General features: G+C 72.2%; 55 protein-coding genes. 35 read left to right on the plus strand and 20 right to left on the minus strand.

Annotated elements, in window-relative coordinates; genetic code table 11:
- Positions 1-153: 153 nt before the first annotated feature.
- From ACFWYM_RS28140 to ACFWYM_RS28150, 3 genes are all read right to left on the minus strand, one after another.
- The gene (locus tag ACFWYM_RS28140) at positions 154-855 is read right to left on the minus strand and encodes a gamma-glutamyl-gamma-aminobutyrate hydrolase family protein (protein WP_384843104.1); all 702 of its coding nucleotides are present in this window, start codon (positions 853-855) and stop codon (positions 154-156) included.
- Positions 856-890: 35 nt separating this feature from the next.
- Positions 891-2,336, minus strand: a complete 1,446-nt coding sequence (gene eat, locus ACFWYM_RS28145) for an ethanolamine permease (protein WP_384843107.1) — start codon at positions 2,334-2,336, stop codon at positions 891-893.
- Between the two features lie 178 nt (positions 2,337-2,514).
- Complete coding sequence (locus tag ACFWYM_RS28150) at positions 2,515-3,240, minus strand: FadR/GntR family transcriptional regulator (protein WP_384843110.1); 726 nt, start codon at positions 3,238-3,240, stop codon at positions 2,515-2,517.
- A gap of 77 nt (positions 3,241-3,317) precedes the next feature.
- On the opposite strand from ACFWYM_RS28150, the gene ACFWYM_RS28155 reads away from it, so the two are divergent.
- From ACFWYM_RS28155 to ACFWYM_RS28180, 6 genes are all read left to right on the plus strand, one after another.
- Complete coding sequence (locus tag ACFWYM_RS28155; RefSeq protein ID WP_384843113.1) at positions 3,318-4,688, plus strand: glutamine synthetase family protein; 1,371 nt, start codon at positions 3,318-3,320, stop codon at positions 4,686-4,688.
- A 9-nt stretch (positions 4,689-4,697) separates the two neighbouring features.
- Positions 4,698-6,080, plus strand: coding sequence for an aldehyde dehydrogenase family protein (locus tag ACFWYM_RS28160; RefSeq protein WP_384843115.1), 1,383 nt, complete (start codon positions 4,698-4,700; stop codon positions 6,078-6,080).
- Positions 6,077-6,859, plus strand: coding sequence for a 3-oxoacyl-ACP reductase (locus ACFWYM_RS28165; RefSeq protein WP_384843118.1), 783 nt, complete (start codon positions 6,077-6,079; stop codon positions 6,857-6,859). The genes ACFWYM_RS28160 and ACFWYM_RS28165 overlap by 4 nt, the downstream gene beginning before the upstream one ends.
- Positions 6,860-6,936: 77 nt before the next feature.
- Positions 6,937-8,232, plus strand: a complete 1,296-nt coding sequence (locus tag ACFWYM_RS28170; protein ID WP_384843121.1) for a haloacid dehalogenase-like hydrolase — start codon at positions 6,937-6,939, stop codon at positions 8,230-8,232.
- Positions 8,233-8,254: 22 nt separating this feature from the next.
- Positions 8,255-9,580, plus strand: coding sequence for a haloacid dehalogenase-like hydrolase (locus tag ACFWYM_RS28175; RefSeq protein WP_384843124.1), 1,326 nt, complete (start codon positions 8,255-8,257; stop codon positions 9,578-9,580).
- Between the two features lie 71 nt (positions 9,581-9,651).
- On the plus strand, positions 9,652-10,695 hold the full coding sequence (locus tag ACFWYM_RS28180; protein ID WP_384843127.1) for a DUF2510 domain-containing protein: 1,044 nt from the start codon (positions 9,652-9,654) through the stop codon (positions 10,693-10,695).
- 114 nt (positions 10,696-10,809) lie between these two features.
- On the opposite strand, the gene ACFWYM_RS28185 is transcribed toward ACFWYM_RS28180, so the two are convergent.
- Complete coding sequence (locus ACFWYM_RS28185; RefSeq protein WP_384843130.1) at positions 10,810-12,024, minus strand: amino acid deaminase/aldolase; 1,215 nt, start codon at positions 12,022-12,024, stop codon at positions 10,810-10,812.
- A 159-nt stretch (positions 12,025-12,183) separates the two neighbouring features.
- Here ACFWYM_RS28185 and ACFWYM_RS28190 point away from each other — a divergent pair, with 159 nt between their 5' ends.
- Genes ACFWYM_RS28190 through ACFWYM_RS28200 form a run of 3 tightly spaced genes read left to right on the plus strand, consistent with a single transcriptional unit; the run spans position 12,184 to position 15,876 of the window.
- A complete protein-coding gene (locus ACFWYM_RS28190) occupies positions 12,184-13,914 on the plus strand; it encodes a hypothetical protein (RefSeq protein WP_384843133.1) in 1,731 nt (576 codons plus the stop codon).
- A gap of 20 nt (positions 13,915-13,934) precedes the next feature.
- A complete protein-coding gene (mycP, locus tag ACFWYM_RS28195; protein WP_384843136.1) occupies positions 13,935-15,101 on the plus strand; it encodes a type VII secretion-associated serine protease mycosin in 1,167 nt (388 codons plus the stop codon).
- A gap of 43 nt (positions 15,102-15,144) precedes the next feature.
- Entirely contained in the window at positions 15,145-15,876 is a 732-nt protein-coding gene (locus ACFWYM_RS28200) for an SseB family protein (RefSeq protein WP_384843140.1), read from the plus strand.
- A gap of 64 nt (positions 15,877-15,940) precedes the next feature.
- On the opposite strand, the gene ACFWYM_RS28205 is transcribed toward ACFWYM_RS28200, so the two are convergent.
- Positions 15,941-16,306: a DUF1844 domain-containing protein gene (locus ACFWYM_RS28205; protein WP_384843144.1), complete on the minus strand. Its 366-nt coding sequence runs from the start codon at positions 16,304-16,306 to the stop codon at positions 15,941-15,943.
- Positions 16,307-16,680: 374 nt separating this feature from the next.
- Here ACFWYM_RS28205 and infC point away from each other — a divergent pair, with 374 nt between their 5' ends.
- From infC to ACFWYM_RS28255, 10 genes are all read left to right on the plus strand, one after another.
- The gene (infC, locus tag ACFWYM_RS28210; RefSeq protein WP_384843450.1) at positions 16,681-17,352 is read left to right on the plus strand and encodes a translation initiation factor IF-3; all 672 of its coding nucleotides are present in this window, start codon (positions 16,681-16,683) and stop codon (positions 17,350-17,352) included.
- A gap of 106 nt (positions 17,353-17,458) precedes the next feature.
- Positions 17,459-17,653 (plus strand): 50S ribosomal protein L35, encoded by a 195-nt coding sequence (rpmI, locus tag ACFWYM_RS28215; protein WP_007829094.1) that lies wholly within the window; start codon positions 17,459-17,461, stop codon positions 17,651-17,653.
- 94 nt (positions 17,654-17,747) lie between these two features.
- A complete protein-coding gene (rplT, locus tag ACFWYM_RS28220; RefSeq protein WP_055699044.1) occupies positions 17,748-18,134 on the plus strand; it encodes a 50S ribosomal protein L20 in 387 nt (128 codons plus the stop codon).
- Positions 18,135-18,237: 103 nt separating this feature from the next.
- Positions 18,238-19,083 carry a TrmH family RNA methyltransferase gene (locus ACFWYM_RS28225; protein ID WP_384843147.1) on the plus strand — a complete coding sequence of 282 codons (846 nt, stop codon included), beginning with the start codon at positions 18,238-18,240 and terminating at the stop codon, positions 19,081-19,083.
- Between the two features lie 55 nt (positions 19,084-19,138).
- Positions 19,139-20,281, plus strand: a complete 1,143-nt coding sequence (locus ACFWYM_RS28230) for an ATP-binding protein (protein ID WP_384843150.1) — start codon at positions 19,139-19,141, stop codon at positions 20,279-20,281.
- 149 nt (positions 20,282-20,430) lie between these two features.
- On the plus strand, positions 20,431-21,552 hold the full coding sequence (gene pheS / locus ACFWYM_RS28235) for a phenylalanine--tRNA ligase subunit alpha (RefSeq protein WP_384843153.1): 1,122 nt from the start codon (positions 20,431-20,433) through the stop codon (positions 21,550-21,552).
- Entirely contained in the window at positions 21,552-24,107 is a 2,556-nt protein-coding gene (gene pheT / locus ACFWYM_RS28240) for a phenylalanine--tRNA ligase subunit beta (RefSeq protein ID WP_384843156.1), read from the plus strand. Before pheS ends, pheT begins: the two co-directional genes overlap by 1 nt.
- A 195-nt stretch (positions 24,108-24,302) precedes the next feature.
- A complete protein-coding gene (locus ACFWYM_RS28245) occupies positions 24,303-25,433 on the plus strand; it encodes a PP2C family protein-serine/threonine phosphatase (RefSeq protein WP_384843159.1) in 1,131 nt (376 codons plus the stop codon).
- Between the two features lie 281 nt (positions 25,434-25,714).
- Positions 25,715-27,067, plus strand: a complete 1,353-nt coding sequence (locus ACFWYM_RS28250; protein WP_384843162.1) for a transcriptional regulator — start codon at positions 25,715-25,717, stop codon at positions 27,065-27,067.
- Between the two features lie 122 nt (positions 27,068-27,189).
- Complete coding sequence (locus tag ACFWYM_RS28255; protein ID WP_384843165.1) at positions 27,190-27,732, plus strand: NUDIX hydrolase; 543 nt, start codon at positions 27,190-27,192, stop codon at positions 27,730-27,732.
- A 13-nt stretch (positions 27,733-27,745) separates the two neighbouring features.
- Here ACFWYM_RS28255 and ACFWYM_RS28260 read toward each other — a convergent pair whose 3' ends face one another.
- Together ACFWYM_RS28260 and ACFWYM_RS28265 are read right to left on the minus strand one after the other, a co-directional pair.
- Complete coding sequence (locus ACFWYM_RS28260) at positions 27,746-28,003, minus strand: hypothetical protein (protein WP_384843168.1); 258 nt, start codon at positions 28,001-28,003, stop codon at positions 27,746-27,748.
- A 237-nt stretch (positions 28,004-28,240) separates the two neighbouring features.
- Positions 28,241-29,101, minus strand: coding sequence for a 3-hydroxybutyryl-CoA dehydrogenase (locus ACFWYM_RS28265; RefSeq protein ID WP_384843170.1), 861 nt, complete (start codon positions 29,099-29,101; stop codon positions 28,241-28,243).
- Between the two features lie 206 nt (positions 29,102-29,307).
- Between ACFWYM_RS28265 and ACFWYM_RS28270 the strand changes: the two genes are divergently transcribed.
- Complete coding sequence (locus tag ACFWYM_RS28270; protein WP_384843173.1) at positions 29,308-30,546, plus strand: glycoside hydrolase family 10 protein; 1,239 nt, start codon at positions 29,308-29,310, stop codon at positions 30,544-30,546.
- 194 nt (positions 30,547-30,740) lie between these two features.
- On the opposite strand, the gene ACFWYM_RS28275 is transcribed toward ACFWYM_RS28270, so the two are convergent.
- Both ACFWYM_RS28275 and ACFWYM_RS28280 read right to left on the minus strand, forming a co-directional pair.
- Entirely contained in the window at positions 30,741-30,938 is a 198-nt protein-coding gene (locus ACFWYM_RS28275) for a DUF1918 domain-containing protein (protein ID WP_384843176.1), read from the minus strand.
- 81 nt (positions 30,939-31,019) lie between these two features.
- The gene (locus ACFWYM_RS28280; protein ID WP_384843179.1) at positions 31,020-32,069 is read right to left on the minus strand and encodes a DMT family transporter; all 1,050 of its coding nucleotides are present in this window, start codon (positions 32,067-32,069) and stop codon (positions 31,020-31,022) included.
- Between ACFWYM_RS28280 and ACFWYM_RS28285 the strand changes: the two genes are divergently transcribed.
- From ACFWYM_RS28285 to ACFWYM_RS28295, 3 genes are all read left to right on the plus strand, one after another.
- Entirely contained in the window at positions 32,068-33,525 is a 1,458-nt protein-coding gene (locus tag ACFWYM_RS28285) for a PLP-dependent aminotransferase family protein (RefSeq protein WP_384843182.1), read from the plus strand. The two genes, ACFWYM_RS28280 and ACFWYM_RS28285, sit on opposite strands and share 2 nt — an antisense overlap.
- Positions 33,522-33,980, plus strand: coding sequence for a GNAT family N-acetyltransferase (locus ACFWYM_RS28290; RefSeq protein WP_384843185.1), 459 nt, complete (start codon positions 33,522-33,524; stop codon positions 33,978-33,980). Before ACFWYM_RS28285 ends, ACFWYM_RS28290 begins: the two co-directional genes overlap by 4 nt.
- Before the next feature lie 118 nt (positions 33,981-34,098).
- Positions 34,099-34,701, plus strand: a complete 603-nt coding sequence (locus ACFWYM_RS28295) for a histidine phosphatase family protein (protein WP_384843188.1) — start codon at positions 34,099-34,101, stop codon at positions 34,699-34,701.
- A 24-nt stretch (positions 34,702-34,725) separates the two neighbouring features.
- Here the strand turns inward: ACFWYM_RS28295 and ACFWYM_RS28300 are convergent, their stop codons facing one another.
- The 5 genes from ACFWYM_RS28300 to ACFWYM_RS28320 all read right to left on the minus strand — a co-directional run bounded on the left by ACFWYM_RS28300 (position 34,726) and on the right by ACFWYM_RS28320 (position 38,731).
- A complete protein-coding gene (locus tag ACFWYM_RS28300) occupies positions 34,726-35,823 on the minus strand; it encodes a pyridoxal-phosphate dependent enzyme (protein ID WP_384843191.1) in 1,098 nt (365 codons plus the stop codon).
- 125 nt (positions 35,824-35,948) lie between these two features.
- The gene (locus tag ACFWYM_RS28305; protein WP_384843194.1) at positions 35,949-36,413 is read right to left on the minus strand and encodes a DUF6314 family protein; all 465 of its coding nucleotides are present in this window, start codon (positions 36,411-36,413) and stop codon (positions 35,949-35,951) included.
- Positions 36,410-36,982 (minus strand): GrpB family protein, encoded by a 573-nt coding sequence (locus ACFWYM_RS28310; protein ID WP_384843197.1) that lies wholly within the window; start codon positions 36,980-36,982, stop codon positions 36,410-36,412. Before ACFWYM_RS28310 ends, ACFWYM_RS28305 begins: the two co-directional genes overlap by 4 nt.
- A gap of 118 nt (positions 36,983-37,100) precedes the next feature.
- On the minus strand, positions 37,101-38,093 hold the full coding sequence (locus tag ACFWYM_RS28315) for an aldo/keto reductase (RefSeq protein ID WP_384843200.1): 993 nt from the start codon (positions 38,091-38,093) through the stop codon (positions 37,101-37,103).
- 161 nt (positions 38,094-38,254) lie between these two features.
- On the minus strand, positions 38,255-38,731 hold the full coding sequence (locus ACFWYM_RS28320) for a VOC family protein (RefSeq protein WP_384843203.1): 477 nt from the start codon (positions 38,729-38,731) through the stop codon (positions 38,255-38,257).
- A gap of 218 nt (positions 38,732-38,949) precedes the next feature.
- On the opposite strand from ACFWYM_RS28320, the gene argC reads away from it, so the two are divergent.
- The 5 genes from argC (at position 38,950) to ACFWYM_RS28345 (ending at position 44,033) form a co-directional block, all read left to right on the plus strand.
- Positions 38,950-39,978 carry an N-acetyl-gamma-glutamyl-phosphate reductase gene (gene argC / locus ACFWYM_RS28325; RefSeq protein WP_384843205.1) on the plus strand — a complete coding sequence of 343 codons (1,029 nt, stop codon included), beginning with the start codon at positions 38,950-38,952 and terminating at the stop codon, positions 39,976-39,978.
- Positions 39,975-41,129, plus strand: a complete 1,155-nt coding sequence (gene argJ / locus ACFWYM_RS28330) for a bifunctional glutamate N-acetyltransferase/amino-acid acetyltransferase ArgJ (RefSeq protein WP_384843208.1) — start codon at positions 39,975-39,977, stop codon at positions 41,127-41,129. The genes argC and argJ overlap by 4 nt, the downstream gene beginning before the upstream one ends.
- A gap of 162 nt (positions 41,130-41,291) precedes the next feature.
- The gene (gene argB / locus ACFWYM_RS28335) at positions 41,292-42,245 is read left to right on the plus strand and encodes an acetylglutamate kinase (RefSeq protein WP_384843211.1); all 954 of its coding nucleotides are present in this window, start codon (positions 41,292-41,294) and stop codon (positions 42,243-42,245) included.
- A complete protein-coding gene (locus tag ACFWYM_RS28340; protein ID WP_384843213.1) occupies positions 42,242-43,435 on the plus strand; it encodes an acetylornithine transaminase in 1,194 nt (397 codons plus the stop codon). The genes argB and ACFWYM_RS28340 overlap by 4 nt, the downstream gene beginning before the upstream one ends.
- 16 nt (positions 43,436-43,451) lie before the next feature.
- On the plus strand, positions 43,452-44,033 hold the full coding sequence (locus tag ACFWYM_RS28345) for an arginine repressor (RefSeq protein WP_384843216.1): 582 nt from the start codon (positions 43,452-43,454) through the stop codon (positions 44,031-44,033).
- 20 nt (positions 44,034-44,053) lie between these two features.
- Here the strand turns inward: ACFWYM_RS28345 and ACFWYM_RS28350 are convergent, their stop codons facing one another.
- From ACFWYM_RS28350 to ACFWYM_RS28360, 3 genes are all read right to left on the minus strand, one after another.
- Positions 44,054-45,013, minus strand: a complete 960-nt coding sequence (locus ACFWYM_RS28350) for a bile acid:sodium symporter family protein (RefSeq protein WP_384843219.1) — start codon at positions 45,011-45,013, stop codon at positions 44,054-44,056.
- Positions 45,014-45,107: 94 nt separating this feature from the next.
- Positions 45,108-45,815, minus strand: a complete 708-nt coding sequence (locus ACFWYM_RS28355; protein ID WP_384843222.1) for a L,D-transpeptidase — start codon at positions 45,813-45,815, stop codon at positions 45,108-45,110.
- Positions 45,816-45,818: 3 nt separating this feature from the next.
- Complete coding sequence (locus ACFWYM_RS28360) at positions 45,819-46,406, minus strand: pyridoxamine 5'-phosphate oxidase family protein (protein ID WP_384843225.1); 588 nt, start codon at positions 46,404-46,406, stop codon at positions 45,819-45,821.
- A gap of 146 nt (positions 46,407-46,552) precedes the next feature.
- Here ACFWYM_RS28360 and argH point away from each other — a divergent pair, with 146 nt between their 5' ends.
- The 3 genes from argH (at position 46,553) to ACFWYM_RS28375 (ending at position 50,150) form a co-directional block, all read left to right on the plus strand.
- On the plus strand, positions 46,553-47,983 hold the full coding sequence (gene argH, locus ACFWYM_RS28365) for an argininosuccinate lyase (protein WP_384843228.1): 1,431 nt from the start codon (positions 46,553-46,555) through the stop codon (positions 47,981-47,983).
- A gap of 65 nt (positions 47,984-48,048) precedes the next feature.
- Entirely contained in the window at positions 48,049-48,600 is a 552-nt protein-coding gene (locus tag ACFWYM_RS28370; RefSeq protein WP_384843231.1) for a TetR/AcrR family transcriptional regulator, read from the plus strand.
- Positions 48,597-50,150 (plus strand): MFS transporter, encoded by a 1,554-nt coding sequence (locus ACFWYM_RS28375; RefSeq protein ID WP_384843234.1) that lies wholly within the window; start codon positions 48,597-48,599, stop codon positions 50,148-50,150. The genes ACFWYM_RS28370 and ACFWYM_RS28375 overlap by 4 nt, the downstream gene beginning before the upstream one ends.
- Positions 50,151-50,425: 275 nt before the next feature.
- Here ACFWYM_RS28375 and ACFWYM_RS28380 read toward each other — a convergent pair whose 3' ends face one another.
- Positions 50,426-51,115, minus strand: coding sequence for a lysophospholipid acyltransferase family protein (locus ACFWYM_RS28380; protein WP_384843237.1), 690 nt, complete (start codon positions 51,113-51,115; stop codon positions 50,426-50,428).
- Between the two features lie 342 nt (positions 51,116-51,457).
- On the opposite strand from ACFWYM_RS28380, the gene ACFWYM_RS28385 reads away from it, so the two are divergent.
- From ACFWYM_RS28385 to ACFWYM_RS28395, 3 genes are all read left to right on the plus strand, one after another.
- The gene (locus tag ACFWYM_RS28385; RefSeq protein WP_384843239.1) at positions 51,458-52,624 is read left to right on the plus strand and encodes a glycerophosphodiester phosphodiesterase; all 1,167 of its coding nucleotides are present in this window, start codon (positions 51,458-51,460) and stop codon (positions 52,622-52,624) included.
- Between the two features lie 73 nt (positions 52,625-52,697).
- Positions 52,698-53,255, plus strand: coding sequence for an RNA polymerase sigma factor (locus ACFWYM_RS28390; RefSeq protein WP_384843243.1), 558 nt, complete (start codon positions 52,698-52,700; stop codon positions 53,253-53,255).
- 37 nt (positions 53,256-53,292) lie between these two features.
- Positions 53,293-53,796, plus strand: coding sequence for a GNAT family N-acetyltransferase (locus ACFWYM_RS28395; RefSeq protein ID WP_384843246.1), 504 nt, complete (start codon positions 53,293-53,295; stop codon positions 53,794-53,796).
- On the opposite strand, the gene ACFWYM_RS28400 is transcribed toward ACFWYM_RS28395, so the two are convergent.
- Together ACFWYM_RS28400 and ACFWYM_RS28405 are read right to left on the minus strand one after the other, a co-directional pair.
- Entirely contained in the window at positions 53,786-54,220 is a 435-nt protein-coding gene (locus ACFWYM_RS28400; RefSeq protein WP_384843249.1) for a hypothetical protein, read from the minus strand. The two genes, ACFWYM_RS28395 and ACFWYM_RS28400, sit on opposite strands and share 11 nt — an antisense overlap.
- A 1-nt stretch (position 54,221) precedes the next feature.
- Positions 54,222-54,581: a hypothetical protein gene (locus ACFWYM_RS28405; protein ID WP_384843252.1), complete on the minus strand. Its 360-nt coding sequence runs from the start codon at positions 54,579-54,581 to the stop codon at positions 54,222-54,224.
- 69 nt (positions 54,582-54,650) lie between these two features.
- Between ACFWYM_RS28405 and ACFWYM_RS28410 the strand changes: the two genes are divergently transcribed.
- Positions 54,651-55,310, plus strand: coding sequence for an HAD-IA family hydrolase (locus ACFWYM_RS28410; RefSeq protein WP_384843255.1), 660 nt, complete (start codon positions 54,651-54,653; stop codon positions 55,308-55,310).
- Positions 55,311-55,570 lie beyond the last annotated feature (260 nt).

Consider the following 55,570-nt stretch of genomic DNA (forward strand, 5'->3'; position numbering starts at 1 on the left):
AGACAGATGTCCGCCCGCAGTACAGCACCCCGCCCAAGTCAGTACTCGTGTACTCGTCCGGCGCCCCCGGCTTTTCGAGGACGGACATACCGCCGCGTCCCCACCCCGACCCCGCCCCGACCCCACCACCCACCACCCGCAGCCGCACACAGCTCAGGACACGGCTCGGCGCTTGACCGCCTCCGCTACCAGTGCCGCCATCACCCGCGTGTCCGTCCCCATCTCGGGGTGCCACTGCACACCCACCACCCAGCCGTCACCGGGGAGTTCGACCGCCTCCACGGTTCCGTCCTCCGCGTGTGCCGAGACCACGAGGCCCTCGCCGAGGCGGTCCACCGCCTGGTGGTGGTACGTGGGCACGTCCGCCGACGCCTCCGGGACGATCGTGGCGTAGCGCGTGCCCGGTACAGAAGTCACCGGGTGTGAGCCGAAGACGCCGGTCCCACCCGTGTGGCCTTCCATGTGCTGCACCAGCGTGCCGCCGAGCGCCACGTTGAGGAGCTGCATGCCGCGGCAGATGCCCAGCAGCGGAGTGCCCGATGCCAACGCCGCGTCGATCAGGGCCAGTTCCCACGAGTCGCGTTCTCGCGCGGGCGGGCCCGTGCGGTCTTCCGGCTCGGCTCCGTACCGCGTCGGCTCGACGTCCTCGCCGCCCGCGATCACGACGGCGTCGAGCCGGGCGACGACCGAGGCGGCGTGCGCCGGGTCGTCCGGCGGCACCATCGCGGCGAGGCCGCCCGCCGCCTGGACGAGCCGGGGGTAGCCGGCGGGCAGGAGCGCCGTGGGCAGCTCCCACACGCGGTAGCTCGCCTTTGCCTCCAGGTAGGTGCTGACCCCGATCAACGGCCTGTTCACTGTGCTGAACTTCCTTTCCGTAAACCCAAGTTGACTCAGTCTCGTGCCAGCTCCGCCTCCGCCGCCGCCAGCGCCGCGAACTCCTCCTCCGGCGCCGACGCCACCAGATGCTTGCGGCTGTACAGCCCGAAGTAGGCGATCGCCACCACGTATACCCCGAGTGCGATGAGCGCCGCCGTCACGTCCACCAGGAAGGTGGCGACCAGCGCCGCGCAGGCGAGGACCAGCGCCACCGAGGAGGTCAGTACGCCGCCGGGGGTGCGGTAGGGGCGCTCGAGTTCCGGTTCGCGGCGGCGCAGCACGATGTGGGAGAGCGACATCAGGGCGTACGAGATGGTGGCGCCGAACACGGCGACGTTCAGCATCCGCGCACCGTCCCCGGTCGCCGCCGCCAGGCCGAAGCCGATCGCGCCGGGCACGAGGAGCCCGAGGTAGGGGGCCTTGCGGCTGCTGGTGAGGGAGAGGAAGCGGGGCAGGTAGCCCGCGCGGGACAGGGCGAAGAGCTGGCGCGAGCCCGCGTAGATGAGGGAGAAGAAGGACGCCACCAGGCCGGCCAGGCCCGCGTAGTTGATGATCCTGCTCAGCGTCGTCGCCTTGCCGTCCGGCTGCAGCGCCTCGACCAGCGGGTTGCCGGACGACTGGATGGCGGCCGAGCCCCGCGCCCCCGCCGAGGCGAAGAACGTGACGACGGCGAGGACCACGAGGATGCACAGCGACCAGCGGATGGCGCGCGGCAGCGTGCGCGCCGGGTCCTTGGTCTCCTCGGCCGCCAGCGGCACCCCCTCCACGCCGAGGAAGAACCACATGCCGAAGGGGAAGGCCGCCCAGATCCCCAACAGGCCGAGCGGCAGCCAGGAGTTGGCGCCGAACGCGCTGTGGTCCACGGCCACGTCGTTGAGCTTCGAGGCGTCGAAGTCCGTGAACGCGGCGGCGGCGAAGACGATGAGGGCGACCACCGCGATGCCGGTCACCACGAAGGAGAACCGCAGCGCCTCGCCCACGCCCCACAGGTGGATGCCGATGAAGATCGCGAAGCAGGCCAGATACACCGGCCAGCCCGAGGTGAGCCCGAACAGCCCGAGGGACTCCACGTAGTCGCCGATGAAGATGGAGATGGCGGCGGGCGCGAGCACGTACTCGATGAGGATCGCCGTGCCGGTGAGGAAGCCGCCCCAGGGGCCGAGCGCCCGGCGCGCGAAGCCGTAGCCGCCGCCCGCCGTGGGCAGGACCGAGGAGAGTTCCGCCAGTGAGAACACCATGCAGGCGTACATCACGCCCATGAGCGCCATCGCGATGCCGAGCCCGCCGAAGCCGCCCTCGGCGAGCCCCGAGTTCCAGCCGGAGAAGTCCCCCGAGACGACGTAGGCGACGCCGAGACCGGTGAGCAACACCCAGCCCGCGTTGCCTCGTTGGAGGGTTCTGCGTTCCAGATAGTCGTCCGCCTCCTGGCCGGCGGACGGCTTGGTGGACTCCAGGGTCATGGCAGGGCTCCCATGCGACGGCGGCACTGAGGGTCAGCTCGATGGACTCAACTGAGGATCAGCTGGATGGACTCAATGGAACGGATCCATACCTTTGCGGTGCCGCACCGAAGAAATCAAGACCCGTGCGTTACGCCGTGGTTAATCGGTCCTCACGGGCCCTCATGTCACTGCCGCCTCACGTGAGGAAACCCCGCAGCAGGGCCGCCGTCCCTCCGCAGTGCTCCCGCATCATCTCCCGCGCCCCGTCCGCGTCCCCGTCGAGCACCGCCTCGACGAGCGCGGTGTGCTGGCGCTGGGAATGCTCCAGGTTGCGTACCAGCAGCGGGATGCAGTCGAGGAGGTCGTTGACCGTGGCGCGCACCGCCGCGTACTGCGCGGTGAGGCTGGCCGAGCCGCAGAGCTCGGCCAGGGTGAGGTGCAGGAGGGTGTCCTGGCGGCGGTAGTCGGCGAGCGGCGCGTCATGAGTGTCCGCCAGGGCGGCGCGCAGGCGCTCCACTTGGGCACCGTCCAGGCCGTGCCCGGCGCAGAGCCCGGCCGCGCCCACCTCGAGGACCTCGCGGAAGCGCAGCACGTCCTCGACGTCCACGTCCTTGATGCGGCGGCGCAGCTCGTCCTCGCCGGCCGCCTCGGGGCGGGGCAGGACGAAGGTGCCGCCGTAGCGCCCGCGCCGCGACTCCACCAGGCCCTGGTCCTGGAGGACCTTCAGGACCTCGCGCAGCGTGACCCGGCTGATGCCGAGCCGGTCCGCCAACTCCCGCTCGGACGGCAGCCGTTCGCCGCCCGGCACCAGACCGAGCCGGACGACCTGGAGGATCTGCTCCAGCGCCTCCTCGAAGCCGTTGCCCGCGCGCACCGGCCGCAGCACCGTCGCGAGGCCGCCGTCACCGTCCGCGTGCGACATCTGGCCCAACCCCCTTCCCAAGCAATGGTTCTCCGCAATACCTTATGGCCCTCGGCTGACCCAAGGAGGCTTTTCCCGTGGCAGACCGCACACCCCCGCTCGGGATCGAGGAGCTCAAGGCCCTCGTCGCGAGCGGCGAGATCGACACTGTCGTCCTGGCCTTCCCCGATATGCAAGGGCGGCTCCAGGGCAAGCGGTTCGCCGCCCGCTTCTTCCTCGACGAGGTCCTGGAGCACGGCACGGAGGGCTGCAACTACCTCCTCGCCGTCGACACGGACATGAACACCGTCGACGGCTACGCGATGTCCTCCTGGGACCGCGGCTACGGCGACTTCGCCATGCACGCCGACGTCTCGACCCTGCGCCGGGTGCCGTGGAACGAGGGCACCGCGATGCTCATCGCCGACCTCGCCTGGAACGACGGCTCGCCCGTCGTCGCCGCGCCCCGGCAGATCCTGCGCCGCCAGCTCGACCGGCTCGCCGAGCTCGGCCTGAGCGCCCACGTCGGCACGGAGCTCGAATTCATCGTCTTCAAGGACACCTACGAGCAGGCGTGGGACGCGGGCTACAAGGAGCTCACCCCGGCCAACCAGTACAACATCGACTACTCGGTCCTCGGGACCGGCCGGATCGAGCCGCTCCTGCGCCGCATCCGCAACGACATGACGACCGCCGGACTCGTCGTCGAGTCGGCCAAGGGCGAGTGCAACCCCGGCCAGCACGAGATCGTGTTCCGCTACGACGAGGCCCTCGTCACCTGCGACCAGCACGCCATCTACAAGACCGGCGCCAAGGAGATCGCGGCCCAGGAGGGCGTCTCGCTCACCTTCATGGCCAAGTACAACGAGCGCGAGGGCAACTCCTGTCACATCCACCTCTCGCTCCAGGACGCCGACGGCAACAACGCCATGGCGGGCTCCGCCGCCGACCCCGGCGGCATGTCCCCGGTGATGCGGCACTTCCTCGCCGGACAGCTGGCCGCCCTGCGGGACTTCAGCCTCCTGTACGCGCCCAACATCAACTCGTACAAGCGGTTCCGCCCCGGCTCGTTCGCGCCCACCGCCGTCGCCTGGGGCTACGACAACCGCACCTGCGCGCTGCGCGTCGTCGGCCACGGCCGCTCCCTGCGCTTCGAGAACCGGCTGCCCGGCGGTGACGTCAACCCGCACCTCGCGGTGGCGGGGCTCGTGGCCGCCGGTCTGTACGGCATGGAGCAGCAGCTGGAACTCCCCGAGGAGTGCGCCGGGAACGCGTACACCGCCGACTACGAGCACGTCCCCACCACCCTGCGCGAGGCCGCCGAGCTCTGGGAGAACAGCCCCGTCGCCAAGGCCGCCTTCGGCGACGAGGTGGTCGCGCACTACCGGAACATGGCCCGGGTCGAGCTGGACGCCTTCGACTCCGCGGTGACCGACTGGGAGCTCCGCCGCTCCTTCGAACGCATGTGAGGAACACCCTTGCAACAGGACGTACTTGACGTACTTGAGGTACTGAACCCGGCGACGGAGGAGGTCATCGCGACCGTCCCCGCCGCCACGGCCGCCGACGTCGATGCGGCCGTCGCCCGCGCCGCCGCCGCGCAGACGCGGTGGGCCGCCACGGCCCCCGCCGACCGCGCCCGCCTCCTGCGCCGCTTCGCCGCCGTCGTCGACGAACACCGCGAGGAACTCGCCCAGCTGGAGGTCCGCGAGGCCGGGCACGTCATCGGCAACGCACGCTGGGAGGCGGGCAACGTCCGCGACCTCCTGGACTTCGCGGCCGGGGGAGTGGAGCGGCTCAGCGGACGGCAGATCCCCGTCCCGGGCGGTCTGAACGTCACGATCCTCGAACCGCTCGGCGTCATCGGCGTGATTGCGCCGTGGAACTTCCCGATGCCGATCGCCGCCTGGGGCACGGCCCCCGCGCTCGCCGCGGGCAACGCCGTCATCCTCAAGCCCGCCGAGACGACGCCGCTCACCGCGCTGCGCCTCGCCGAACTCGCCCTGGAGGCCGGGCTTCCCGAGCACCTCTTCCAGGTCCTGCCCGGCGTCGGCGCCGTCGCGGGGGACGCGCTCGTCGAGCACCCGGGCGTCGCGAAGATCGTGTTCACCGGCTCCACGGGCGTCGGCAAGCGGATCATGGCCAAGTGCGCCGACCGCGTGAAGCGCGTGACCCTCGAACTCGGCGGCAAGAGCCCGAACATCGTCTTCGCGGACGCGGACGTGGAGGCGGCCGCGCTCGCCACGCCCATGTCGTACCTCGACAACTCCGGGCAGGACTGCTGCGCCCGCACCCGCGTCCTCGTGCAGCGCTCCGTGTACGACCGGTTCCTGGAGCTGGTGGCGCCCGCGGTCGAGTCCGTCGTGGTCGGCGACCCGGCCGACGAGAAGACCCAGATGGGGCCGCTGATCTCCAAGTCCCAGCTGGAGCGCGTCCGTTCGTACGTGACGCCGGGCGCCGGAATCCACGGCGCCGCCCCCGAGGGCCCCGGCTTCTGGTTCCCGCCGACCCTCCTCACGGACGTCCCGGCCGACGCCCCGGCCGCCGTCGAGGAGGTCTTCGGCCCCGTCGCCGTCGTCCTGCCCTTCGAGGACGAGGCCGACGCGATCCGGCTCGCCAACGCCACCGAGTACGGCCTGTCCGGCTCCCTCTGGACCCGCGACGTCGGCCGGGCGCTGCGCGTCTCGCAGGCCGTCCAGGCGGGCAACCTGTCCGTCAACTCGCACTCCAGCGTGCGCTATTGGACCCCTTTCGGCGGCTACAAGCAGTCCGGGCTCGGCCGCGAACTCGGCCCCGACGCCCTCGCCGCCTTCACCGAAACGAAGAACGTCTTCATCAGCACGGAAGGGCCCGCCCAGTGACCGAAGAGATTGTCTGCCGCCGCCTCGTCGGCCGTACCGCCGTCATCACCGGCGCCGGCAGCGGCATCGGCCTCGCCGCCGCACGCCGCCTCGCCTCCGAGGGCGCCCACGTCGTCTGCGGCGACATCGACGAGAGCGCGGGCAAGAAGGCCGCGGAGGAGGTCGGCGGCACCTTCGTGAAGGTCGACGTCACCGACGCCGAACAGGTCGAGGCGCTCTTCAAGACCGCGTACGACACCTACGGCTCCGTCGACATCGCCTTCAACAACGCGGGCATCTCGCCGCCCGACGACGACTCCATCCTGGACACCGGGCTCGAGGCGTGGAAGCGGGTCCAGGACGTCAACCTCACCTCCGTCTACCTGTGCTGCAAGGCCGCGATCCCCTACATGCGCCGCCAGGGCAAGGGCTCGATCATCAACACCGCGTCGTTCGTGGCCCGGATGGGCGCCGCCACCTCGCAGATCTCGTACACGGCGTCCAAGGGCGGTGTGCTTGCCATGTCCCGCGAGCTGGGCGTCCAGTTCGCCCGGGAAGGCATCCGCGTCAACGCGCTGTGCCCGGGCCCCGTCAACACCCCGCTCCTCCAGGAGCTGTTCGCCAAGGACCCGGAGCGGGCCGCGCGCCGCCTCGTGCACATCCCCGTGGGCCGCTTCGCGGAGGCCGAGGAGATGGCCGCCGCCGTCGCGTTCCTCGCGAGCGACGACTCCTCGTTCGTGAACGCCACCGACTTCCTCGTCGACGGCGGGCTCACCGGGGCGTACGTCACGCCCCTGTAGTTCATCTCGCATCCAGCATCCCGACAGCCGGGCGTCGCACGACGCCCGGCTGTCCTGCGTAGACAAGGAGCGTGTTCATGAAGATCAAGCATCGCTGGTACGCGGCCGCCGCCGCCCTCGCCGTCGCCGGGACCGGACTCGCCACCGCCCAGGCCACCCAGACGTCCCCCGGCCCCGCCCACGCCGCCAAGTGCCCCACCCTGCACGTCTCCAAGGGCTGGTACGGCGCCAACAAGGCGAAGCTCCAGCGGATGCTGGACACCTACGGCCGCTGCGGCGACGCGTACGACAAGAAGGCGAAGCCCCTCGCGGTCTTCGACTGGGACAACACGGTCATCAAGAACGACGTGGGCGACGCCACCATGTTCTGGATGCTGCGCAACAGCAAGATACGCACCCCCGAGGGCGGCGACTGGCACACCACCAGCCGCTACCTCACCGACCCGGCCGCCACCGCGCTGGCCACGGCGTGCCCCGCCACCGGTCGCACGCTCCCCACGGCGAAGAACACGGCCTGCGCCGACGAGATCGCCGCCGTCTACGGCGAGGGCACCACCACCGGCGGCAAGACGGCCTTCGACGGCTTCGACCACCGCCGCATGGAGCCCCAGTACGCCTGGCTCGCCCAGCTCACCCAGGGCTGGTCGAGCCGCCAGGTCAAGGGCTTCGCGGCCGCCGCCCGCAAGGAGAACCTCGCCGCCCCCGTCGGCACCGAACAGACCGTCGGCACCGGCAAGGTCACCGGCTGGGCGCGCTACTACGAGCAGCAGCGCGACCTGATCCGCACGCTCAAGAAGGCCGGGTTCGACGTCTACATCGTCTCCGCCTCGCCCGAGCCCGTCGCCGAGGTCTGGGCCAAGGGCGTGGGCCTGGACGCGCGCCACGTCATCGGCATCCGCAACGTCGTCGCGCACGGCAAGCAGACCGCCCGCCTCAAGGGCTGCGGCTCCGTGAAGGACGGCGCCGACTCGATGATCACGTACATCGACGGCAAGCGCTGCGCCATCAACGAGCGGATCCTCAAGGTCAGGGGCGCGGCCGCCGAGAAGGTCCAACCGGCCGCGCAGCGCCAGGTGTTCGCGGCGGGCGACTCCGACACCGACGTGTCGTTCCTGCGCGACGCGACGGGCCTGCGCCTCGTCCTGAACCGCAACAAGACCGAGCTGATGTGCCGCGCCTACGACAACGGCGACCGCCGCTGGCTGGTCAACCCCATGTTCATCGAGCCCAAGGGCAAGCAGGCCGACCCCTACCCCTGTGCCACCACCGGCTACACCGGACGCGACGGTTCCGAGGGCCCGGTACGCCGTACGGACGGCTCCGTGATCCCCGATCAGCAGGACTCCGTGTACGCACCCTCAACGGCGAACTGACCCTGATGTACGGTCCACTCACATGGGTAACCGACATGTATTGGCGCTGACTCTGGCCACGGCCGCCACCTCGCTGGCAGCCGTGGCCGCGTCGCTCCCCGCAGCCGCCGCCACGGCCGCACCCGCCGCGAAGCGCGCGCACTGCCCGCAGCTCTCCAAGAAGCTCCCCTGGTACGGGGAGAACCGCGCCCGCCTCCAGAAAGTCATCGACGAGCGCGGCACCTGCTCCAACCCGCGCCTGGCGCACGGCGGTTCGAAGGCGGCGAAGCACCGCCCCGTCGCCGCCTTCGACTGGGACAACACCGTCTCCAAGAACGACGTCACGGACGCGACCATCGCCTGGTCGCTGCGGCACGACAAGATCCTGCGCCCCGCGAGCTGGAAGAAGTCCAGCAAGTGGATGACGGACGAGGCCGACAGGGCGCTCACCACGGCCTGCGGCACCGACGTGCCCGTGGGCGCCCCGCTGCCGACCTCCACCGACACCGCCTGCGCGGACGAGATCTTCAACATCCGCGAGTCCGGCAAGACGATGAGCGGCGCCGCCGCCTTCGCGGGGGAGTGGAACCACCGCCGCACCGTCCCCCAGTACGCCTGGGTGCCGCAGCTGTTCGCCGGGCACACGGTCAAGGAGCTGGAGTCGTACGCCCGCAAGGCCCGCAAGGAGGCGCTCGCCGCGCCCGTCGGGTCCATCCAGACCGTGGGCACGCACGTCATCCCCGGCTACGTCCGCTACTACGAGCAGCAGCGCGACCTGATCCGCACGCTCAAGAAGGCCGGGTTCGACGTCTACATCGTCTCGGCGGGCTCCGAGCCGGTCACCGAGGTGTGGTCCGGCGGAAAGAGCGGCGTCGGCATCGACCGTAAGCACACCATCGCGATCCGCTCGGTCCTCGACAAGAAGGGCCGCATCACCACCTGGAACCAGGGCTGCGGCGGCGTCGGCGTGAACAAGGGCGAGGCCATCCCGTACATCGACGGCAAGCGCTGCTGGATCAACCAGGAGATCTACGGCATCAAGGGCAAGTCGGCCTGGGAGAAGCAGGACTGGCGCCACCGCATCGCCCTCGGCGGCGGCGACGCCGACACGGACGTGACCTTCGTCGGCGACGCGACGGGCGCGCACCTCGTGCTCAACCGCAACAAGAACGAGGTCATGTGCCGGGCGTACGACAACGCCGACGGCCGCTGGGTCGTGAACCCCATGTTCATCGAGCCCTTGCCGCAGAAGGCGGACCCGTACCCGTGCGCCACGGCCGCGTACAACAAGCCGGCGGGCGGCTTCGGCCCGGTCCTGCGGGACGACGGCTCGGTGGTGCCCGACCAGAAGGACACGATCCACGGCTGAGGCGGGCGCTCCGCTTCTGCGGTGTGAGATGCACGGCTGAGGCGCGCGGCGTGTCCCATTAGAGTGCCGGGATGAGCATGACGCCCGCGCCCGGCTGGTACCCGGACCCGTCCTCACCCGCCGTCGAGCGGTGGTGGGACGGGTCCGCCTGGACCGAGCACCGGCGCTCGCCGCAGGCTCCCCAACAGGCCCCGGCACAGCCGGGGTTCGGCCCGTCGACGGGCGGGTTCGGCTCGGCCACGGGCGGGTTCGGGCCCGCGACGGGGGAGCAGGGGCAGGTGCCCGCCACGACGGCGGTCGCACCGCTGCCGGGCGCCTCCCGCGGGGGCCGGGCCAAGGCCGTCGCGCTGTCGGCCGCCGCGGTCGTCCTGGTCGCGTCGATCGTCACCGGCGTCGTCGTGCTCGGCAAGGACGACGGCGTCGACCCCCAGGGCGGCGGCCCCGGACCGACCGCGCCCCCGCAGCCGACGGACGAGTCGTCGGACTCCTCCTCGCCGACCCCCACCACCTCGGCGCCCGACCCGTCCCCGGACACCCTGACCGACGACCTCAACGCCATCACGATCCCCGTACCGGACGGCTGGGAGAAGGCCGAGGACTCCCTCGACGGCGACCCCACCATCCAGACCCCGGAGATCTACGACTGCCCCGGCGAGGGCAGCCTCTGCCGCCACGGCACGGTCTACTCGCGCACGGTCACGGGCACGGACGAACGCTCGCCCGAGAAGGTGGCCAAGGACGACATCGAGGACGCGGCGGACCGCGCGTACGACCGCGACAAGCTCGACCGGCGCCCCTTCGACGGCCTCACGTCGCACACCGTGGTCAAGCAGGGCAACGTCGCCGTGGCGGGCCGCGGCGGCTATGTGGTCCGCTGGCGCGTGCGGACGGCTACCGGCCCCGGCGGCTATGTGCAGTCGCTGGTGTTCCCGTCGGCGTCCCGCGCGGACACCCTGGTCCTGATCCGCTTCGTCATCGACGCGCCCGGCGGCACGGGCGAGGCCGGTGCGAAGACCCCGCCGCCGGTCACCGACATGGACGAGATCACCAAGGGCGTCCAGGCCATCGGGGGTTCGGGCTCGGGCGGCGTGGGCAGCAGCGTGGGCCCTTCGTAGGCCGGTCCCGCCCTGCGGGCAGTCGTGCCGGCCGCAGGGCGGCACGGGTGGGCGCAGGGCACCCCGTCGCCGGGCAACTCCCACCACAAGTTCAGCCCCGGCGCCGCCTGGGGTTCACAGAAACGTGTGCCCTTCCCCCCGATACGTCGGCGCCGTCCCCACCACCCGGTCGCCCTCGACCAGGTGCAGCACATCGAACCGCTCGCACAGCTCCCCGGCCTTCGCGTGCCGGAACCACACCGTGTCGCCGATCAGCAGATCGTCCGCGGGCGCCCCCACCAAGGGAGTCTGTACCTCCCCGGCCCCTTCCTGCGGGTCGTACCGAAGCCCTTCCGGCAGATACGGAACCGGGGACCGGTCGGCCCCCGCGGCCCCCGACGCGGGATAGCCGCCGCCGAGCACGGTCACCACTCCCACCCCGGGCCGCCGCACCACCGGCACCCCGAACAGCGCGGCCGGACGCCCGCTGAACGACGTGTAGTTGTCGAAGAGCCGCGGCACATAGAGCCCCGAACCGGCCGCGATCTCCGTCACCGCGCCCTCCGCAGCCGTGTGCTGCACGCTCCCCGTACCGCCGCCGTTGACGAACTCCAGGTCCGGCGCGACGGCCCGTACCGCCCGGATCGTCTCGGCCCGCCGCGCCGCCAGCTCCCTGCGCGCGGCGGCCTGCATGAGGCGGATCGCCCGCGACCGCACCGGCCGCCCCACGATCGCGTCCCCGACACCGGCCACATGCCCCTCGTACGCCATCACGCCGACGAGCCGGAACCCGGGCCGCCGGGCCACCGCGCGGGCCAGGGCGGCGACCTGGGCGGGGGAGTGCAGCGGCGAGCGCAGCGCGCCGATCCGCACCCGGCCGCCGAGCACCCGGTACGCGGTGTCCAACTCCAGGCAGACCCGGACCTCTTCGCCGCCCCCGCCCCCGCCCGCGCGCCGCGCCTCCTCGACGAGCCGCAGCTGCGCCGGGTCGTCGACCATCACGGTCACGGCCGCCGCGAGCTTCGGGTCGGAGGTCAGCTCCGCGAAGGCGGCGCGGTCGGCCGAGGGGTAGGCGAGCAGGACGTCGTCGAAGCCGGAGCGGGCCAGCCACAGGGACTCGGCGAGTGTGAACGACATGATCCCGGCGAAGCCGTCGCGGGCGAGGACCCGTTCGAGCAGCGCACGGCAGCGCACCGACTTGCTGGCGACGCGGATCGGCTTGCCGCCGGCCCGGCGCACGAGATCGTCGGCGTTGGCGTCGAACGCGTCGAGATCGACGATCGCGAGCGGGGCGTCGAGATGCGCGGTGGCCCGGTCGTAGCGGGCGCGGTCAGCGGATCGGCCAGTCATGGGCGAAGCCTGCCAGACGCGATTACCCGAGGGTAGGGGGACGTTCGGGACAGATCACCCGGGGGCGCGGACCGGGTTCCCGCGCGACCTGCGTCAGCCCGTAGAGTGACGCGCACGCAGGAGCTCCGGCGGGACCGAGTGCGAGGAAACGGGGGGTGCATGAGCACGGAAGCGCAGCGGCGCACCCCCGTACCCCCGAGGCCCGCTGAGCCGCCCCGGCCCACCGAGCCGCCCCCCTCGGCCCCGACGACGCCACCCCCACCGCCCCCGGCCGCCTCGGCGCGCTTCCCCGAGGCCCGCCCGCCGCTGGACCCGCCCGTCGCCCCGCCTCGTGCCGACCCGCCCGCCGAGTCGCCGGCTGAGTCGCCGGCGGAGCGGCGCGGCCGGATGTTCGGCGAACTGCTGTCATCGATCGACGAGTCGAGGGGCGAGCCGAGGGGTGAGCCGAGGGACGCGTTCGGCGCGGCGGCGCCCGGGCCGAGGGATACGTTCGGCGCGGCGGCGCCCGAGCCGATGACCGCCCAGGCGGACCACCCGGTCGCCCGGCCGCCCCAGGACCCGCCGACGAGGCGCCCCTTGTCCCCGCCGACGGAGCGCCCCGTCGCAGGCGAACCGTTCCACCGCGACGGGACCCCACCAAGCCCGAGCGCCCCGCCGATCCCGGCCACTGCGCCGAGCTCCACCGCTTCGTCGGGCGCCAGCACTTCGTCGAGCCGGGCTACCCCGTCGGGCCCCGGCACTTCGCCGAGCTCGGCCACCCCGCCGACCGCGGCCACTCCGCCGCCCTCCACCACCCCGCCGACCCCGACCGCCCCGCCACCCCCCGCCCCCTCGGCCCGCTTCCCCGACGGACCGCCCACCGGACAGGTGCCCCTGCCGCCGCGGCGCCCGAGGGCTCCCGCCGTACCGTCGCAGCCGTCGGCTCCCCCGGAAGCGCCCCCCGACGAGGCTCCTGAAGCGCCCGCCCCGGAGCCCGACTTCGAGCTGCCCCCGCCCGAACGCCCCACCCGCCGCCGCCCCGTGGGCTCCGTGGACCTGACCCCCGGCCCCGGCGCCGGGCGGCCCTTCGTGTTCACCGTGCGGCCGCCGGAGTACGACGACAGCACCACGCGGCTGCGGCCCGTGCGCGGTCTGATGCGGCCGCGCATGGCGGCCGCCGCGGCCTGCATCGTGCTCGGACTCGGGCTCATCGGGGGCGCCGCGACCGGGAGTTGGCTGACCGACGACGCCTCGGGCGGCACCGGACGGGACCAGTACGCGGTCGCCGGGGAGCTCTGGCACAGCGTGCCCGTCGACAAGCTCTTCCCGACCACCCTGAAGGGCGAGGGCGCGGGCCCCGGCGGCGCCGACCGCACCTGGACCCGGATCGCCGTCGCGCCGCCCAGCGGCAGCTGCAAGGACGCGTTCGACCCCCTGCTGCGCAAGGCCCTCGCCCCGGTCGGCTGTCTGAGCCTGCTCCGCGCCACCTACACGGACGCGACCAGCAGCCATGTCACCACCGTGGGCCTGCTGTTCACCAAGGCCGACGCCGACGCCATGCGCTCCCTGCGCACCCGCTTCACCGAGGAGGGCCTGGACGCCCGCGCCGACCTGATGCCGCGCCCGTACGCCGCCAAGGGCACTCTCGCGGCGGGCTTCGGCGATGCGCAGCGGGCGTCGTGGACGGTGTCCGTGCTGCCGGACGCGCCCGTCGTCGCGTACGCGGTCTCCGGCTTCGCCGACGGCCGCGTCGTCACGGAGCCGCAGTCCGCCGCCGAGGCGATGAAGGAGGGCGCCACCACCGCCCCCGCCGAGTCGGGCCTCGGCAACGAGGCGAAGGGCATCGCCGACCGGATCGAGCGCGGCCTGCGCACGACGCTCACCGCGGACACGGAGAAGAACTCTTCATGAGGAAGTCCCAGGAAGTCCCCATGAGATGGAGGCAGTTGGCCACCGCCCTGGTGGCGGGCGCCGTCGTGCTGGCCGGCCCGGCCGCCACCGCCGCGCACGCCTCCGACGGCATCCGGGCCCAGCAGTGGGCGCTGTCCGCGATGCACACCGACGAGGCGTGGCGCACCACCAAGGGCAAGGGCATCACCGTCGCGGTCCTCGACACCGGGGTGGACGCCACCCACCCCGACCTGAAGGGCAACGTCCTGCCCGGCAAGGACATGGTCGGCTTCGGGGCGAAGCGGGGCGACAAGTCCTGGGCCCACCACGGCACCGCCATGTCCGGGATCATCGCGGGCCACGGACACGGCCGCGGCCGCGGCGACGGCGTCCTCGGCATCGCCCCGCAGGCGAAGATCCTGCCGGTCCGGGTGATCCTCGAGGACGGCGACCCGCACCGCGCGAAGGCCCGCGACACCCGCGGCAACGCCCTCGCCGAGGGCATCCGCTGGGCCGCCGACCACGGCGCGGACGTCATCAACCTCTCGCTCGGCGACGACTCCAAGTCCGCGCACCCCGAGCCCGGCGAGGACGCCGCGATCCAGTACGCCCTGAAGAAGGGCATCGCCGTCGTCGCCTCCGCGGGCAACGGCGGCGAGCACGGCGACCACATCTCCTACCCGGCGGCCTACCCCGGAGTGATCGCCGCCACCGCGGTCGACCCCAACGGCAACCGCGCCTCGTTCTCCACCCGCCGCTGGTACGCGACCGTGGCCGCCCCCGGCAAGAAGATCGCCATCCCCGACCCGTCCCGCCAGTACTACGAGGGCTGGGGCACCAGCGCGGCCTCCGCCTTCGTCTCCGGCGCCGTCGCCCTGATCCGCGCCGCCCACCCCGGGCTCACCCCGGCCCAGATCAAGAAGCTCCTCGAGGACACCGCGCGGGACGCCCCGAGCGGCGGCCGCGACGACGCCCGCGGCTTCGGCCTCATCGACCCGGCCGCAGCGATCGAGCGGGGCGGCGAGCTGAAGCCGGAGGGCCTGACCACGGCGGCCTACGGCAAGAAGTACTTCGGCGCGGGCCCGGCCGAACAGGACACGGACACCGGCCCCGCCGCCTGGGTCGGCCCCGTCGCGGGCACCCTCGGCGCGGCCCTCCTCGCGGCGGCGGTCTACCTGTGGCGGGGCCGCGCGCCCCGCCGCCGCTGAACCCCGGTGAAGGCGGTCCGGGCCGCTCGGTAGGGTCGGGACCGTGGCGAACAAGAACATTCCCGACCCCGGCTTCTCGAACGACGACGGCTCCGCCGATCCCCGGCTGAGCGCGGCCCTCGCCGCCTGGTCCGAGGACCGCACCGCGCACGGCCCGGTCCTCGAGGCCCTCGCGGACGCCCGGCTCCTCGTGCCCGTCGTCGCCGTGCTCGGCGAGGTCGAGGTCGACGAGAACGGGCTGAAGCGCGAGAAGACCAGCGACATGGCGGTGCCCACCCTGAAGGCGGGGGAGCGGACCGCCCTGCCCGCCTTCACCTCCACCGAGGCGCTCGCCCTCTGGGACCCGGCTGCCCGCCCCGTCGCGGTGCCCCTGCACCAGGCCCTGGCCGCCGCCGCCCACGAGAAGGCCGACACGATCGTCCTCGACCTCGCCGGGCCCGTCCCCTACGAGCTGAACCACCGCGCGCTGCTCGCCCTCGCCGAGGGCCGCACCGGCACGGACGCCCTCACCGACCCGGCCGTCGCCGAGGCCGTGCGCACCGCCGTCGCCGCCGAACCCGCGGTCCTCCGCGCCCACCTCGGCCCCGGCGCGGGAGACGGCACCCTGGCCCTCGTACTCGACCCGGCCGCGGCCCCCGCGGAGGCCGCCCAGCGCGTCGCCCGGCGCATCGCGGCCGACGAAACGCTGAGGGCCCGCCTGGTGCGCGGTCTCGACCTGGCACTGCTGCCGGCCGAGGCCACGCCACCGGGCGAGCCCTTGTTCGTACGGGAGTAGGGGGAGCGCCCCGCAGGGGCGCGGGGAACTGCGCGACCAGCCCCCACAGCCCGCGGTCGACGAACTAGCCGTACAGCGCCCCCGTGTACTTCTCACCGGGCCCCTGGCCGGGCTCGTCGGGGACAAGGGACGCCTCCCGGAAGGCCAGCTGCAGGGACTTCAGCCCGTCCCGCAGCGGCGCCGCGTGGAAGGAGCTGATCTCCGTCGTGCTCGCGTCGAGCAGCCCCGCGAGGGCGTGCACCAGCTTGCGGGCCTCGTCCAGGTCCTTGTGGGCCTCGCCCTCCTCGGTCAGGCCGAGCTTCACGGCCGCGGCGCTCATCAGGTTCACCGCGACGGTCACGATGACCTCGACTGCGGGGACCTCCGCGATGTCGCGGGCCATGGTGTCGAAGTCGGGTGTCCGGGGCGTCTGGGGTGCAGGCTCACTCATGCCCCACACGATAGGCGCTCACCTGCGGGGGCCCGTCCCGGTGGGCGGTTAGCCCGTACGTGCGGGAGCTGCTAACCTTGTGTAACGACCGGCCGGACGCGCACGGAATCTTGCAACATCATCCCGCGTGACCGGCCCACAAGTGGAGGCTCCGATCTCCCACCTGACCGTCCTCACGGACGGCGGGTCACCGGTCAGACGGTCCCCATCGTTCCGTACGGACGATGGAACCGTCCGAAGTGCGCCCCGCGGTCACCGTGGCGGTGCTCCGGTAGTCCTTGGAGCCCCCCGTGTGTACCGTCCGGGGCATTTTTTGTGCGTCGGCGCGGTTGGTAGTCAGGAAACAGACGTACGCGGCGGTCCGCCAGACCGTCGTGTGGTGCTACCGAGGAGGATCCATCAGCGCCGAGCCCCGCATCAACGACCGGATTCGCGTTCCCGAAGTGCGACTTGTCGGTCCCAGCGGCGAGCAGGTCGGGATTGTTCCGCTTGCCAAGGCCCTTGAGCTTGCTCAGGAGTACGACCTCGACCTGGTCGAGGTGGCGGCGAACGCTCGCCCGCCCGTCTGCAAGCTCATGGACTACGGGAAGTTCAAGTACGAGTCGGCCATGAAGGCCCGTGAGGCGCGCAAGAACCAGGCGCACACGGTCATCAAGGAGATGAAGCTCCGGCCGAAGATCGACCCGCACGACTATGACACCAAGAAGGGTCACGTCGTCCGGTTCCTCAAGCAGGGCGACAAGGTCAAGATCACGATCATGTTCCGTGGTCGCGAGCAGTCCCGGCCGGAGCTCGGCTACCGACTGCTGCAGCGGCTCGCGGAGGACGTCCAGGACCTCGGCTTCATCGAGTCGAACCCGAAGCAGGACGGCCGCAACATGATCATGGTTCTCGGTCCGCACAAGAAGAAGACCGAAGCCATGGCCGAGGCCCGCGAGGCCCAGGCGGCTCGCAAGGCGGACGCGAAGGCCAACCCCGGCCGCTCGCAGAACGCCGCCGAGGAGGAGTTCTCCGAGGCTCCCGCCGAGGCCCCTGCCGAAGCCTGATCCCCGGACGCGAGTCCAGGGACGACAACCGATACACATGACGCTCCCGGATGCCCGGTTTCACGACCGGGCATCGGAGCGCCACTGACGAGGAGAGAACGGCGCTATGCCGAAGAACAAGTCGCACAGCGGTGCCAGCAAGCGCTTCAAGGTCACCGGCTCCGGCAAGGTGCTCCGTGAGCGCGCCGGCAAGCGCCACCTGCTCGAGCACAAGTCGTCGCGCCTGACGCGTCGCCTCACCGGCAACGCCGAGATGGCCCCGGGCGACGCCAAGAAGATCAAGAAGCTTCTCGGCAAGTGAGCTTCGGGCGCATGAGCGCCTGAACTCGGACCGGGACCCAATCGATTTCGGGCCGTGTGAGTCCAACCACGGCCCCGCTACAAGGAGTTAACAAGTGGCACGCGTCAAGCGCGCAGTCAACGCGCACAAGAAGCGTCGGGCGATCCTCGAGCAGGCCAGCGGCTACCGCGGCCAGCGGTCGCGCCTGTACCGCAAGGCCAAGGAGCAGGTCACCCACTCCCTGGTCTACAACTACAACGACCGCAAGAAGCGCAAGGGCGACTTCCGTCAGCTGTGGATCCAGCGCATCAACGCCGCTGCCCGCGCCAACGGCATCACCTACAACCGCTTCATCCAGGGTCTGAAGGCCGCCAACATCGAGGTGGACCGCAAGATCCTCGCGGAGCTGGCCGTCAACGACGAGAACGCGTTCGCCGCGCTCGTCGAGGTCGCGCAGAAGGCGCTGCCGTCTGACGTCAACGCCCCGAAGGCCGCTGCCTGATCGGTGGGTCGCTGACCCTCACTCGGACCCGCAAGCCCTGGGGGGCTTGCGGGTCCGAGCGCTTCCGGCTCCCTCTCCACCCCGTACCTCCGAAAGTGAGTTCATGGCCGTCGCCCCCGAACTGATCTCTCCCCGTTCCCCCCGCGTCACCGCCGCCCGGCGGCTCGCCAAGCGGAACTTCCGGGGGAAGGAGCGGCTCTTTCTCGCCGAGGGGCCGCAGGCCGTGCGGGAGGCGGCCGGGCACCAGGGCACCCTCGTGGAGCTGTTCGCCACCGTCGAGGCCGCCGAGCGGTACGCCGACATCGTGGGGGAGGCCCGGAGCGCGGGCGCCCGCGTGCACCTGGCCGCCGAGGACGTCATCGCCGACATCTCGACGACCGTGACGCCGCAGGGAGTCGTCGGGGTCTGCCGGTTCCTGGACACCCCCTTCGAGGACATCCTCGCCGCCCGCCCCAAGCTCGTCGCCGTGCTCGCCCACGTCCGCGACCCCGGCAACGCGGGCACCGTGCTGCGCTGCGCCGACGCCGCCGGTGCCGAGGCGGTCGTGCTGACCGATGCGTCCGTGGACCTCTACAACCCCAAGTGCGTGCGCGCTTCGGTGGGTTCGCTGTTCCATCTGCCCGTCGCGGTGGGCGTGCCCGTGGAGCGGGCCGTCGAAGGGCTCAAGGACGCGGGTGTGCGGATCCTCGCCGCCGACGGGGCGGGCGAGGACGACCTCGACACCGAGCTCGACCGGGGCACGATGGGCACGCCCAGCGCCTGGGTGTTCGGGAACGAGGCATGGGGGCTCCCGGAGGAGACCCGCGCACTCGCCGACGCCGTGGTGCGCGTTCCGATCCACGGCAAGGCCGAGAGCCTCAACCTCGCGACGGCGGCAGCGGTCTGCCTCTACGCCTCCGCCCGTGCACAGCGCGCGGCGGGAGGGTGCCGCTCCGTCACCTCCAGCTAGTAGGGTGACGGCCTCGGGGGCGCTCCCCCGGAGCTGAGAGGTGGGGTACGGGGACATGGGTGTCGGCACCAGCAGACCACCGGGAGTGCGGGACGTACTGCGCCCTCCCGTGACCGGCCACGCCCCCGCCGTCCTCACCGGCCTCGGCCTCGACCCGGACGAGCTGCCCGACGGCCTCGTGGTCGCCGACGAACACGGCCGGGTGATCTGCTTCAACAAGGCCGCCACGCGCATCACTTCGGTGCCCGCGGGCGACGCCCTCGGCACCCCGCTGGAGCGCGCGCTGCCCCTGGAGGACCTCGAAGGCCGCCGCTGGTGGCAGCTCACCGACCCGTACGGCGGCCTGGCCATCCGGGTCGCCCAGCCCGAGCGCAATCTGCTGCTGCCGGGCGGCCGTGAGGTCCTCGTCTCCGCGCGCTACCTCCGCACCGCGCCCACCGGCCCCGTCCACCGCGTCGTCGTCTCCCTGCGCGACACCGAGGCCCGCCGCCGCACCGAGCGCAGCCACGCCGAGCTGATCGCCACCGTCGCCCATGAGCTGCGCTCCCCGCTGACCTCCGTCAAGGGCTTCACGGCGACGCTGCTCGCGAAGTGGGAGCGGTTCACGGACGACCAGAAGAAGCTGATGCTGGAGACCGTCGACGCCGACGCCAACCGCGTCACCCGCCTCATCGCCGAGCTCCTGGACATCTCCCGCATCGATTCCGGCCGCCTGGAGCTGCGCCGCCAGCCCGTCGACATCGCCGCCGCCGTCGGCCGCCACGTCCAGGCGTACGTGGCCGCGGGCCAGGACGCCGACCGCTTCCTCGTCCGCGTGCAGCAGCCCCTGCCCGACCTCTGGGCCGACCCCGACAAGGTCGACCAGGTGCTCAGCAACTTGCTGGAAAACGCGGTGCGCCACGGGGAGGGAACGGTCACCATTGACGTGGCGCCCTCGGCCACCCCGCGCGAGCGGGATCCCGCAGGCACGGCCGTGACCGTGAGCGACGAGGGCACCGGGATTCCGGAGGAGTCGATGGGCCGCGTCTTCACCCGCTTCTGGCGGGGCAGCAAGCGCGGCGGGACAGGACTGGGGTTGTACATCGTGAAGGGCATCGTGGAAGCGCACGGCGGCTCGATCACCGTCGGCCGCGCGCCCGGCGGCGGCGCCCAGTTCCGATTTACGTTGCCCGTGGGCACCCCGGCGTATCTGCTCTGATCCGCCCGAGCGCCGCCCGCGGGCTCAGTCACCTGCGTCACCCCCGTTAGACTCGTCCTTTGGCACGTTTGCGTCCCCTCATGTGGACGATTCGTCTCCGAGTCGTGGACGGGGACCATCAGCCAAGCCAACCGGAAGCACGGGAAGAGATGTCGGCACCGAACAAGTCGTACGACCCTGTCGAGGTCGAGGCACTGAAACCGGAAGAGATCGAGCGGATGCGGGACGAGGCGCTCGCCGCCTTCGCCGCCGCCGGTGACCTCGCCCAGCTCCAGGAGGCGAAGACCGCCCACACCGGCGGCACCTCGCCCCTGGCGCTCGCCAACCGCGAGATCGGCGCCCTGCCGCCGCAGGCCAAGGCCGAGGCGGGCAAGCGGGTCGGCATGGCCCGCGGCGCCGTCAGCAAGGCGCTCGCCGCCCGCCAGGCCGAGCTCGAGGCCGAGCGCGACGCCCGCGTCCTGGTCGAGGAGGCGGTGGACGTCACGCTGCCGTACGACCGCGTGGCGGCCGGTGCCCGGCACCCCCTGACGACGCTCTCCGAGCGCATCGAGGACATCTTCGTGGCCATGGGCTACGCGGTGGCCGAGGGCCCCGAGGCCGAGGCCGAGTGGTTCACCTTCGACGCCCTCAACATCGGCCCGGACCACCCGGCGCGCACCGAGCACGACACCTTCTTCGTCGAGGGTGCGGACGGCTCCGCGGACTCCGGCGTGGTGCTGCGCACGCACACCTCGCCCGTGCAGATCCGCTCGATGCTCAGCAGCGAGCCGCCGGTCTATGTGATCTGCCCGGGCCGCGTGTACCGCACGGACGAGCTGGACGCCACGCACAGCCCGGTCTTCCGCCAGGTCGAGCTGCTCGCCGTGGACGAGGGCCTGACCATGGCCGACCTCAAGGGCACCCTGGACCACATGGTCCAGTCGCTCTTCGGCGCGGGCATGGAGACGCGGCTGCGGCCGAACTTCTTCCCGTTCACCGAGCCGTCCGCCGAGATGGACATGGTCTGCTACGTGTGCCGCGGCGAGTCCGTCGGCAACCCCGACCGCCCCTGCCGCACCTGCTCCTCCGAGGGCTGGATCGAGCTCGGCGGCTGCGGCATGGTCAACCCGAAGGTGCTCGTCGCCTGTGGTGTGGACCCCGAGAAGTACAGCGGATTCGCCTTCGGGTTCGGCATCGAACGGATGCTGATGTTCCGCCACAACGTCGAAGACATGCGAGACATGGTCGAGGGTGACGCACGGTTCACCCGGCCGTTCGGGATGGAGATCTGATGCGGGTCCCGCTTTCCTGGCTGCGGGAGTATGTCGATCTCCCCGCCACCGAGACCGGCCGCGATGTGCAGGCCAAGCTCGTATCGGCAGGTCTCGAGGTCGAGACCGTCGAGCAGCTCGGCGCGGGCCTCAAGGGTCCGCTCGTCGTCGGCAAGGTCCTGACCATCGAGGAGCTGGAGGGCTTCAAGAAGCCGATCCGCTTCTGCACCGTCGACGTCGGCCAGGCCAACGGCACCGGTGAGCCGCAGGAGATCGTCTGCGGAGCCCGTAACTTCGCCGTCGGCGACAAGGTCGTCGTGGTCCTGCCCGGCGCCGTCCTGCCCGGCGACTTCGCGATCTCCGCGCGCAAGACGTACGGCAGGACCTCGCACGGCATGATCTGCTCCGGCGACGAGCTGGGCATGGGCGACGACGGCTCCGGCGGCATCATCGTGCTGCCGCCCGAGCACGAGGCCGGCACCGACGCCATCGAGCTGCTCGAGCTGGTCGACGAGGTCCTGGACATCGCCGTCACCGCCAACCGCGGCGACTGCCTGTCGATGCGCGGCGTCGCCCGCGAGGCCGCCATCGCGTACGGGCTGCCGCTGCGCGACCCGGCGCTCCTGGACGTGCCCGCGCCCAACTCCGCCGGCTACCCCGTGCAGATCGGCGACCCGCGCGGCTGCGACCGCTTCACTGCGCGCACCGTCACGGGCCTGCAGCCCGAGGCGCGCTCCCCGATCTGGCTGCAGCGCCGCCTGCAGAAGGTCGGCATGCGCCCGATCTCGCTCGCCGTCGACATCGCCAACTACGTGATGATGGAGCTCGGCCAGCCCCTGCACACCTACGACCGCTCGCGCATCGAGGGCACCATCGGCGTCCGCCGTGCCGAGCAGGGCGAGAAGTTCACCACGCTCGACGGCGCCCAGCGCGTCCTCGACGCCGGTGACCTGGTCATCACCGACGAGCGCGGCGCCATCGGCCTGGCCGGTGTGATGGGCGGCGCCAACACGGAGATCGCCGACGCCGTGGCGGACCCCGAGACGGGTGAGTTCCAGGGCACCCGCGAGGTCGTCGTCGAGGCGGCGCACTTCGACGCCGTCTCCATCGCCCGCACCGCGCGCCGCCACAAGCTGTCCTCCGAGGCGTCCAAGCGCTTCGAGCGCGGCGTCGACCCGCAGGCCGCGGCCGCCGCCGCGCAGCGCACCGTCGACCTGCTCGTGCTGCTCGCGGGCGGCACCGCGGACAGCGGGGTCACGGAGGTCATCGCGCCCACCGGGCCGCGCACGATCGCCATGCCCGCCGACCACCCGGACAAGGTCGCCGGAGTCGAGTACGGCCGCGAGACGGTCGTCCGCCGCCTCCAGCAGGTCGGCTGCGACGTGTACGGGCAGGACGACCTGACCGTCACCGTGCCCACCTGGCGTCCCGACCTCGGCGAGCCCAACGACCTCGCCGAGGAGGTCATCCGCCTGGAGGGCTACGAGAACCTCCCGTCGACCCTCCCCAAGCCCCCCGCGGGCCGTGGCCTGACCGAGCGCCAGCGCCTGCACCGCCGGGCCGGGCGCGCCCTGGCCGCCGCGGGCTACGTGGAGGCGCTCAACTACCCGTTCGTCGGCGAGCAGGTCTTCGACCAGCTGGGCCTGGAGGCGGACGACACCAACCGCCGCGTGGTGAAGCTCGCCAACCCGCTCAACGACGAGGAGCCCGCGCTCCGCACGTCGCTGCTGCCGGGCCTGCTCACCGCGGTCCGCCGCAACGAGGGCCGCGGCAGCCACGACCTGGCGCTCTTCGAGACGGGCCTGGTCTTCCACCCTCGCGAGGAGCAGCTCGTCGCCGCGAGCCTCCCGGTCGACCGCCGTCCCACGGACGAGGAGATCGCGGGCCTCGACGCCGCGCTGCCCGAGCAGCCCCGGCACCTCGCCGCCGTCCTCACGGGCGCCCGCGAGCAGGCCGGCTGGTGGGGCAAGGGCCGCCCGGCCGACTGGGCGGACGCCGTCGAGGCGGCCCGGCTGGTGGCCCGCGAGGCCGGCGCTGAACTCATCGTCCAGCAGGGGCAGTACGGCCCCTGGCACCCGGGCCGCTGCGCCGAGCTGCGGGTGTTCCTGGAGAGCGCCGAGGGCCCGGAGGGCGAGCAGGGCAACCTGGTCACCATCGGGCACGCGGGCGAGCTGCACCCGCGCGTCACCAAGGCGTTCGGGCTCCCGGCCCGCACCTGCGCGATGGAGCTCGACCTCGACCTGCTCGGCGAGGCCGGGGAAGGGACCGTCAAGGCCCCGCACATCTCCACCTTCCCGGTGGCCACGCAGGACGTCGCGCTCGTCGTCGACCAGGAGGTCCCGGCCGCCGTGGTCGAGGCGTACCTGCGCGACGGCGCCGGTGAACTCCTCGAGTCCATCCGCCTGTTCGACGTCTTCGAGGGCGAGCAGCTCGGCGCGGGCAAGAAGTCGCTCGCGTACGCGCTGCGCTTCCGCGCCGACGACCGGACGCTGACCGTCGACGAGGCGACCGCGGCCCGGGACGCCGCCGTGGCGCGCGCGGCCGAGGTGACCGGGGCGGTGCTGCGCGGGGCATAGTCACCCGGCGTAGTCAACGCGCCCCCGTGCAGACGGGATTGAAGAGGGACGTACCTGGACCATCGGGTACGTCCCTCACTCGTTTGAGTGACAAGTGCGGCCTCTCTGGCCCGATCGGTCCAGGTGGTCGACAGAATCAATCCGGCCAATAGCGGCCGGACTGCTCGCTGAACAGGGCCTAGGGGGGCCATCGGCATGATCCGTATCAAGCCTCGCTCTCCTCACCGGGCGAGGCACCGGGCCCGGTTCCGGAGGAAGATCACCACCAGGGTCTCCCGTATCCCCCGTATCGAACCGAAGCGGGCCCGGCGGGCGCTCACCCTCGGGCTCCCCACGGTCTGGGGCGCGTTCGCGATCACCTACAAGCTCGCCTGCCCGCTGGCCCAGCAGAACGGCCTGGGGGCACGCATCGTCACCAGCGCGGTCTTCTTCGTCGTCGGCACCGGCCTGATACTGCACGTACGGCGGGCGCTGCAGCGGGAGTTGCGGCAGCTGCGCGAGGTCGCGGGCGCCGCACAGAACACCTTGCTCCGTCCGCTGCCGCCGCGCATCGAGGGCCTCGGCATCGCGGCCGGCCGGCTCTCCGCGTCGGACGGCGCCTCCGTCGGCGGCGATCTCTACGAGGTCGTGGCCACCGACCACGGGGTGCGGGTGATCATGGGCGATGTGCGCGGGCACGGTCTCGCCGCCATCGCCACCGTCGCCGCCGTGCTCGGCTCCTTCCGCGAGGCCGCCCACGACGAACCCGAACTGCCGCTGGTGCTGCGCCGGTTGGAGCGGGCCCTGGCGCGTCACCTGAGGGAGCGCTCCCGCGCGGAGCACCCGGCGGGCGGCGGTGTGGTCTCCGACTGCCCGCTGGGCGAGGAGTTCGTGACGGTCCTGCTCCTGGAGATCGGCGCGGACGGCGAGGTGTCCGCGCTGAACTGCGGTCACCCCTGGCCGTACCGCCTGGGCAGCCGGGCCGAGCAGCTCCCCGGCGGGGAACCGCTGCCGCCGCTCGGGCCCTTCCCGCTCCCCGCCGAGCTGCCGGTGCTGCCCTGCGGTCCGCTGCTGCCGGGCGAGACCCTGGTGCTGCACACGGACGGGATCGAGGACGCGCGCGACGCGGACGGCCGGTTCTTCCCGCTGCAGAGCGCGCTCACCGAAGCGGTGCGCGGCCAGTCGACGGCGCCGGAGTCGCTGATCCGCTCGGTCTACGCCGAACTGCTGCGCCACACCGGCAAGTTGCCCACCGACGACGCCGCGCTCCTGGTGCTGCGCAACGAGCGCAGACGCGTACCCGTGCAGCACTCCGAGCCCGTGCACCGGGCCCGCACGCTGAGTTGAGGGATCCCGGACTCCGGGGCTCCGGGCCCGACCGGCGCGCGCCGCCCGTCCCGCCGTGGAGTGTCGGGCAGACCGGCGGGCACGGGCGGCGCCAGAGTGGGCCGCCGCGCACTTCGAGGGGGGAGCCGACGGCCCCGCCGGCCTCCTTGTGAGGCACCTCAGTCAACCGATCGCGCCCCAGCCGCGACAGCGCGTGCACTCACCGGATGCGGGCATTCCGTTCACACCCCGTGTGAAGCCACCTCAACTAGGCTGGCCGGACCGAGCCATCGGAGGGCACCATGCAGCCCAACACCCTGCTCGACGCGATACTCGACGAAGCCGGAATCTCCCACGCGGGCCTCGCCGCCCACGTCAACCACGCCGGCAAGGCCAGAGGTCTCGCGCTGAGGTACGAACACACGGCCGTCGCCCGCTGGCTGAAGGGGCAGCGGCCGCGCGGCCAAGTCCCCGATCTCATCTGCGAAGTGCTCGCCGCCCGTCTCCAACGCCCCGTCACCCTCGATGACATCGGCCTCGGCGTGCCCGGCGTGCCGGCCGCCCGCTTCGGCGCCGCCGCCTCCTCCACGCTCTCCGGCTTCGTGGAGCGGGCCACCGCCCTGTGGCGCTCGGACCAGCAGCAGCGGCCGCACCTCCTGGGCGCGCCCGCGGTCACCGGAACGCCCGCCGTGATGCCCGTATGGGAGTGGGAGAACCCGCCGGAGGACGTGGACGTGTCGCGCGGCGGGCGCCACCCCGTCAGCACGGCCGACATCGACATGATGCGGGCGGCCCGCGCCCACTACGAGCAGATGTACCGCAAGACAGGGGGCATCGCGACGCGCAGCCGGATCGTCGGCTTCCTCAACTCCGAGGTGGCGCCGCTGCTCCGGGGCAGCTACACGGACGCGACCGGGCGCCAACTGCACCGTTCCACCGGCGGGTTGGTGGCCATCGCGGGGATCTGCGCCTATGACTCGGACGCCCACGGCCTCGCCCAGCGCTACTTCCACCAGGCGCTGCGGCTCGCCAAGGCCAGCGGGGACAGGGGACTCGGCGCCTATGTCATCGCCCTGCTCGTCAACCAGTCGCTGTTCATGCGCGAGTACCGCCAGGCCGTCGCCTTCGCGGAGGCCGCCCTGCGCGCCGCGGGCCGCGACATCACCCCCGCCCTCGCCTCCGACCTGTACGCGATGCAGGCCAAGGCGTACGCGCACCTGGGCGACGGCAGCAGCGCGCTGTCCTGCATCCGGCGTGCCGAGGCCGCGGCCGACCGGATCAGCCGCGGCCGGGAGCCGGACGAGACCGGCTATGTCCAGCCGGGCCTGGTCAACGTACAAGTGGCGGAGGCACTTCTGAGCCTCGGCGACCTGACCGGGGCGCGCGAACACGCCGCGGCGGCCGTGGACACCCCGGCGCACGACCGGGGCCGGGTGCACCGCCTCGCGATGCTCAGCCAGATCGAACTGCGCCAGGGAAACACCGACGAGGCGGTGGCCACGGCGGTGGAAATGGCAGAACAGGCACGGGGGATGGAGTCGCAGCGGCTGCGCGACCGGCTGCGCGCGGTGCGCGAACATCTCGTACGCAGCGACTGCGCCGGCACGGCCGAGGCGGCCGAACTCATCGACGGCGCCCTGCGCGTTCCGCTGTAGGTCGGCGCGCGTTCTGTTTCACGGGGGGTGCTCCGGAGGCCATCCGGCGCTGTGCGCACACGCTGCTCCGAACACTCTGCTGCTGCGATATTGCCATCTACCCGGCGGAAGGTGGCAGAACCGTGCAGTGGACGAAACAGAGCGAACAAACTGTGTATGGAAATCGATGGTTCACGGTCAATCTCGCAGATGTCGAGTTGCCCGACGGCCGGCACCTCGATCACTTCCTGATACGGCTGCGGCCCGTCGCCGTGGCCACCGTCGTCAACGACGCCAACGAGGTGCTGCTGCTGTGGCGGCACCGCTTCATCACGGACAGCTGGGGCTGGGAACTCGCGGCGGGCGTCGTAGAGGACGGCGAGGACATCGCGTACGCGGCGGCACGGGAGATGGAGGAGGAGACCGGCTGGCGGCCGGGACCGCTGCGGCACCTGATGAGCGTCGAGCCCTCGAACGGGCTCACCGACGCCAAGCACCACATCTACTGGTCCGACGAAGGGACGTACATCGGCCACCCCGAAGACGACTTCGAGTCGGACCGCCGCGAGTGGGTCCCGCTCAAGCTGGTCCCCGACATGGTGGCCCGCGGCGAGGTTCCGGCCGCCAACATGGCCGCGGCCCTGCTCCTCCTGCACCACTTGCGCCTCGGTCAGGACGGGCGCTAGCGGCATGGCCCCGCTAGCGGCCGAGCGCCTGCCAGATCGATACGGCGAGTGCTCCGACCGCCGCGAGCGCGACGATGGCGGGCAGCGGCCAGCGGGTGTTCTCCAGGGCGGTGACCCGAGTGATCAGGGCCTCCTGGTTCCTGACGCTCTGTTCGTCGTGCTGGGTGAGCAGCGCAAGCCGTCCGTCGACGCGGGCCAGGCCCACATCCAGGTTGCGCCGTAACTCAGCGAGTTCTTCCGGGACCACGGGATGGTCGGGATCGGCGATCACGGGATCCGCTCCTTTCTGTAGTCGTCCATCCCCCTGATGCGCACCGAAAGTCAACTCGCCTGGTGGGCGCGGCGGGAGCGTGTGCGAGAGGCATATGCGAGCCCATTGCGCACACGGTGTGTGAACGCCACGGGCCCGGCACTCGTGAGAGTGCCGGGCCCGTGGCGTTCTGTCGCTTTCTGTCTTTACGCTCTGTGGTCAGCCGTACGGCTCCCCACGCGGTTCAGGCGTACGCGATCAGGCGTACGTGTAGAAGCCCGAGCCGGACTTCCGGCCGAGGCGGCCCGCGTCGACCATGCGCTGCAGGAGCGGGGGAGCGGCGTACAGCGGCTCCTTGTACTCGGCGTACATGGAGTCGGCGACCGAGGCGACCGTGTCCAGGCCGATCAGGTCGGCGAGCTTGAGCGGGCCCATCGGGTGGGCGCAGCCCAGCTCCATGCCGTTGTCGATGTCCTCGCGGCTGGCGATGCCCGACTCGAACATCCGGATCGCGGAGAGCAGATACGGGATGAGCAGGGCGTTGACCACGAAGCCCGAGCGGTCCTGGGCGCGGATCGCGTGCTTGCCGAGGACCTTCTCGACCAGGACCTGGGCGCGGCTGATGGTGCCCTCGGACGTGGTGAGGGCCGGGATCAGCTCGACGAGCTGCTGCACCGGGGCCGGGTTGAAGAAGTGGATGCCGATGACCTGGTCGGGGCGGGACGTCGCGACGGCCAGCTTCACCAGGGGGATCGAGGAGGTGTTGGAGGCGAGGATCGCGTCCTGACGGGTCACGACCTGGTCGAGGACCTGGAAGATCTCGGTCTTGACCTGCTCGTTCTCCACGACGGCCTCGATCACCAGGTCGCGGTCGGCGAACTCGCCGAGGTCCGTGGTGAAGGAGAGCCGGTCAAGGGCCGAGTCCCGCTCCTCGTCGGAGATCTTGCCGCGCTCCGCGGCCTTGGTCAGGGAGTTGTACAGCCGCGTGCGGCCGATCTCCAGGGCCTCACCGGTGGTCTCCGCGACCTTCACATCCAGTCCGGAGCGGGCGCAGACCTCCGCGATCCCGGCGCCCATCTGGCCACAGCCCACCACTCCGACGCGCGTGATATCGGTCATGGAGTCGGTCACCTCGTGCCTTTCACTGATCAACGGGGCCGGCAGGTCCCCCGTACGGTTGCGGTGCCTGCCCGGGGAGCATGGTCAAGCGCCCCCTCGGCCGTGAACGTTACTCCGCAACCTCAGGTGCATGCGGGGCCGGGTCGGGCATGCTGTCCTCTGCGGCCGTGGTGGCGGCGGGAGTTCGGACTCAGGGGGGCGACTCGATGAGGCGTATGTCACGCAGAGGCTTCGCGCTGACGGCGGCCGCGACGGTGGCGGGGCTCGCCACGGCCGGGGACGCGGCAGCCGCCGGGGCCGGGGCGCGGGGGTGGCCGCGGCGCGAGATGCGCGGGATGTGGGTGGCGAGCGTCGCCAACCGCGACTGGCCCTCCAAGCCCGGCCTGCCCGCGGCACAGCAGCGCGCCGAGCTCCTCGCCTACCTGGACACGGCGGTGCGCCGCAGGCTCAACACCGTGATCTTCCAGGTCCGGCCCACCGCCGACGCGCTCTGGCCCTCGCCGTACGAGCCGTGGTCGGAGTACCTCACCGGCGTGCAGGGCCAGGACCCGGGCTGGGACCCGCTGGGCACCGCCGTCCGCGAGGCCCACCGGCGCGGGCTCGAGCTGCACGCCTGGTTCAACCCGTTCCGCGTCGCCAACCACACGGACCCCTCCCGCCTGGTCCCCACGCACCCGGCCCGTGTGCACCCCGACTGGATCGTGCCGTACGGCGGCAAGCTCTACTACAACCCGGGGCTCCCCGAGGTCCGGGCCTTCGTCCAGGACGCGATGCTGGACGCGCTGCGCCACTACGCGATCGACGCGGTGCACTGGGACGACTACTTCTACCCGTATCCGGTGGCGGGCCAGGTCTTCGACGACGACGCGGCCTACGCGCGCTACGGCGGGGGCTTCCCGGACCGGGCGGCCTGGCGGCGGGACAACATAGACCGCCTGGTGCGGGAGATGTCGGTGCGGGTGAAGAAGGTGAAGCGGGGCGTCGACTTCGGGATAAGCCCCTTCGGTGTCTGGCGCAACGCCTCGACCGACCCGCTCGGCTCGGACACCCAGGCCGGGGTGCAGACCTACGACAACCTCCACGCGGACACCCGCGGCTGGGTCAAGAAGGGCTGGCTCGACTACATCTGTCCGCAGCTGTACTGGAACATGGGCTTCGCCGTCGCCGACTACGCGAAGCTGGTGCCGTGGTGGTCGGACGTGGTGCGCGGCACGGGCGTGCGGCTCTACGCGGGCGAGGCGCTGTACAAGGCGGGCGACCCGGCGCAGCCCCCGGCCTGGCAGGACCCGGCGGAGCTGTCCCGGCACCTGACGTACGCCGATGGCTTCCGGCAGGTGCGCGGGCACGTCTTCTTCTCGGCCAAAGAGGTCACCGTCGACAGGATCGGCGCGATGGCGCGGGTGGTCGCTGATCACTATCAAGAACCGGCCCGGCCGCCGCGCTGAGAGAGGACTAGGACCTGTCCGGCGGATCTTGCCGCGGTCGCGGGCTGTTCCACGCCGATCTGCGGCGTTGTCGTCGGTTGCCAACGCTCCGCGTTGTCGCCCTCCTCCGCCTTGCATCTCGACGCACCACAGCCCGCTCACCAGCGACGGACGGCACAGCTCGGAATCATGCGGCCTGATCCGCCGGACAGGCCCTAGCCCTCGTCGTCGGCGAAGGGCCGCACCACCGTGTCGGGGCCCGGCGACATCAGCGTCTCGTGGCCGTCCTCGAAGCGGACGCGGTACGGCGGCCCGCCGTTCTGGCCGAGGACCTCGATGACCTCCGCAGTTCGGTCGTGCTGTCCGACGATCCTGCCGTGCACCAACAGCCGGTCACCCACGGATGCCTGCATGGGGACTGCCCTCCTCGGCCCGTCTCATGGTGGCGTTGTGTGGCGGTAAGTGTACGGCTGGTGGCGGGAGTTGGGACCGGCTCAGCCGCGGGCACGTTGGGTCACCGCGATGCAGATGAGCACGGCGGCCGCCGTGATGGGCGCGGCCACGGTGAGGTGCTCGCCGAGCAGGAACACCGACCAGACGAGGGTCAACAGCGGCTGGGCGAGCTGGAGTTGGCTGGCCTTGGGGATGCCGATCAGGCCCATGCCCTTGTACCAGACGACCAGGCCGAGGAACTGTGAGCCCGCCGCCACCCACAGCAGCCCCGCCACCGCGTGCCCGGTCAGCTGCACCGGCTCGTACGCGAGCGCGACCGCCGCACCGGTCACGGCGAGCGGCAGGCACAGCACGAGCGCCCAGGAGATGACCTGCCAGCCGGGCATGACCGAGGCGAGCCGGCCGCCCTCGGTGTAGCCCGCCGCGCAGATCAGCAGTGCCCCGAAGAGATACAGGTCGGCGCGGGTGAGGGCGCCGCCGCTCTGCTGCACGGTGAAGGCGATCACCGCCGCCGCGCCCACGCACGCGGCGACCCAGAACGTCCGCGAGGGGCGGGCGCCCGTGCGCAGCGACGAGAGCACGGCCGTGGTCAGCGGCAGCAGGCCCACCACGACCGCCGAGTGCGCGGTCGTCGCTGTCTCCAGGGCGAGCGTGGTGAGTATCGGGAAGCCGAGCACCACCCCGGCGCCGACGACCGCGAGTCCGCCCCAGTGCCGCCGCTCGGGCACCGGCACCCGCAGGGCGAGCAGGCAGGTGCCCGCGATGACGGCGGCGAGAACGCTGCGCACGCTGACCAGGGACCACGGGCCGAAGCCTTCGAGGCCCCAGGCGGTGGCGGGGAAGGTGAGCGAGAAGGAGGTGACGCCGAGGGCGGCGAGGAGGGTGCCGGTGCGGTGGCGGCGGGCGCGGGCGGCGAGGTCGTCGGCCGCGCTGACTCCCGCTTCCGCGGCTCCGACGCGGGCTCCGGTTGCAGTGGCCCCGACCTCGGTGGCTCCGGCCCCGGTGGCTCCGGCCCCGGTGGTCCCGGCGGCGGGGCGGCCGCCGTTGACCGCTATCCCGGTTTCTTCGGTAGTGCTACTGTGCGCTCTCATGAACCACGGTAGCAGTGTGGGTGAGTTGGCGAAACAGCTGAGAAACGAGTTGGACCGCTACTCTCCAGGTGGAAAGCTGCCGTCGAGCCGGGCGCTGGTCGAGCGCTTCCGGGTGAGCCCCGTGACGGTGTCCCGGGCGCTCGCCCAGCTCGCCGCCGAGGGGCTCGTGGTGACCCGGCCGGGCGCGGGCGCGTTCCGGGCCGAGGAGCGCGCGGCCGCGGAGCCCGCGGGGGACACCTCCTGGCAGGAGGTCGCGCTCAGCGCCGACGCCGCCGCCGAACTGGTGCCGCGCGCCGTCGACGCCTCCGCCGTCCTGGTCACGCTCACCACCCCGCCGACCGGCGTCATCGAGCTCAGCGGAGGCTATCTGCACCCCTCGCTCCAGCCCGAGCGGGCCATGGCCGCGGCGCTCGCGCGGGCCGGCCGGCGCCCCGGCGCCTGGGGGCGCCCGCCCATCGACGGGCTGCCGGAGCTGCGCGAGTGGTTCGCGCGCGGCATGGGCGGGGCGCTCACGGCCGCCGAGGTGCTGATCACGGCGGGCGGCCAGAGCGCGCTCACCACCGCCCTGCGCGCCCTCGCCCCGCCCGGCTCGCCGGTCCTGGTCGAGTCGCCCACCTACCCCGGCCTGCTGGCCATCGCCCGCGCCGCGGGACTGCGCCCGGTACCGGTACCGGTGGACACCGACGGCGTCCGCCCCGACCTGCTCGCCGCCGCGCTCAAGGCGACCGGCGCGCGGGTGTTCGTCTGCCAGCCGCTGTTCCAGAACCCGACGGGGGCGGTGCTCTCCGCCGAGCGCCGCCCCGAGGTCCTGCGCATCGCCCGCGAGGCGGGGGCCTTCGTCGTCGAGGACGACTTCGTACGGCGACTGGTCCACGAGGACGCCGGGCCGCTGCAGCGCCCGCTCACCGAGGACGACCACGACGGCGTCGTCGTGCACGTCTGCTCGCTCACCAAGGCGACCTCGCCGAGCTTCCGGGTCAGCGCCCTCGCCGCCCGCGGTCCCGTCCTGGAGCGGCTGCGCGCGATCCAGGTCGTCGACCACTTCTTCGTGCCCAGGCCGCTGCAGGAGGCGGCCCTGGAGCTCGCCGGGTCCCCGGCCTGGCCGCGCCATCTGCGCAACGTGGCGGGGGAGTTGCAAAGCCGCAGGGACACCCTGGCCGCCGCGGTGCGCCGCCGCCTCCCCGAGCTCGCCCTGCCGCACGTCCCGGCGGGCGGCTACCACCTGTGGCTGCGCCTGCCCGACGGCACCGACGAGGCCGCCTTCGTCGCGGCGGCCCTGCGGGCGGGCGTCGCCATCGCCCCCGGCCGTCCCTACTTCGCCGCCGAACCCCCGGCCGCCCACGTGCGGTTGAGCTTCGGGGCGGCGTCCGGCGCCGCCGAGCTGGGGGAGGGGGTGGAGCGGCTGCGGGGGGCCTGGGAGGCGGTGCGGGGCGGCCGTGAAAGGCTCACGTCATGACGGACAGCACCCCATCACCTGGGCCCCGGCTCCCCGAGGGATACGAGTTCACCGCCGACTCCGAGCGCATCGACGTCGACCGCGTGCACGCCTGGCTCTCCACCGACGCGTACTGGGCCCTCGGGCGCACGCGCGAGAAGCAGGCGGCGGCGATGCGGGGTTCGCTCAACTTCGGGGTGATCGACCGGAGTTCAGGGCTCTTGGTGGCGTATGCCCGGGTTCTCACCGATGAGGCCACGTTCGCCTGGCTCTGCGATGTGTACGTGGACCGGGAAGCCCGCGGCAAGGGGCTCGGCGTCGCGCTCGTGGCCGCCGTACGGGAGTGGCTCGAACCGCTCGGCCTGCGGCGGATGCTGCTCGCGACCGGGGACGCGCACGGGGTGTACGAGAAGGTGGGCTTCACCGCGCTGCCCAAGCCGGAGCAGTGGATGGTGCTGCACTTCGACGAGTCCTGATCCGCAGGACAGCCCCCGGGGCTCCCCGGGGCTCCCCGGGCTCCTGGTGACGGCGTGAGGAATTCCGCACTCGCGGGGAAACCTTGACCTCGCGCCCCACGAACCCCACGATCACCGCATGCACGCTCGCGTCACACTCATCGCCGCCGCCCGCAGCGCCTCGCTGCTCGCGGAGCGCTTCGACGACGACCGGCCCCTCGACCAGGCCGGCTGGCACGAGGTGCAGCGCGCCGCCCCCGCGCTCCTGCCGCTCGGCGTGGCCGAGCTGCGCTACTGCTCGCCCACGCCGCGCAGCCGGGCCACCGGCGACGCCCTCGGTTTCGCCCCGCTCGCCCAACCGGCGCTGCGGGACTGCGACATGGGGCGCTGGCGCGGCCTGACCCTCGCCGAGGTGACCGCCCGCGAACCGGCCGCCGTCGACGCCTGGCTGGGCGATCCGCGCTCGGCCCCGCACGGCGGTGAGTCGCTGCTCGGCTTCATCTCCCGGGTCGGCGGCTGGCTCGACACCCGGCCGGTCGGCGACGGCAGCCGGGTCCTCGCGGTCGCCGAGCCCGCCGTGGTGCGGGCCGCGCTCGTCTACGCCCTGAAGGCGCCCCCGTCCTCGTACTGGAACATCGACGTGCGCCCCCTGGCGACGGTCTCCCTCACCGGCCACGGCGGCCGCTGGAACCTCCGCCTGGACGCGGCGGCGGCAGACCGGAGCGGGACCGCCCCGCTGTAGCGGTCTCGGACAGGACGGACGGGCTCAGCCCGCGCGGGCCGAGCGGCGCGGCCACTCCCACGCACCGCCCTCGTAGTACCGCTCCAGGACCGACAGGTGCGGCTCCGGGTCGAGGCCGCGGCCCGCCAGCCACTCCCCGTCGTCGTACGTGCCCCGGTAGGCCGCGAGGCCGTCCCCGGCGACCATCACCACCGTGCCCCGGCCGCCCGACTCCCGCAGCCGCGTGGCCAGATGGCAGGCGCCCCATAAGCCCGCGCCCGCCGCCGGGCCCACCGCGAGGCCCGCGTGGGCGTTCAGCCACTGCATGCCCGCGATGCTCGCCGCGTCCGGCACCGGGATCACCAGGTCGATGACGTCCGGCCGGAACTCCGGTTCGGTGCGCGGCCGGCCGAGCCCCGGGATGTGCGAGGGCAGCCCCGTCATGAAGTCGTCCACGTCGCTCACCCAGGCCGGGAAGTACGCGGAGTGCTCCGAGTCGACCACCGCGAGCCGGGTGGGCAGCGCGTCGTCGAGGATGCGCCGCCCGATGAGCGCCGACGTCACGCCCGTCGCCGCGCCGACGACCACCCAGGCGGGCGGCCGCGTCCGGGGCAGCAGTTCGTCGGCGAGGGTCGGCGCGGGGCAGTCCGCGAGGGTCGCCGCGGCGCCGGGGGTGAAGTGGTCGAGGAAGAACCCGTCGACGGTGCGGGCCAGTTGGCGCGCCTCGTCCTGGACGCCCGCGGGCGGCGCCGTCGCGTCGAGCACCCGGCCCCCGTACGCCTGGACGCGCTCGCGCAGGGAGCACGGGGTCCGCCGCGGCATGAGCGCGACGAAGCCGACGCCGATGACGCGGGCGAAGTAGGCCCCGGCGACCGCCACCGCCCCGCCCGTCGCCACCACCACCGTGCCGCCCCTGCGCAGTTCGCCGCGGCGCACCGCCGCCACCAGGAGCGCGCGCACCAGCCGGTGCTTGATGCTGCCGGTGGGCTGCGCCGATTCGTCCTTCACCCGGATCCGGACCCGGCGGTCGGCGCCGACGGGAACAGGCAGCGTGGCCAGGGGCGTCGGTCGCGCGTCCGCGACCAGGAGGCGGACGGCGTGTGCCGCCCAGGCGTTCTCGTTGCCGCTGGCGCTGTCCTTCATGTCGTCTATGATCCTCGCCCCGCCGGACGGGTTCCCCGCCGCTTGGCAGAGAGTCGACGCTGCTTGGCAGAGAGTCGACGGGCTTGGAGGCGCGAGGGCTCCGGTGTGGCCGAGGAGTGGACCTCTTATGAGCTCTGCGTGTTGTCCCGGGTGCAGTCCGTCGTCAGGACCAGGTCCTTTGCGGGGCCGCGGACCCGCCATCGCATGTGCCAGTGGCCCTCGTCCTGGACCTCGAACTCGCCTTTGTAGAGGTCCTGGGCGCAGGGGTGGTCGGCCGTGTGACGGCCCGACCGGAGGTCCAGGTCGTGGAAGGGGCGGCCGTCCGTGAAGCGCACCAGGGCCGTGCCCTGTTCCACACCTGGCTCAAAATCGAGGGTCCGCTCGGCCGGTCGCGGGGTGCCCTGCCAGACGAAGGTGCCGGACTCGTGCTGGCGGAGGCGGCCGCCGCCGTCGGGAGTGAAGCGGACCGTGCCGGTGAAACGGCCCTCGGCGCCGGTCGACAGGTCCCGCACCGTCCGCTCGACCCGCCACGTACCGGCGAGATACGCGAGCACGTCGGGCACGGGGAAGGGGGCGGCGCGGCCGGTCACGGGGCACCCCACCCGGTCTCGGCGGCCCATCGCTGCGCCCCGGCCATCAGCACCTCGGTGGCCGGGGCCTTGATCTGCCCGTAGTCCTCGAGCGTGGACACGCTGTGCGCGAGCCGCCGCTTGAAGGCGCCCCACGCGGCCCGCGCCGCCGCGTCCGCGCGCAGATAGTCGCGGAACAGCAGCGCGTACTGCGAGCCGTAGCCACCGTGGACGCGCAGATGGACGTTGCAGCGGCGGCCGCCGACCGGCGGGGCGAAGACCAGCTTGTGGGAGCGGTGCCCGAAGGAGAGCTCCGAGCGGTTCCAGGGCTCCGGCCGGCACCGGAACCCGATCGCGGTCAGCAGCGGCACGGACCGCGCCTCGTCCAGGGCGCGCATCCGCACCTGTACGTCGATGCAGTCCTTGGCCGCGAGCCCCGGCACGGAGGTGGAGCCGACGTGGTCGACGCCGACCGCGAGCTCCCCGAGCACGGGCCGCAGCTGCGCGGCGACGTCCTCGAACTCGCCTGGCCACGTGTCCTTGTAGTCCACGACCGAGAGGGGGTGGGCGGACTCGTCGGGGAAGGGCATGCCCGCAGGCTACGCGTCCCGCCCGGACGGGGGCGAGCACGTGATCGCCCCCGTCCGGCGGCCGCGGCCCGCCGCTCAGCGGCCGACAGCCCGTGTCTCAGCGGTCGGCAGCCGCTCCTCAGCGGTCGATGACGGAGAGGCTGCCCTCGTCGTAGCGCGCCCCGGCGACCTGCCCCACGGGCGCCGCCGCGTCGATCGCGGCGAGCTCGGCGGCCGAGAGCTCGACACCGAGGGCGCCCAGGTTCTCCTCCAGGTACGTGGTGCGCCGGGTCCCCGGGATCGGCACCACGTCGGCGCCCTGGTGCTGGACCCAGGCGAGCGCGAGCTGGCCCGCCGTGACGCCCTTCTCGGCGGCGAGGGCCTCCAGGGCGTCCACGATGGCGAGGTTGCGTTCGAGGTTGCCGTCGGCGAAGCGGGGCTGGGTGCGCCGCAGGTCGTCCGCGGGCAGCCCCTCGACGGAGGTGTAGCGGCCGGTCAGGAAGCCCCGGCCGAGCGGCGAGAACGGCACGATGCCGACGCCGAGTTCACGGCAGACCGGGACGATCTCGGCCTCCAGGTCCCGGGTCCACAGCGACCACTCGCTCTGCAGCGCGGCGATGGGATGCACCGCGTGGGCCCGCCGGACCGTGCGGGCGCTCGCCTCCGAGAGCCCGAGATGACGCACCTTCCCGGCCCGCACCAGCTCGGCCATCGCCCCGACGGTCTCCTCGATCGGCACGCCCTGGTCCACCCGGTGCAGGTAGTACAGGTCGATGTGGTCGACGCCGAGCCGCCGCAGCGAGGCGTCGCACGCCTCGCGCACGTACGCGGCGTCGCCCCGGATGTGCGCGGGCTCGCCCAGCTTGTTGGCGAAGCCGAACTTGGTTGCCACGACGGCCTGTTCGCGCCGTGCCCCGGCGAGCGCCCGGCCGAGCAGCCGCTCGTTGTGCCCCGCCCCGTAGAAGTCCGAGGTGTCGAGGAGGCTGACGCCGAGGTCGAGGGCGTGGTGGATCGTCGCGACGGACTGGGTGTCGTCCGAGGCGCCGAAGCCATGGCTCATCCCCATGCAGCCGAGGCCCTGCGCGGAGACGGTGAGTGCGCCGAGGCGGCGGGCGGGGACGCTGCTGGTCATGCGGGTTCCTCCTGGCGGTGCTTGGTGCTTGGTGCTGTGGGCCTGACTCCGGTGCCGACCGTAGGAGTTGGAGCGCGCTCGAAGTCAAGCCCACGAGGAGGAGCCCTCGGCAGAGCGAGGAGGAGCCCTCGGCAGAGGGGGAAAGGGGTGGCAGGGGGCGATCAGGCCCCGTCCGCCGCCGCGCGCAGCGCCGCCACGTCGAGCTTCTTCATGCCGAAGATCGCCGTCATGACGCGCTGGTTGCGGGCCGGGTCGGGGTCCGCCATCAGCTCGCCGACGATGGCCGGGACGACCTGCCAGGACAGCCCGAACTTGTCCTTGAGCCAGCCGCAGGGGCCCTCCTCGCCGCCGTCCTCGGTGAGCTTGGACCAGTAGTGGTCGACCTCTTCCTGGTCGGCGCAGTCGATGGTCAGCGAGACGGCCTCGTCGAAGGTGAACTCGGGGCCGCCGTTGAGTGCGATGTAGGGCTGCCCGTCGAGCTCGAAGTCGACGGTCAGGACGGAACCGGCGGGCCGGGGAGCGCCCTCCCCGTAGTGGGAGATGTGGTTGATCTTCGAGTTCGGGAAGACCGAGACGTAGAACTCGGCGGCCTCCTGGCCCTTGGTGTCGAACCAGAGGCAGGGCTTGATCGCGGGCATGGCTGGCTCCTCTTCCTGGAGAGTGCTCTCATATGGCGAACGGTTCGAGCAGACGCCGCTGCCATGGGTGGCGGACGCTTCTGCCGTCGGACAGCGGCGATTCCTTCGCCAGTACTGACCGTCCCGCCGCCCGGAACTCATCGCCACCGGAGCAAGAACTCGCTTTGCATAAACGTGCAGGTCTGCGTATAGTCATGCCATCCAAGAGGGAAGGTTCCATGGTGGTACGCGCAGCAGTGGCAGGGGCGAGCGGATACGCGGGCGGCGAATTGCTGCGCCTGCTCCTCGTCCACCCCGAGGTGGAGATCGGCTCCCTGACCGGCAACTCGAACGTGGGCCAGCGCCTCGGCGCGCTGCAGCCGCACCTGCTGCCGCTGGCCGACCGCGTGCTCGAGCCGACCACGGCCGAGGTCCTCGCCGGTCACGACGTCGTGTTCCTCGCGCTGCCGCACGGGCAGTCCGCCGCCGTCGCCGAGCAGCTCGGCCCGGATGTCCTCGTGGTCGACATGGGCGCCGACTTCCGGCTCAAGGACGCGGGCGACTGGGAGAAGTTCTACGGCTCGCCGCACGCCGGGACCTGGCCCTACGGACTGCCCGAACTGCCGGGTGGCCGCGCCGCGTTGGAGGGGTCCAAGCGCATCGCGGTGCCCGGTTGCTACCCCACGGCCGTCTCGCTCGCCCTGTTCCCCGCGTACGCGGCGGGGCTCGCCGAGCACGAGGCCGTGATCGTCGCCGCGTCGGGCACCTCCGGCGCGGGCAAGGCCGCCAAGCCGCACCTGCTCGGCAGCGAGGTCATGGGCTCCATGTCGCCGTACGGGGTCGGGGGCGGCCACCGGCACACCCCCGAGATGATCCAGAACCTCAGCGCGGCGGCGGGCGCGGCCGTCTCCGTCTCCTTCACGCCGACCCTCGCCCCGATGCCGCGCGGCATCCTCGCCACGTGCACCGCCAAGGCCAAGCCGGGCGTCACCGCCGAGTCCGTGCGGGCCGCGTACGAGAAGGCCCTCGCCGACGAGCCGTTCGTCCACCTGCTCCCGGAGGGGCAGTGGCCCGCCACCGCCGCCGTGTACGGCTCCAACGCCGTGCACATCCAGGTCGCCCTGGACGAGGCCGCGGGCCGTGTCATCGCGATCGCCGCCATCGACAACCTCACGAAGGGCACCGCGGGCGCCGCGGTGCAGAGCATGAACATCGCCCTGGGCCTCGACGAGACCACAGGACTCTCAACGATCGGAGTCGCGCCGTGAGTGTGACGGCAGCCAAGGGATTCACGGCCGCGGGCATCGCCGCCGGGATCAAGGAGAACGGCAACCCGGACCTGGCCCTCGTGGTCAACACCGGGCCCCGTCTCGCGGCCGCGGGCGTCTTCACCTCCAACCGCGTGAAGGCCGCCCCCGTCCTCTGGTCCGAGCAGGTCCTCAAGGGCGGCCAGGTCGCCGCCGTCGTCCTCAACTCCGGTGGCGCCAACGCCTGCACGGGCCCGCAGGGCTTCCAGGACACGCACGCCACCGCCGAGAAGGTCGCCGAGGTCCTCGACGGCGTCAGCGCCGGTGAGGTGGCTGTCGCGTCGACCGGGCTCATCGGTCTGACGCTGCCGATGGACAAGCTCCTTCCGGGCGTCGAGGCCGTCGCGGCCGAACTCTCCCCGCACGGCGGCGAGAAGGCCGCCATCGCCATCAAGACCACGGACTCCGTGCACAAGACGGCCGTGGTGGAGGGCGACGGCTGGACCGTCGGCGGCATGGCGAAGGGCGCCGGCATGCTCGCGCCCGGCCTCGCCACGATGCTCGTCGTGCTCACCACGGACGCCGCCCTCGACAGCGACGTCCTGGACCAGGCGCTGCGCGACGCCACCCGCCTCACCTTCGACCGGATCGACTCCGACGGCTGCATGTCCACCAACGACACCGTGCTGCTGCTCGCCTCCGGCGCCTCCCAAGTCGCCCCGGAACAGGGGGAGTTCGCCGCCGCCGTCCGCGCCGTCTGCGACGACCTGGCCCGCCAGCTCATCGGCGACGCCGAGGGTGCCAGCAAGGACATCCGCGTCGAGGTCGTCAACGCCGCGAGCGAGGACGACGCCGTCGAGGTGGGCCGCTCCATCGCCCGCAACAACCTCCTCAAGTGCGCGATCCACGGCGAGGACCCCAACTGGGGCCGGGTCCTGTCCGCGATCGGCACCACGTCCGCGGCCTTCGACCCGGACCAGCTGAACGTCGCCATCAACGGCGTCTGGGTCTGCAGGAACGGCTCCGTGGGAGAGGACCGCGAGCTCGTGGATATGCGCTACCGCGAGGTCCGCATCACGGCAGACCTCGCGGCAGGCGATGCCGAAGCGACCATCTGGACCAATGACCTGACGGCCGATTACGTCCATGAGAACAGCGCCTACAGCTCTTGACGTGCCCGCTTGGTTGTCGCGGGTCCTCGTCGTCGCCGATGAGGGTTCCTGTTTCACCGGCGACAGCTCACCCCGGACGAGTCCGAGGGGAGTCTTACGTCGCCTCCGCAGGCCAACACCGCCCGCCCGGCGGCTGATCCGAGATCCTTCCGAAAGTCGGCTATGACGGTCAATCACTCAGAAGAGCGAAAGTCCTCAACTCGCAAGCACACCGCACTGCCCAAGGCCCAGACCCTCATCGAGGCGCTGCCCTGGCTCACCCGGCACTACGGCAAGACCGTCGTCATCAAGTTCGGCGGCAACGCGATGGTGAACGAGGAGCTGAAGCACGCCTTCGCCCAGGACGTCGTGTTCCTGCGCCAGGCGGGCCTCAAGCCCGTGGTGGTGCACGGCGGCGGCCCGCAGATCAGCGCGCGCCTCGACAAGGAGGGCCTGGTCAGCGAGTTCAAGGCGGGCCTGCGCGTCACCACTCCGGAGGCCATGGACGTCGTACGGATGGTCCTGGCCGGACAGGTGCAGCGCGAGCTCGTGGGCCTGCTCAACCAGCACGGACCGCTCGCCGTGGGCCTCACCGGCGAGGACGCGCACACCATCACCGCCACCAAGCACTGGCCCGAGATCGACGGCGAGCCGGTCGACATCGGCCGGGTCGGCGAGATCACCGAGATCGACACCGGCGCGATCGAGGCGCTCCTCGCCGACGGCCGCATCCCGGTCGTCTCCTCGATCGCCCGCTCCCAGGACGACGGACATGTCTACAACGTCAATGCTGATACGGCGGCTTCGGCACTCGCTGCGGCGCTGGGTGCCGAGACGCTGATGGTCCTCACGGACGTCGAGGGCCTGTACGAGGACTGGCCGAACTCGGACGAGGTGATCAGCAGGCTCACCGCGACCGAACTGGAGAAGCTGCTCCCGGAGCTGGCGAGCGGCATGGTCCCGAAGATGCAGGGCTGTCTGCACGCGGTGCGCAACGGGGTCGAGACGGCGCGCGTGATCGACGGGCGCGTCCAGCACTCGATCCTGCTGGAGATCTTCACTGACGAGGGCATCGGCACGATGGTCGTGCCGGACACGCCCGAAGGAACGGACCCCGAGGGGGAGTCGCAGGCATGAGCAGCAACACCGAGCTGACACAGCGGTGGCAGGGCGCGCTGATGGACAACTACGGCACGCCGCGCCTGCCCCTGATCCGCGGCGAGGGCACGAGGCTCTGGGACGCCGACGGCAAGGAGTACCTCGACTTCGTGGGCGGCATCGCCGTGAACGCCCTCGGCCACGCCCACTCCGCGGTGGTGCGGGCGGTCAGCGACCAGGTCGCCACGCTCGGCCATGTCTCGAACCTCTTCGTCGCCGAGCCGCCGGTCGCGCTCGCCGAACGGCTGCTCCAGCTCTTCGGGCGCGCGGGCCGCGTGTACTTCTGCAACTCCGGGGCGGAGGCCAACGAGGGCGCCTTCAAGATCGGCCGCCTGACGGGGCGTTCGCACATGGTCGCCACCCAGGGCGGCTTCCACGGCCGGACCATGGGGGCGCTCGCGCTCACCGGCCAGCCCGGCAAGCAGGAGCCGTTCCTCCCGCTGCCCGGTGACGTCACGCATGTGCCGTACGGGGACGTGGAGGCGCTGCGCGCCGCGGTCACCACCGACACCGCGCTCGTCGTGATCGAGCCGATCCAGGGCGAGAACGGCGTCGTCGTGCCGCCCCCGGGCTACCTCAGGGCGGCCCGCGAGATCACCGCCGCCACCGGCACGCTCCTCGTCCTGGACGAGGTGCAGACGGGCATCGGCCGCACCGGCCACTGGTTCGCGTACCAGGCGGAGGAGGGCGTCACGCCCGACGTCGTCACGCTCGCGAAGGGCCTGGGCGGCGGCCTGCCGCTCGGCGCCACCGTCGCGTTCGGCGCCGCGGCCGAGCTCCTGGGGCCCGGCCAGCACGGCACGACGTTCGGCGGCAACCCGGTCGTGTGCGCCGCGGGCCTCGCGGTCGTGGAGACGATCGCTGAGGAGTCGCTGCTCGAGAACGTGAAGGCGCAGAGCGAGAAGCTGCGCACCGGAATCGAGTCACTCGGACACCCGCTCGTCGGCCATGTCCGGGGCGCGGGCCTCCTGCTGGGTATCGTGCTCACCGAGCCGCTGGCGCCGCAGGTGCAGCAGGCGGCCCAGGACGCCGGTCTCCTCGTGAACGCGCCCGCCCCCGATGTCGTACGGCTGATGCCGCCGCTGAATCTGCGTGACGACGAGGTGGACGTGTTCCTGCGGGCGCTGCCCGGCGTACTCGACGCGGTCGACGGGGACGGACGAGCCTGAGAATGGGACGACGACGATGAGCCAGGCGCGAGGCAACGAACACGTGGCGGACACGGCGGACGCGGGAGCGACGGCCGGGGCGGAGCACGCGGGCCCCGCGGTGCCGCAGACCCGCACCGCGCGCCACCGCCGGATCGTGGACATCCTCAACCGGCAACCGGTGCGTTCCCAGAGCCAGTTGGCGAAGCTCCTCGCCGACGACGGCCTGACGGTCACCCAGGCCACGCTCTCCCGCGACCTGGACGAGCTGAACGCGGTGAAGATCCGCAACGCGGAGGGCGACCTCATCTACGCCGTGCCGAGCGAGGGCGGCTTCCGCACCCCGCGGGCCCCGCTCGGCGAGTCGGCGAAGGAGGAGCGGATGCGGCGCCTCTCGGCGGAGCTCCTGATCTCCGCCGAGGCCTCGGCCAACCTCGTGGTCCTGCGCACCCCGCCGGGCGCCGCGCAGTTCCTCGCCTCGGCGATCGACCAGGCCGAACTGCACGACATCCTCGGCACGATCGCGGGCGACGACACGCTGATGCTGATCAGCAGGAACCCGACGGGCGGCCAGGCGCTCGCGGACCATCTGCTGCGCTTGGCGTCCAACGAGCACTAGCCCCCTGTAGGAGAGGGGCACTAGCCCTTCGTACGCCGGGACATCCACGCGGCGACAACCGCCCCGGACACGTTGTGCCACACGGAGAACACCGCCGCGGGCAACGCGGCCAGCGGGCTGAAGTGGGCCGTGGCCAGGGAGGCGGCGAGGCCCGAGTTCTGCATGCCGACCTCGAAGGCCATGGCCCGCGAGGACGGGGCGCCGAGCCGGGCCAGCCTGCCCGCGCCGTAACCGAGCGCGAGACCGAGGCCGTTGTGCAGCACGACGGCCAGGAAGACCATCGCCGCGGCCGACTTGATGGCCGCCGCGCTGCCCGCGACGACGATCGCCACGATCGCGGCGATGGTCAGGGCCGACAGCCACGGCAGCGCGCCGAGCACCCGGTCCACGTACCGCCCGAGGAGCAGCCGCACGACCAGCCCGCCGGCGACGGGGAGCAGCACGGTCTTCACGATGTCCGTGACCATCGACCCCGCCTCCACGGGCAGGTACTCGCCCGCGAGCAGCAGCGTCAGCGGCGGTGTGACGAGCGGCGCGAGCACGGTCGATACGGTGGCGACGGAGACCGAGAGCGCCACGTCGCCCCGGGCGAGATAGGTCACCACGTTCGACGCGGTGCCGCTCGGCGCGCAGCCCACCAGGATCACTCCGGCCGCCAACTGCGGTGACAGGTCCAGGGCGTGGGCGATCAGCCAGCCGAGCCCCGGCATGATCACGTAGTGGGCGACGAGTCCGAGCCCGACCGCCCAGGGCCGCTTGGCGACGCCCTTGAAGTCCAGCGGGGTCATGGTCAGGCCCATGCAGAACATGACGACGCCCAGCAGATACGGGACGTTCGTGCCCCAGCCCTGGAAGGTGTCCGGCGTCGCGAGGCCGAGCGCGCCCGCGGCGAGCACGAGGACGGGGAAGACGGTGACGGCGCGGCGGGCGGCGCGGCCGCCGGAGTCCGCGTCGGAGGGGGCTGTCTGTTCGGTCTGCACCGGCCGAGCCAACGCCGCGCGGTCAGGCCCGCGCAACCCCGTCTCGATATGTGGTCCCTACAGGCACCTTCGGGTGCGGGCCGGTACCGGGTGCTCAGTACCGGGTGATCGCCGTCGGGCCCGACGCCGTGCCGATCGCGATGTGCGGCGCCCGCCCCGGCCGCACCCAGGCGAGGATCCGCCGCATCGCGTCCTTCGGCACCGACACACAACCGGCCGTCGCCGCCCGCCCGTTGACGTGCAGGAAGATCCCCGCCCCGCGCCCGCGCACCGGCCGGTGGTAGTTGAAGCCGATGACGAGGGCGTGCGCGTACTGCGGGTCGTAGGTGATGAGGTGCTCGGACTCGGCGGCGCGGCAGTCGCGGGGGCGGGGCTCGGTCCAGCGGTTGTACCGCGTCGACTTGTTGTCCTGGCACCACCACGAGTTCTGGTGGACGCGGCGGTACGGGGCCGTGGTGCCGCGCGGCGCGGACCTGATCCCGAAGGCGTACGGCAGGTCGTACAGGCCCGTCGGCGTCGTGTACGTGCCCTGCTTGCGCGAGCCGCCCTCCGCGAGGCCCTTCGAGCCGAAGCGCGCGGGCGCCGAACCCGCCTTGGCCCACCGCCCGCCGCGCCGCTCCCACCAGGTGACGGTGCCTGTGGTGGAGGAGGTACGGGCGGCCTGCGCGGTGATGAGCTGGGTGCCGCCGCCGGTGTCGGCCATGCGGGCGGGCAGGGGCGCGGTCGCGGCTGGGGCGGCGCCGAGCGCGGTGGCGGCGAGCAGGGTCACGGAGGCGAGGGTGGCGGCTCCACGTAAGCGCATGGCTCAGACCGTACTGGGCGGCAGCGGCAACGGCAGCCCCGGAAGTCCGTCCAGGCTCGAAGCGATGTGCTCCTTCTTCTCGAAGTACGCGCTCAGGGACGCGTCGTCCTCGCGGGCGAAGCGCCGGGCGTGCAGGTCGCGGTCCTCGTCGTACGACATGAAGGGCACGCCGTAGCCGCAGGAGTCACGGATGAGGTCGGCCGAGACGACGATGACGGCGCGCAGTCCGTGGAGGGAGGGGTCGATGCCGGGGAAGTGGCCGAGGAGCTCCGCGAAGCGCGGGTCGTCGCGGAAGACGGGCTCGCCCCTGCCGTGCACCCGCACGATGTTCGGCGGGCCCTGGAAGGCGCACCACATGAGGGTGATGCGGCCGTTCTCGCGGAGGTGGGCGACGGTCTCCGCGGTGCTGCCCGCGAAGTCCAGGTAGGCGACGGTGAGTTCGTCGAGGACGGCGAACGAGCCCTTCAGGCCCTTGGGGGAGAGGTTGACCGTGCCGTCGCCCGTGAGGGGCGCGGTGGCGGTGAAGAACAGCGGCTGTTCCTCTATGAAGGTGCGGAGCCTGCCGTCGATGCGTGCGTGAGTCTTTCCCATGCCCAGGGATTATTGGCCAGAGGTCGTTCGCCTGTCTAACGACTTGGTCCATCGTCTCGGCCAGTGGCCGGATTGACGAAACATACGGCCCACTGCATAATCATGCAGGACGGTGGATGAAGCGACATCCTTGAGGAGCACGTGCAGTGAGCAGCAGCAACAGCGGTGACGTCCGGCTCTGGGGCGGACGGTTCGCCGACGGTCCCGCCGAGGCCCTGGCGAAACTCTCCGCCTCGGTCCACTTCGACTGGCGCCTGGCCCCGTACGACATCGCCGGTTCCCGTGCCCACGCGCGCGTGCTGCACCAGGCGGGGCTGCTCACCGAGGACGAGCTGACCCGCATGCTCGCCGGGCTCGACCAGCTGGAGGCGGACGTCGCCGACGGCTCCTTCGTCGGCACCATCGCCGACGAGGACGTGCACACCGCCCTGGAGCGGGGCCTGCTCGAGCGGCTCGGCCCCGACCTCGGCGGCAAGCTCCGCGCCGGGCGCTCCCGCAACGACCAGGTGGCGACGCTCTTCCGGATGTACCTGCGGGACCACGCCCGCGTCGTCGGCGGGCTGCTGGCCGAGCTCCAGGAGGCCCTCGTGGGTCTCGCCGAGGCGCACCCGGACGTCGCGATGCCGGGCCGCACCCACCTCCAGCACGCCCAGCCGGTCCTCTTCGCGCACCACGTCCTCGCCCACGTCCAGTCCCTGTCCCGGGACGCCGAGCGGCTGCGGCAGTGGGACGAGCGCACGGCGGTCTCCCCGTACGGCTCGGGCGCGCTCGCGGGTTCGTCGCTCGGCCTGGACCCGGAGGCGGTGGCCAGGGACCTGGGCTTCGAGCACGGCTCGGCGGCCAACTCCATCGACGGCACGGCCTCGCGCGACTTCGTCGCGGAGTTCGCCTTCATCACGGCGATGATCGGTGTGAACCTCTCCCGGATCGCGGAGGAGGTCATCATCTGGAACACGAAGGAGTTCTCCTTCGTCACGCTGCACGACGCCTTCTCGACCGGCTCCTCGATCATGCCGCAGAAGAAGAACCCGGACATCGCGGAGCTGGCGCGCGGCAAGTCCGGCCGTCTGATCGGCAACCTCACCGGCCTGCTGGCCACGCTCAAGGCGCTGCCGCTCGCCTACAACCGCGACCTCCAGGAGGACAAGGAGCCGGTCTTCGACTCCTGCGACCAACTGGAGATCCTGCTCCCGGCGTTCACCGGGATGATGGCGACCCTCACGGTCAACCGCGAGCGCATGGAGGCGCTGGCCCCGGCCGGCTTCTCGCTCGCCACGGACATCGCGGAGTGGCTGGTCAAGCAGGGCGTCCCGTTCCGTGTCGCGCACGAGGTCGCGGGCGAGTGCGTCAAGGTCGCCGAGTCCGAGGGCAAGGAGCTGGACGAGCTCACGGACGACCAGTTCGCCGAGATCTCCTCCCACCTCACCCCCGAGGTCCGCACGGTCCTCAACGTCCCCGGCGCGCTGGCCTCGCGGAACGGGCGCGGGGGTACGGCGCCGTCGGCGGTGGCGGTGCAGCTGGCGGAGGTCAAGGGTGACCTGGCGGTGCAGAGGGAGTGGGCGGAGGCCAAGGGGTAGTCGCCGGCCTGCGGGACGCCGTCGCGTGTGAGACATTCTTGTCTCACACGCGTTAGGCTCGTCTCATGTCAGTCGATCGCGCCCACGTACTCCGCAGCGCAGCCACCCAACTCACCCGCAAGGCCACGTCCACCATGGACGAGGTGGCCCGCGCGGCGGGCATCAGCCGAGCCACCCTCCATCGCCACTTCGCGGGCCGCGACGCCCTCGTCCGCGCCCTGGAGGAGCTCGGTCTCCAGGAGTGCGAGGCCGCCCTCGACGCGGCCCGTCTGGACGAGGGCAGCGCGGAGGACGCCCTGCGCCGTCTGGTCCAGGAGGTCGAACCCGCCGCCGGGCTGCTCGCCTTCCTCGTCACCGAGAACCAGCTCTTCGAGGGCGACTCCATGAACGAGGGCTGGGCCCGCCTCGACGAGCGCGTGGCCGCCCTGTTCCGGCGCGGCCAGGAGAGCGGTGAGTTCCGCATCGACCTGAGCCCCGTCTGGCTCACCGAGGCGCTCTACGGCCTCATCGGCTCGGGCGCCTGGGCCGTCCAGGACGGCCGGGTCGCGGCCAAGGACTTCTCATACATGATCTCCGAGCTGCTGATCGGCGGCGCCCGGCGGAGGGTGGAGTCATGAGCAGCACACAGCAGCGCGCGACACCCCCGCCTCCGCCCCCGTCCCCGTCGTCCGACGTGGAGAAGAGCCCCGGCCGCTGGCTGGCGCTCGCGGTGCTCGTGCTCGCCGTCCTCCTGGTCGCCGTCGACGCGACCGTGCTCGGCCTCGCGACCCCGTACATCAGCGAGGACCTCAAGCCGTCCGGCACCCAGCTGCTGTGGATCGGCGACGTCTACTCGTTCGTGATCGCCGGACTTCTGGTGTCCATGGGCAGCCTCGGCGACCGCATCGGCCGCAAGAAGCTGCTCCTGACGGGCGCGGTCGCCTTCGGCGCGGTCTCGGTGCTCAACGCGTACGCCACGAGCCCCGAGCTGATGATCGTGGCCAGGGCGCTGCTCGGCGTCGCGGGCGCGACCCTGATGCCGTCCACGCTCGCGCTGATCCGCAACATCTTCCACGACCCGCGCGAGCGCAGCCTCGCCGTGGGCATCTGGGGCGCCATGGCCTCGGCGGGCGCGGCGGTCGGTCCGGTCGTCGGCGGCTTCCTGCTCGAACACTTCTGGTGGGGCTCGGTCTTCCTGATCAACCTCCCCGTGATGGCGGTCCTGGTCCTGGTCGGCATCAAGCTCCTCCCGGAGTCCAAGAACCCGGCACCGGGCCCCTGGGACCTGATGAGCGTCGCGCTCTCCCTCATCGGCATGATCGCGATCGTGTACGCCATCAAGGAGGCGGCCGCGCACGGCTTCCGCTGGGACATCGCGGTCGCGGCGGTCCTGGGACTGGCGGCGCTCACCTGGTTCGTACGTCGCCAACTGACCCTCACGGCGCCCCTGTTGAACATGCACCTGTTCCGCAACCGGGGCTTCTCGGGCGCGGTCCTGGCCGACCTGCTGACCGTGCTCGGCCTCTCGGGCCTGGTGTTCTTCCTGTCCCAGTTCCTCCAACTGGTCCAGGGGAGGCGCCCGTTCGAGGCGGGCCTCGCCGAACTCCCGGCCGCGGTCGGGGCGGTGACGGCGGGCCTGATCGCGGGCATGGTCGCGCGCCGCTTCTCGGTGCGGGCGGTGGTGGCGGGCGGACTCGCGGCGGTGGGCCTCGCGCTCGCCGCGCTCACCGGGATCAGCCAGTCCACCGGCTACCCGCTGCTCGGCGCCTCGCTCCTGGTGGTCGGCGTCGGCGCGGGCTTCTCGTTCACGGTCACCGCCGACGTGATCCTCTCCAGCGTGCCCAAGGAGCAGGCGGGCGCGGCCTCGGCGGTCTCCGAGACGGCGTACGAACTGGGCGCGGCCCTCGGCATCGCCCTGCTCGGCTCGATCGTGACGGGCGTCTACCGCGACTTCACGGCCCCACCGGGCACCCCGCCCGACGTGGCATCCGCCGCCCACGAGTCCCTGGGCGGCGCGGTCGAATCAGCGGCGACGCTCCCGCCCCGCACGGCCGAACCCCTCCTCGCCTCGGCCCAGGACGCGTTCGTGGACGGCCTGCGCCTGGCCTCAGCGGTCGGAGCGGGCGTCCTCCTGGCCACGGCGGTGGCAGCCTGGTTCCTCCTCAAGGGCCAACGCCTGGAGTCATAGCCCCCACTCGCAGACGACGGCCCCGCCCTGCGGGGCAGCCGCTCCCGCCTTGCGGGACAGCCACTTCCGCCCTGCGGGCCCGTCGTCCCCGCCCTGCCGGACAGCCCGCCTCCGCCCTGCGGGACAACCGCTCCCGCCCTGCGGGCAGTCGTGCCGCAGGGCGGCACGGGTGGGCGCAGGGCACCCCGTCGCCGGGCAGCGCAACAACAACGCCCGCCCCGTCGCCGGGGGTTGACCCCAGCGCCGGGACGGGCGCGCGAAGAGTTGAGAGCGGGCTACGCCGCCTTCGCCTTCGTGGCGTACATGTCCACGTACTCCTGGCCCGACAGCTCCATGACCTCGGTCATCACCGAGTCCGTCACGGCCCGCAGCACATACCGGTCCCGGTCCATCCCCTCGTACCGCGAGAACTCCATCGCCTCACCGAACCGCACCGTCACCTTGCCGGGCCGCGGCACCCCCTTGCCGCCCGGCTGCAGCTTGTCCGTGCCGATCATCGCGAAGGGCACCACGGGCGCCCCCGTCATCAGCGTCAGCCGGGCGATCCCGGTCCGGCCCCGGTACAGCCGCCCGTCGGGCGAGCGCGTCCCCTCCGGGTAGATGCCGAAGACCTTGCCGTCGTCGAGGATGCGCCGCCCCGTCATCAACGCGGCCACACCGCCCCGGCCACCGTCCCGGTCCACCGGGATCATGCCGACACCGGTGAAGAACCACGCCATCAGGCGGCCCTTGAAGCCCTTGCCGGTCACGTACTCGTCCTTGCCGATGAAGAACACCGGCCGGTTCGTGACCAGCGGCAGGATCATCGAGTCGATGAACGTGAGGTGGTTCCCGGCCAGGATGACCGGACCGCTCCCCGGGATGTTCTCGGCGCCTTCTACCCGCGGGCGGAACATCAGGCGCAAGATCGGTCCGAGCACTGCCTTGATGAGCGCTAGACGGGACAACGGGCCCTCCGGGGTCAACGAGTTCGAAGACGAGTCTGACGAGTATGTGCAGGTGAGGACGATACTCGCGGGTCAGGGCCGAGCGCACATCGGGTTCACCGAACCGATACGCAGTGTTGACGTGGGCTCGCGCGGCGTAACCGTCCCGTCATCCTCTTGTGCGGACCGTATCCGCGAGGGAACCGTGTTGTGCGAGGTCGTGGTGCTTGTCACGTCGGCCGGAGTGCCGGTCGGGTCGCCGCGCCGGCCGCACCACCGCATACGCGCCGTCATCCCCCGTTTCACCCCCGGTCTCCCCCCTGTCACGCACGGGCACCTACGATCGGTCCCGCTTTGTCAGGTACATCGAGGGGAGCACTCATGGCGACGCAGGGACCGAAGCGGCAGCAGGGGACGAGTCCGGGGCGGCGCGCCGTCCTGGGGGCGGCGGTGCTCGGCGCGGGCGTGGCCACGGTCGGGCTGCCCGGCGTGGCGAGAGCCGGCGAGAAGCACGGGCACGGCGGCTACAAGGACCTGCCCGTCCCCACGGTCATCGCGCACCGCGGCACCAGCGGCTACCGCCCCGAGCACACGCTCGGCTCCTACCAGCTGGCCCTCGACATGGGCGCGCACGTCATCGAGGCCGGCGACCTGGTGCCCACCAAGGACGGCCACCTCGTCTGCCGCCACGAGAACGACATCACGGCGACCACGGACGTCTCCGCCCACTCCGAGTTCGCCTCCCGCAAGACGACGAAGACCGTCGACGGGGTCGCGATCACCGGCTGGTTCACCGAGGACTTCACGCTCGCCGAGCTGAAGACCCTGCGCGCCAAGGAGCGCATCCCCGGCACCCGCCAGCGCAACACCCTCTACGACGGCCGCTGGGAGATCCCCACCTTCGAAGAGGTCCTCCAGTGGCGTGAGCGGCAGAGCAGGAAGCGCGGCAGGCAGGTCTGGATCCACGTCGAGACCAAGCACCCCACCTACTTCCGCAAGATCGGCCTCGGCCTGGAGGAGCCGCTCGCCAAGCTGCTGCGCAGGTACGGCCTGAACAAGAAGAACTCGCCCGCCTTCCTGCAGTCCTTCGAGCCCAGCTCCATCCAGCGCCTGAACAAGCTCGTGGGCAACCCGCTCGTCGTCCTCCTGTCGACCGCGAACTCCCGCCCCTGGGACTTCGTCGAGGCGGGCGACCCGCGCACCGTCGCCGACCTGATCAAGCCCGAGGGCCTGGACTGGATCGCCTCGTACGCACAGGGCATCGGCCCCACCCTCGACCTGGTCATCCCGAAGAAGGCGGACGGCAGCCTCGGCACCCCGTCCACCCTCGTCAAGGACGCGCACGCGGCGGGCCTGATCCTGCACCCGTACACGATGCGCAACGAGAACACCTTCCTGCCCACGAACTTCAAGAAGGGCACCGACCCGAACGCCTACGGCGACGCCTTCGGCGCCTTCAAGGCGTACTTCGACACGGGCATCGACGGCGTCTTCTCCGACAACTGCGACACCGCGCTGCTCGCCCGCGAGGACTTCGTCAACGGCTAGCCGCCCGGCCCCACTTGGGGGGAACGGCGCCCGCCCCGGCAACCTCACGCCGGGGCGGGGACGTCCCCCGGGCATGACCCTCACGACCGCCGCAGACCCCGCGACCCGCGCGCAGGACCTGCTCACCGCCCTGCACCCGCTCCTGACGGCCGAGGCCGCTGCCGAGGCGCACGCCTCCGGCACCGACCCGCGCGACCTCGAACAGGGCGTCTGGCTGCGCCTGTTGGAGCGCCTGGACGCGGGCGGGCCGCCCCAGGACACCGCCGACTGGCTGCGCCGCACCGTCGGCGCCGAGGCCCGCCGCCTGCGCACCGCGACCCAGCGCGAACTCCCGTACACCGGCCAGCCCGCCGAGCCCGCGGACGACACCGAGCGCGGCCCCGAACAGCGCGCCCTCACCGCGGACCGCCGCCGCGCCGTGCACGCCGCCGTGCGCAGGCTCCCCGGACGCTGCCCCCGCCTCGTGGCGGCACTCCTGTCCCCGAAGGACCTCACCTACCGTGAGATCGCAGGGGAGTTGGGTATGTCACAGGGCAGTCTGGGGCCGGAACGTTCCCGATGCCTGGGATGTCTGCGCAGAATGCTGGCGGCGGAGGTTGCGGCTCCTGAACCCTGGGGAAAGGAGCGTTAGACAACCGGTGGAGCAGGTGAGCGGGAGGCATGCGCACATGGGCATGAGCGTGACCATCTCGGCGGCGGCCGACGACCAGGATGTCGCCGAGCAGATCCTCAAACTGCAGTACCTCTGCTACCAGAGCGAGGCCGAGCTCTACGGGGACTACACCATCGAGCCCCTCACACAGTCCCTCGACTCCCTCAAGGCCGAACTGGCCTCCGACACCGCCCTGGTGGCGCGCCTCGGGGACGAGGTGGTGGCCTCGGTCAGGGCCACCGTCGACGCGGACGGCACGGCGCGGATCAACAAGCTCATCGTCCACCCGCGCATGCAGCGCCACGGCCTCGGCGGCCGGCTGCTCACCGCGATAGAGCAGCGGATCGGCGGATCGGCCAAGCGCTTCGAACTCTTCACGGGCCACCGCAGCGAGAGCAATCTGCAGCTGTACCGCAAGCACGGCTACACCCCGGTGCGGACCCAGCGCGTGCACGACCGGCTCACCCAGGTGACCCTCTCCAAGGACGCCGAGGCCCGGGCGTACGTGGCTAGCGCGTAGCGGCTTGTGCGCGACGTGCCCTGGTCAGCCAGACCATCGCCGTCACCGGCAGCAGCACGGGGATGAAGAGATAGCCCATCCCGAAGTCCGACCAGACCGTGGCGTCCGGGAACGCGGAGGAGTCCGCCAGCGTCCAGGTGCCCACGGCCAGCACGCCCACGAGCTCGGCGGCGCAGCACACCAGCGCCGCCCTGCGGGCCGTCTCCCCGCCGCGTACGAGCGAGTACGTGATGAAGCCGTAGACCACCCCGGCCACGGCCGACAGCGCGTACGCGAGCGGGGCCCTGTCGAAGTCCGTGGCGATCTGCACCACGGAGCGGGAGACCGCGCCGACCACCATCACGCCGTACAGCCAGACCAGCAGGATGCCGGGGCCGGTGATCAGCTTCTGCCGGGTGCGGGGCTTCTCGTCGGCCACGGTCACCTCAGCCTCCCCAGATGTCGTAGAGCCGCACTTCGAGGACGGCGAGGACCACGCCGCCCGCGGCGACCGTCGCGGATCCCCAACGGGTGCGCTCCGCAAGGGACATGAAGCCCGCCGCCGGAACACAGGCGAAGGCGCCGAGCAGATACGCCACGAAGATCGTCGTCCCCTGCTCCGGCTTCTCGCCGCGCGCCAGCTGGACGATACCGACGATCAGCTGCACCACGGCGAGGAGCGTGACCACGCCCATCCCGATGAAGTGCCAGTCCTTGGTCGGCTGGTCCCGGTAGGCGGCGAATCCGCACCACGCGGCGAGCGCGAGCGCGGCGACGCCGGTCGCGACCGTCAGGGCATCAAGCATGCCGAGACCCTATTACGGGCCAAAAGGCCCGATGCGCCGACCCCCGGTACGCCCCGTAGGGTCGGGGGCATGAAGATCCACGCTGACGCCCTCCTGTTCGACAACGACGGCACCCTCCTGTCCTCCATGGAGTCGGTGTACCGCTGCTGGACCCGCTGGGCGCAGGAGTACGGGATCACCGCCGAGGACTTCGCCGCCGTGGAGCTGCACGGCCGCCCCGCCGCCGAGATCGCCGCCGACCTGCTCCCGCCCGAGCAGGTCGCCGAGGCCGTCGCGCGCATCGAGGAGCTCGAGGTCGAGGACGTGCCGGGCGGGGGAGTGCACCTGCTCCCGGGCACCCGCGAGCTGCTCGACTCGCTCCCCGAGGGCCGCTGGGCCGTCGTCACCTCCGCGACCCGGCGCCTGGCCGAGGCCCGGCTCGCCGCCGTCGGCGTCCGGCCCGGCCTCGTGATCGCCGCCGACGACATCACCCGCGGCAAGCCCGACCCCGAGCCCTTCCTGCTCGCCGCCGCCAAGCTGGGGGTCGAGCCGGGGCGCTGCGTGGTCTTCGAGGACGCCCCCGCCGGGCTCGCCGCGGGCCGCGCGGGCGGGATGAGGACCGTGGCGTTGGCCACAACGCACACCCCGGACGAGCTCGCCGCGTTCACCCCCGACGTGGTCGTGAAGGACCTGTCGGCCGTGTCCGCACTGGCCACCGAGGCCGGAGTGGAGATCACCGCCGAGGGCTGAGGGAACCTCCGGGGCCGTCCAGCGCTGTCCGCTATACGGACAGCGGGGGCGGCCCTCGCGCTCATGTCTGCTTTACTTACCGCATGACCACGACGAGCAGCCGCACCCTTGCGACCGAGGCGATGACGACGCCCGGTGCTCGTTGTATGTGTCGAATGTGCGCCTTCTGAGGGCCCCTGCACCACCTCTGAGCCTCGCGCCCCGAAGCGAAGCCGCTGTGCCGCGCCCTGCCCGACGTACGTGAAGTAGTCGACGCAGGA

It is taken from the genome of Streptomyces sp. NPDC059009 (genome assembly GCF_042740175.1).
Classification (GTDB): Bacteria; Actinomycetota; Actinomycetes; order Streptomycetales; family Streptomycetaceae; genus Streptomyces.

Coding starts and splice junctions, on each gene's coding strand:
- eat (WP_384843107.1), bottom strand. CDS start 2,336: ATGACCCTGGAGTCCACCAAGCCGTCCGCCGGCCAGGAGGCGGACGAC.
- ACFWYM_RS28150 (WP_384843110.1), bottom strand. CDS start 3,240: ATGTCGCACGCGGACGGTGACGGCGGCCTCGCGACGGTGCTGCGGCCG.
- ACFWYM_RS28170 (WP_384843121.1), top strand. CDS start 6,937: ATGAAGATCAAGCATCGCTGGTACGCGGCCGCCGCCGCCCTCGCCGTC.
- ACFWYM_RS28175 (WP_384843124.1), top strand. CDS start 8,255: ATGGGTAACCGACATGTATTGGCGCTGACTCTGGCCACGGCCGCCACC.
- ACFWYM_RS28180 (WP_384843127.1), top strand. CDS start 9,652: ATGAGCATGACGCCCGCGCCCGGCTGGTACCCGGACCCGTCCTCACCC.
- ACFWYM_RS28185 (WP_384843130.1), bottom strand. CDS start 12,024: ATGACTGGCCGATCCGCTGACCGCGCCCGCTACGACCGGGCCACCGCG.
- ACFWYM_RS28190 (WP_384843133.1), top strand. CDS start 12,184: ATGAGCACGGAAGCGCAGCGGCGCACCCCCGTACCCCCGAGGCCCGCT.
- mycP (WP_384843136.1), top strand. CDS start 13,935: ATGAGATGGAGGCAGTTGGCCACCGCCCTGGTGGCGGGCGCCGTCGTG.
- ACFWYM_RS28205 (WP_384843144.1), bottom strand. CDS start 16,306: ATGAGTGAGCCTGCACCCCAGACGCCCCGGACACCCGACTTCGACACC.
- rpmI (WP_007829094.1), top strand. CDS start 17,459: ATGCCGAAGAACAAGTCGCACAGCGGTGCCAGCAAGCGCTTCAAGGTC.
- ACFWYM_RS28225 (WP_384843147.1), top strand. CDS start 18,238: ATGGCCGTCGCCCCCGAACTGATCTCTCCCCGTTCCCCCCGCGTCACC.
- ACFWYM_RS28230 (WP_384843150.1), top strand. CDS start 19,139: ATGGGTGTCGGCACCAGCAGACCACCGGGAGTGCGGGACGTACTGCGC.
- pheS (WP_384843153.1), top strand. CDS start 20,431: ATGTCGGCACCGAACAAGTCGTACGACCCTGTCGAGGTCGAGGCACTG.
- pheT (WP_384843156.1), top strand. CDS start 21,552: ATGCGGGTCCCGCTTTCCTGGCTGCGGGAGTATGTCGATCTCCCCGCC.
- ACFWYM_RS28245 (WP_384843159.1), top strand. CDS start 24,303: ATGATCCGTATCAAGCCTCGCTCTCCTCACCGGGCGAGGCACCGGGCC.
- ACFWYM_RS28250 (WP_384843162.1), top strand. CDS start 25,715: ATGCAGCCCAACACCCTGCTCGACGCGATACTCGACGAAGCCGGAATC.
- ACFWYM_RS28265 (WP_384843170.1), bottom strand. CDS start 29,101: ATGACCGATATCACGCGCGTCGGAGTGGTGGGCTGTGGCCAGATGGGC.
- ACFWYM_RS28270 (WP_384843173.1), top strand. CDS start 29,308: ATGAGGCGTATGTCACGCAGAGGCTTCGCGCTGACGGCGGCCGCGACG.
- ACFWYM_RS28275 (WP_384843176.1), bottom strand. CDS start 30,938: ATGCAGGCATCCGTGGGTGACCGGCTGTTGGTGCACGGCAGGATCGTC.
- ACFWYM_RS28285 (WP_384843182.1), top strand. CDS start 32,068: ATGAACCACGGTAGCAGTGTGGGTGAGTTGGCGAAACAGCTGAGAAAC.
- ACFWYM_RS28280 (WP_384843179.1), bottom strand. CDS start 32,069: ATGAGAGCGCACAGTAGCACTACCGAAGAAACCGGGATAGCGGTCAAC.
- ACFWYM_RS28290 (WP_384843185.1), top strand. CDS start 33,522: ATGACGGACAGCACCCCATCACCTGGGCCCCGGCTCCCCGAGGGATAC.
- ACFWYM_RS28295 (WP_384843188.1), top strand. CDS start 34,099: ATGCACGCTCGCGTCACACTCATCGCCGCCGCCCGCAGCGCCTCGCTG.
- ACFWYM_RS28300 (WP_384843191.1), bottom strand. CDS start 35,823: ATGAAGGACAGCGCCAGCGGCAACGAGAACGCCTGGGCGGCACACGCC.
- ACFWYM_RS28310 (WP_384843197.1), bottom strand. CDS start 36,982: ATGCCCTTCCCCGACGAGTCCGCCCACCCCCTCTCGGTCGTGGACTAC.
- ACFWYM_RS28315 (WP_384843200.1), bottom strand. CDS start 38,093: ATGACCAGCAGCGTCCCCGCCCGCCGCCTCGGCGCACTCACCGTCTCC.
- ACFWYM_RS28320 (WP_384843203.1), bottom strand. CDS start 38,731: ATGCCCGCGATCAAGCCCTGCCTCTGGTTCGACACCAAGGGCCAGGAG.
- argC (WP_384843205.1), top strand. CDS start 38,950: ATGGTGGTACGCGCAGCAGTGGCAGGGGCGAGCGGATACGCGGGCGGC.
- argB (WP_384843211.1), top strand. CDS start 41,292: ATGACGGTCAATCACTCAGAAGAGCGAAAGTCCTCAACTCGCAAGCAC.
- ACFWYM_RS28340 (WP_384843213.1), top strand. CDS start 42,242: ATGAGCAGCAACACCGAGCTGACACAGCGGTGGCAGGGCGCGCTGATG.
- ACFWYM_RS28345 (WP_384843216.1), top strand. CDS start 43,452: ATGAGCCAGGCGCGAGGCAACGAACACGTGGCGGACACGGCGGACGCG.
- ACFWYM_RS28355 (WP_384843222.1), bottom strand. CDS start 45,815: ATGCGCTTACGTGGAGCCGCCACCCTCGCCTCCGTGACCCTGCTCGCC.
- ACFWYM_RS28360 (WP_384843225.1), bottom strand. CDS start 46,406: ATGGGAAAGACTCACGCACGCATCGACGGCAGGCTCCGCACCTTCATA.
- ACFWYM_RS28370 (WP_384843231.1), top strand. CDS start 48,049: ATGTCAGTCGATCGCGCCCACGTACTCCGCAGCGCAGCCACCCAACTC.
- ACFWYM_RS28375 (WP_384843234.1), top strand. CDS start 48,597: ATGAGCAGCACACAGCAGCGCGCGACACCCCCGCCTCCGCCCCCGTCC.
- ACFWYM_RS28385 (WP_384843239.1), top strand. CDS start 51,458: ATGGCGACGCAGGGACCGAAGCGGCAGCAGGGGACGAGTCCGGGGCGG.
- ACFWYM_RS28390 (WP_384843243.1), top strand. CDS start 52,698: ATGACCCTCACGACCGCCGCAGACCCCGCGACCCGCGCGCAGGACCTG.
- ACFWYM_RS28395 (WP_384843246.1), top strand. CDS start 53,293: ATGGGCATGAGCGTGACCATCTCGGCGGCGGCCGACGACCAGGATGTC.
- ACFWYM_RS28405 (WP_384843252.1), bottom strand. CDS start 54,581: ATGCTTGATGCCCTGACGGTCGCGACCGGCGTCGCCGCGCTCGCGCTC.
- ACFWYM_RS28410 (WP_384843255.1), top strand. CDS start 54,651: ATGAAGATCCACGCTGACGCCCTCCTGTTCGACAACGACGGCACCCTC.